The organism is Pseudomonas sp. NPDC090755, assembly GCF_044769005.1.
In the GTDB taxonomy this organism is placed as follows: Bacteria; Pseudomonadota; Gammaproteobacteria; order Pseudomonadales; family Pseudomonadaceae; genus Aquipseudomonas.
The window spans coordinates 126,964-181,168 of record NZ_JBIVXC010000009.1; the positions used below are offsets into that span (position 1 = coordinate 126,964).

Here is a 54,205-nt window from a genome sequence, read left to right on the forward strand (position 1 = left end):
GAGACGGAATGTCCATGGGGCAGCCTTGAGTGGGTCCGACGCAGGGTAGCATTGCGGTGGACCGACGTCCGCTTCTGGCCGACAGCTATCTGTTATCGCCAACAAAAATCCTGAAGGGATTGGCGGCCGTATCGCTGCAAAAATGCTCGCTCACGACGCAAACACCCACCCGGCCAGTGCCTGCAGCGATATACTTCGCCCCCTCAGTCAGTGTTCGGGAGTCGCCATGCGCCAGGTCTTGCTCAGCGTGGATGTCCAATCCACGTTCAATCCGCCCCAGTGGCTGGTGGATGGTGTGCGGGTGTTATCGGCGAAGATTCCTACCATCGTGTCGCTCGAACTTCATGACGAGCAGGTAACCCCGTTTCAACGGCAACTCGGCTGGCACCCGGCCGCGCAAGACGAAAGCCTGGTCGAGGCCGACAAGGTGTTCGTCAAGCACGGCTACGGGCCGACCACTGAAATGCTCGAGTACCTCAAGCAGTGCGGCGCGGAGCGTGTGCTGGTGTGTGGCATCCAGACCGAAACCTGTGTGCTCGCCGCCGGGTTTGCGCTGTTCGATGCCGGACTTTCCCCGACGCTGGTGACCGACCTGACCGTTGGCTCATCCCTGGACCGGTCGGGGCAATTGGGGATCGATCTGTGGAAGCATCACTTCGGCCAGGTGACGACCTGCGCAGAGGTGATTGCCGCGCTGGATGCATGAGTCCGCACGGCGGGAGAGGGGGCGCGGCGCTTTGTGCTTGCGCGGTATCGCGCGCATGGCATCGACCTGCGCGCAATGGCAATTTGTGGAGAGCATGTGAAGGCTTCATCGAAACGCAGGCACGCAAGCCTAGAACGCGAATTGGCGCGGGCGCTGACCTGGGCCTGCGAAGTGGCCAAAAGTGAAATCATCGGCTTTGAGTGGCTCACCCATCGGGTCGACTACGACCGTTTTCCAGAAAGCCTCATCGTCACCTGGGTCTTCGATAGCGACAGGCACATGAATGCGGCGCTCGCCAGCCAGAGCAAGGCGAGGATGCAGAGGCTTACGCAAGCAGCCTTTGAGGATATCGGCATCACCGTGCTGGATATCACCGCTCATGTCGAGGTCGACTCCGAGGAGCGCTGCGCAAAGGTGCACGGCGGGGATTGGGCCGCACGGCTGGGCTCACGGCAACGTTTGGGGGCAAAGCATGGCCAAGGACATTGAAAACCCGTGCGTTTCGCTGTGCCAGCTGAACAGCGAGATGTGCGTCAGTTGCGGGCGAACCCGGGAAGAAATCCGTAAGTGGCGGGGCATGAAGCGTCCGGAAAAAATGGCGACGGTGCAAAAGGCCAGCGCCCGGATGAAGTCGCTCAGCAAAAAGAAAGGCAAAAAATAGGTTCTTCACGGAATTCCGGGGGAATAGGGGCCTTGGGCTTGGGTGTTGAGGCTGCGAGCCTATCCATTCCCAGCAGCGTCGCCACAGGAAATGGATAAGCGTACAACCTTAACACCCAAGCCCAAGCCCAAGCCCAAGGATCCTATCCCCCCGACATTCCGTGAGGAACCCAAAAATAGCCATGACCGCTTGATCGGCGGGCTCGAAAACGCCTGCTGTCGTCCAGGCCGTGCGGGAACTTCAAGGAGCAGGACAGGTCAATAAAGGCCCCTTCTTCCGGGTTGTGCAGCCATTGCCGCCGAGCAGCGCAGGGGGCCTGTTTGACGACAGTGCCGTTCGAACCTTGCGAGTCCGTCCTCGATGCCAACCCCGCGTTTTCTACCCGGTATCCTTCTGGCGTTTTGCGCTGTCGCGTCGCAGTGCGCGCTGGCGGCCGAGCGAAACACCACGACACAGAGCAACAAGGCATCCACTGCGCTGATTGAAACCGCCTCGCAGCAGTATGTCGATGGCCAGCTGGAGAAAGCTGCGTCTACCCTGGAGCGTGCGCTGCAGATCCAGCCGAACAATCCTGCAACGCTGCACTACCTGGGTGTCTTGCGGCTTCAGCAGGGGCAGTACCAACAGGCTGAAACCCTGGCGCTGCGATCCAACGTCGGCGTGGGCAACAACGTCCAGTTGCGCAATCGTAATATCCAGCTGATCGAAGCCGCGCAGAAGGCCCAGGCTGCAAATACCCCGGTCGCCGCTGAAAAGGAACGCGGGGCCATCCGGGCGTGGCTGGAAGGGCTCTTCGAAAAGAGCCCCGCTGCAGACGTTGCCAGCACCCAGGCGTTCACGTCGCAGACCGAGCGCCCCACGCAGCCCCTCAAGCGTGAAGAGGCGGGCAGGTCAGCTTCCGAAGGCGAAATGCAAATGGCTTCACTTGAGCGCGCGCCCGCGCAGCCTGAGATCACGATTCCCCGAGGCCATTTGCCGCCTCCAGGCCAATGCCGAATCTGGTTTCCTGACCGCCCGGCGGGCCATCAGCCGGCACCCGCCAGCTGCAAGCACCTGCGCAAGCGGATTCCGTCCGGTGCCATTCTGATTCAGAGTTGAATGCCGGGCATGTGCCGGGTCGGTATCGACGCGGTGCACCACGACGTTACATGGCCACCAGCAACAGCGACTGCGGTACAGGGCTTTGCGGATGCTGCGGCTCCTGCAGCCCGGCCAGGCGAAAGCCGGCCATGTCCAGTGCATTGATCCAGCTGGACAAGGTGCGCAGGTACCAGGGCATGGGTTGCCACTGTCCTTCGAGCCCGGCGAAGGTCTCTTCTCGCCAGCCGTCCTGGTAGTTGCCCGCCGCCGCGGTCCAGGGGTGCAGGGTCTGGATCACCAGCGCGCCCGCCGGAGCGAGCAGGGCGTTCATGGCGACAAGCAGGGGGATGATGTCCTGGTGCAGCAGGGCGAAGTTGGCGCAGATCAGGTCGTAGCCGCTGCCGATGTCCACCGTGGCATCAGCCAGTTGGTCGTAGCTCGCCAGGTGCACCTGCGAAGAACCTGCCGCCCGCGCTGCCTCCACCAGTGCCGCCTCGCCGTCCACGCCAACCGCCTCGATGCCCCGGTCCGCCAGTGCCCGCAACAGCCAGCCCTCGCCACAGCCCAGGTCGAGCACGCGCCCGGGCTGGCGGCCGAGGATGGCCAGCAGAATGGCCTGGTCGGTGACTTGCAGGCGGCTGTCGATGCGGCCGTTGCGGATGGCCTCGATCCAGGACTGGGCGTTGAGTTGCCAGCTGTGCAGGAGGGTGGTTTCGGGGGCAGGCATGGGGCTGACCAGGCTGGGGATTCAGGGAGAAGGATAGGCCAAACGCCGGCGCGTGCGTCTTTGTCGCCGGCGCCGCGCACGGTATCGCCAGCGACTAAGCTGTTGCGATGATACCTAGCCTCTCAAGGACGCCGCCATGAGTGCCTTCTCCCTGTCCGAGCTCGATGCCGCGCTGCCCGGGCTGGCCCGCAAGATCCGCGTGCTCGAAGCCCTGGCCTGGCCGGAGGGTGCCGAACAGGACTTCCTCGCGCAATGGCGCGCCGGCAACGCGCAGTTGCCCAGGGTCGAACTGCAGCCGCGCGAACACAGCGCCGACATCGCCGCACTGCAAGCCTTTATCGGCAAGTGCGATCAGGGCCACCCGGCCGGGCGCTTCCTGGCCATGACCGCGCACAGCTACGCCACCGCCGGACGCATGCTGGGGGCCATCGGCATGCCCGCGTTCACCGGGTATTCGGCGGCGCTGTACCGACGTCCGGATTTCTACTACCCCAGGCAGAAACTGACCATGCTCGACGCGGCCCGTTTCTTCCTCAAGACCACCGACGCCCTGCTGGGCGGCGACCAGATCCCGCCGAGCGAGGCCGATATCCCGGCCGAGGAATTTGCCGCCTGGATGCAGCCGGAGCTGGACCGCTTCTTCGGTGCGCAGCGGATCAGGATCGTGCTCGATCCGGCCCTGGCCGCCAAGGCCATTGCCGGGACCAGCCGCATCCGCCTGCGTGCCAGTGCCCTGTTCAGCGAGCTGGACAAGCAGCAGCTGTTGCAGCACGAGGCCTTCGTGCATGTCGCCACCGCGCAGAACGGCGCCAACCAGGCCAACCTCAAGTGCCTGGGCCTGGGGGCGCCACGCACCACCGAGACCCAGGAGGGCATTGCCACCCTGGCCGAGCTGTTCACCGGCAGCATGGACATCAACCGTCTGCGTCGCGTTGCCCTGCGGGTGATTGCGGTCCAGCAGGCGCTGGATGGTGCTGATTTCATCCAGGTGTTCGAAGGGTTTATTCAGGCCGGCCAGTCGCCGGAAGAGTCCTTCCGTTCCACCCAACGGATTTTCCGTGGCGCCGATGTGCGGGGCGGTTCAGCCTTTACCAAGGATGCCGCCTACCTGACCGGTTTGCTCGGTGTGCATACCTTGCTGCGTGTTGCGATCCGCGACAACCGCCCGGAACTGGTGGGCCATTTGTTTGCGGGGCGCCTGAACCTTGCCGATACCGTACGCCTGTCGCCCCTGTTCGAGTCCGGCTGGCTCCAGGCGCCGACCTATGTGCCGGTCTGGGCCAGTGACATGCGGCGGCTCGCTGCCAACCTGGCCTTCTCGGCCTTCATTGCCCGGATCAAGCTGGAGGTCCTCGACTTGAAGGTGTTCATGGCGTTCGCCGACGAGCACGAAGCGGATGCCAGTGCCCGGTGATTCGGGGTGTGGGTGCGGTAACGGCGAGGCAGCCGGGCTGCCTCGCCGAGCGCATTGACTCAGGCAATCATCTCCACTTTGCCGGTGGCCAGCCGATAGACCCCGCCGACCACCTTCAACTTGCCTTTTTCGAGGGCATCGGTGAGCAGGGGCGTGGCCTTTTTCAACTGCTCGACCGAGTCTTTGACGTTCTGCGCAATGGCATTTTCCATCAGGTTGCCGGGTTGCGTGATGGCTTTCTCGACCGATGCTTTGAGTGCCTCCGTCAGTTTCGGGATATGACCTGGGAAGCTGGCCTTGTCTTTCACTGCTTTGATACCGGCCTCGATGGCACCGCAGCTTTCATGGCCCAGCACCAGAATCAACGGGGCACCGAGCACTGCAACGGCATACTCCAGACTGGCCAGGCCTTCGCCGGTCACGAAGTTACCGGCCAGGCGTATGGCGAACAGATCGCCGCGGGCGGTATCGAACGCGTACTCAGGCGCGATGCGCGAATCGGAACAACTCAACACGGCGACAAAGGGGTTCTGGCCCGACACCAGCGCTTCGCGCTCGTCCGTGAAATCGTGGGTGGTGGAGTTGCCGCTCACATACCGCTCATTGCCCTCGATCAGTCGTTTCAGCGCCTGGTCGGGGCTGAGGACGTTTTGTGGTTTGGGCGGCGCAGACGATTTTTCCGCGGCCTGGACAATGCGCCCGGGCAGTGCACCGGCCAGCAGCAGGGCACCTGCTCCCAGTCCGGCAAGGCGAAGGAATCGACGACGATCCGTGGGGTTTGCAGTTGAGGATGAATCACATGATTTACACATGAGCGAGTGTACTCAGGTCAACACGGTTGGAGTAACTGCTGTTGGAGGGCAGTGCCATGGAGTCTATCCAGCACTGGGACTATGCAGTTTAGCCGAGTTGTAACCATACAATTTCCCCGGCCCCGCTCGTGCCGAGCGGGCAGGACACAACGCACGCCGGAGCCACCTTGAAACGATAGCTCCGGCGTTGGTGAAACCACCGGGAACGGCGGGCTTCAGGCGAACAGATCGAGGCCCAGCTGAAACGCCACCCACAGCGCCAGGCCCGTAGCAAACAGCAGCGCAATATTTTCGAACAGGTTGTTACGGTACTGCTTGCCCAGCAGCGACTTCTGGTTGGACATGATCAGCAGGCCCAGGGAGATCACGGGCAGGCCGACGATGTTCAGGGCGCTGACACCGATGGTCAGGGTGACGAAGTCCGGCATGCCGGGAAGCGACCAGATCAGCGGCGTGACCAGGATGAACAGCATGAACCACTTGTGCATCGGGTCGTGGTGAAACTCCTTGCCGTAGCGCTCGCGGCGCTTGGGGCTGACGTGCTGCAGAGCATCGGTGATCAGCATCGGGAAGGCGGTGGTCTTGCCGGAAATGCTGGCGAACAGGGTGGCGAACACGCCGGTGAAGAACACATACCAGCCGATCGGGCCGAAGAAGATTTCCAGGGCCTTGCCCAGGTCGCCCAGGGTGTTCACTTCGATGCCGTTGGGCCTGAGGATCTCTGCGCCGACGATCCAGATCGCCAGGTTGATGACGATGCCGACGAACACGGCAAACAGCAGGTCGTTGCGCTGGATGCGTTTGTGCTCCGGGCCCGTCCAGCCCTTTTTGCGCATCACGTACGGGTGCACGAAGTTGGCGATGGAGCCGGCCACCGCGCCGATCACCGAGACCGCCACCAGCAGCGCGCCGTGCACTCCTTCATCGGCGGGAATGCTGAAGCCGATGGTGCCTTTGACGATGCCGCTCACATCCGGGCCGGACATGACCGCCAAGGCGATGAAGGCCAGGGTCATGATCGCCAGCAGGGCTTTCATCACGCCTTCGATCATCGAATAGATATTGCGCCCCACCAGCAACCACACCGCCAGCACCACCGCCAGCGAGCACAGCAGGGGGTAGTCGACGCGCAGCAGCATCGCCAGCGATTCACCCGCACCCTTGATCATGTAGGCGTTCATCAGGTGGCCCATGAGCAGGGCATAGACCAGCATGAACCAGGCGAAGAAGGGGTGCAGCCGGGCATAGCCCTGGAGGATGGTCATGCCCTGGTTATTGCACAGCTGGAAGCGGGCAATGATGTTGACGATCAGGTAGCGCAGCAGCAGGGAAACCGCCAGCACCCACATCATCGCGTAGCCGTAGTTGGCGCCGGCCACCGAGGAAGTGATCAGATCACCTGCGCCCAGCCAGGACAGCACGGCGATGATGCCGGGGCCCAGCAGCTTGAGCAATCGGGTAACGCGGCGTTCGGCAGGCGCCGCAGCCTGGCCTTCCACGGAAGGAATGCTGGTCATCGAGGGTGTCTCCGTTGTTGTTTTTGTGAGAGCAGGCGAAGTCAATCATATTAGATATGACGTCGTACAACATTGGTTTTTCGGAGAGTGTTACTAAATATTTCCATGTCGTTCGTTGTCCGCTGGGTCGTTACTGCCAGCCCGCCATATCGTCCGGGCCATCGGCATTGCGGCTTAAGCATCTGTAAGCCATACGCCAAGTTTTTTGTAAGAAATATCTTGATAATTATTCTCGAATATAAATAATTCGCAAACGAAAATAATTACCATTTGGATCTTGCGCATGCTACCCCGACATCTCTCCCGGCTCAAACCGCTTCCACTGCACCTGTGCCTGGGATTCACCGCTGCTTTCCTGCCAGACCCGGCAAGGGCCGAAACCCTTGAAGTCCCTGCCAAGGAGGCGCTGGTCGAGGAAACTGCCGAACCGTCCCACGGCCTTGAGCTTGCGGCCACCAGTATCGAGGGCGAGTTCCTTGCCGAGAACACCGAAAACTCCGGCAGCTATGCGCCAGGGATGACGGCCATCGGCGGCAAGGGACCACAAAAACTGCGCGAGATTGCCCAGTCGGTCACGGTCATCACCAACAAGCGCCTGGAAGACCAGCAGCTCAAGACCATGGACCAGGTGATGAACCAGATGACCGGGGTCACCCGCAAGGAGGCCTGGGCCAAGAACACCTATGTGTCCCGTGGCTTTGAAATCAACGACGTGCGCTACGAGGGCGGCGCCACTTCGACCATCCTGGACAGCAGCCGCTATGAAGACCTGGCCCAGTTCGACAGCGTCGGCCTGTTGCGCGGTGCCGATGGCCTCTACGGCGCCGGCGAGCCGGGCGGGGTGATCAACCTCATGTATAAACGGCCCATGGCCGAAACCCAGGTCAAGACCCTGACCTCTGCCGGCAGTTGGGACAATTACCGCGGCGAGTTCGATGTCACCGGCACCCTGGGCCTGGATGGGCGCCTGCGCGGGCGTTACGTCGGCGTGCTCGAAGACAAGCACTCCTTCGTCGATTACGACCACAAGAAACGCAACCTGAACTACGCCTCGTTCGAGTTCGATGCGAGCGAAGACACGCTGCTGTTCTTTGGCCTCAGCCACCAGCGCGACGACCTCAACGGTGTACGCAACACCCTGGGACGCTACTCCGACGGCAGCGACCTGGGTTTGCCGCGCAGCACCAACCTGACCACGCCCTGGAGCTGGAACGACATCGAGAGCACCACGGTGTTCGCGCGCCTGGATCAGCAGCTCAATGATTCATGGAAGGCTGTGGCCAACGTACGGCACAACATCAACGAGAACGCACAAAACGTCGTCGAGCTGGAAAACCCCATCGACCCGGTCAGCGGCGAGGGCGGGGTGTGGTGGAACAACCAGCATGATTTCCGTACCACCGAAACCACCCTCGACCTGAACCTGCAGGGCGCGTTCGAGATGTTCGGTCATGTGCACGACCTGACCGTCGGCGTGGATGCGAGCAAGAAAGAGGGCAAGGGCGGCAGCTACTGGAACATGCTCTACGCCGATTCGGTGTTCTCGCCAACCCTGCCACCTTACTACCCGACGGCGGAGAACTTCCCGGATACCTCCACCGATGTGAAGAAGGTCGGCTCCTACACCTCGTTGCGCATCCGCCCCATGGATGACCTGTCGCTGATCGTCGGCGGCCGCTACACCCTCAAGGAAGACACTGAGTATGTCGGTGCCACGGGCCAGAAACTGTCGTCGGTCGAGGAAGATCCGCAGTTCGTGCCTTACTACGGCATCGTCTACGACCTGACCCCGACCACCAGCCTGTACGCCAGTCACGCCGAGATCTACAAATCCCAGGCGACCCTGCTGCAGGGCCCGCCGCCGGGCAGCAAGGCGCTGGAGCCGCTGACCGGTACCAACTACGAGATCGGTGTGAAGAGCGAACTGGCTGACGGCCGCTTGCTCGCAAGCTTCGCCCTGTACCGCATCGAGAAGAAGGGTGAGGGCCAACTCGACCCGAGCTATCCGCGTGAATGGGGCGCGGTGACATCCTGCTGCTACGTGGGCAATGGCTATCAGTTGAGCGAAGGCTTTGAAGTGGAGCTCAACGGCGAAGTCTTGCCGGGCCTGCAGGTGGCGCTGGGGTACACCTTCAACTCCAACGAGAACAAGCGTGACGGTGATGCTCGTTTCAGCACCCACACCCCTCGTCACCTGTTCAAACTGTGGAGCGACTACCGCTTCCAGCGCATGCCCGCCTTGAGTCTCGGCGCCGGAGTGATTGCCCAGAGCGAACACAGCGAATCCGGCTCGGTGGTGCCGTTGGGGGCCGGTGCCGGCGACTCGCTGGACTACTCGTTCGTCGAAAGCGGCTACGCGATTTACTCCATGCGTGCCGCCTACGACCTGGATGAGCACTGGACGGTGGCGCTGAACGGCAACAACCTGTTCGACAAGACCTACTACAGCACCGTCTCCTCGACCGGGTATGGCAACCTCTACGGCGAGCCTCGCAGCTTCCTGGTCAGTTTGAGCGGGCGGTTCTGAAGCAGTACCTGAACCCGCCGGCTTGCACAGAGGTCTGGCCTGCATTGATGGTGTAGCCGCTGCCGCCAGGCTGCGATCGGTCGCGAAGCGACCGTAAAACCTGGCGACTTCAGTCTGTCAGGTACAACGAGGTGACCGGGTTGCGCCTGCTGCGCCGTCGATCGCAGCCTCGTTCCTCGGCAGCGGCTACAGGGTGGCGGTCAGGCGGGCTTGAAGCAGTACACCGCCAGTTTGTTACCGTCCAGGTCGCGGGCGTACGCAGCATAGGCATTCGGCGCCCAGCCGCGTGGCCCCGGCGCCCCCTCATCGCTACCACCGGCTGTCAGGGCTGCGGCGTGGAAGGCGTCGATGGTTGCGCGGTCGGGGGCCTGGAAGCTTACGGTGACGCCATTGCCGACACTGGCCGGTGCGCCGTTGGCCGGTTTGAGGACGAAGAAGGACGGGGCATCCTCGCCCCAGATCGAGCCATTGTCGCCCAGGTCGGCGATACGCGTGTGGCCAAGCTTGCCCAGGACGCTGTCGTAGAAGTTGCGGGCATCGGCCAGGTTGTTGGTGCCGACGGTGACGTGGGTGAAGATACTCATCAGGTGTTCCTCAGGGTTGGGAAACAAGGCAAAGACAGGGCAGCACTAAAGCGCTGCGTCGATTTTCTGTGCGGCGGCTTCACTGACCCAGGGGTGCCAGATCTGCGGGTGCTCCTTGAGGAAGATCCTCGCCAGGCGGGGAGACTCGATACGTTCCTGGCTCATCCTCGCCAGGTTCTGGTTCAGCAGGTCGATGGGCACATTGACCTTCTCCAGCACCGCCACCAGCTCCGGTGCCTGCTCATGAAAGTCCTTGGACAGACCGACCCGGGTGGTGACGGTCTTGTCCACGCCAGGCTTCTCTTCCAGCCTGATCGCATCGATCTGACCCATCAGCGGCGTGGGTGACCAGTAGTAGAACAGCACCGGTTTGCCGCGCTTGTAGTTGGACAGCACGCCGGCATCGAGCGCCGCGCCAGTGCCCGGACGGAAGTTGGTGTAGGTGCTTTCAAGGCCGTAGTCCTTGAGCATCTGGGAATTGTCCACCTCGCAGATCCAGCCCGCGGGGCAGTTGTAGAAGCGGCCCTTGGACGGCTCCTCGGGATCGCGGAAGACCTCGGGGTAGCGGGCCAGGTCGGCCACCGTCTTCAGGCCCGGGGCCTGGGCCTGGATAGAGCGTTTGGCATCGCCCTCGACCACGTAGCGCGGCACATACCAGCCCTGGGCAGCACCCAGGATCGGCGCACCGACGGCCACGACCTTGCCGGCTGCCGCGGCCTTCTTCCACACCTCGCTACGGCCCATCCATTCTTCGGCGAACACCTGGATATCGTTACTGATCAGCGCGGTCTCCATGATGATGGTGTTGCCCACCAGTTGGTCGGTCTGGCAGCCGTAGCCCTCCTTGAACAGGATCATCATGATGTCGGTGAGCAGCATCCCGCTTTCCCAACTCAGGCCGGCGAACTTCACCGGTTTGCCGGAGGCGCACCAGTCGTCCGCCTGGCTTGCCGCACTGCCGGCCAGCAGGCCGAGGGAAAGTAACGTTGTCAGCAGGGTCTTCTTGTAATTCATTATTAGACGCTCCGTAACAGCAATCGGGGAGGGCGGGCACGCGCTTGCCGCACGTTGCAGGCCAGTGCCGGCCCCTGAACAGCAACCGCTATCAGATCGCAGAACCTGCCGTGGTACGCCCGTAGAACAGTTGGCGGGCATAGGGGCTGAACTCGACGTCGGGCTTGTCGACGTAAGCCAGCACGGCATTGAGTCGCAGCCGCTCGCCGACGACCGGCGTTACCCGGTGCAGCGAGTAGCGCCCGCGAAACAACGACAGGGTACCGGGCACCTGGGGCAGCACCTCGACCTTTTGCGTCGCCGGGTCGTTGAGGAAGCGGCCGACCGCGTCATAGCAATCATCGTCTTCGCGCCGCAGCATGCGCACGTACTCGAAGTCGCCGCCGCCATTGGCCGCCTGCAGTGACAGCGTCACACTGAAATCCGAGCGGTCGAAGTGCCAGCCCAGTTGCTGGCCCTCGGCAAAGCCTTGCAGGTTCAGCGCGGCCAGCGGGTCGGCATGGCGATAGAGAACGTCCTGGCCCAGTACATCCTTGATGAACGCCAGCACGTCGTCCGACTGATAGAGCAGGCGGGTGAGGTTGTCGGCCGGAATGTCGGCGTAGGCGACGGTGTCTTTCTCCGTCTCCATCAAGCGGCGCAGCGGGTGGGCCGGGTCGGCGGTCTCTTCCTGTGGCTTGAAGTACACCGTGTGCTGCTCGCGAAAACGGAACATCTGCGATTGCAGCGCCAGGGTCTGCTCGGCCATGGCGGCAACCGCCGGATCCAGCACGAAGCCCGGGAAGATCGCCACGCCTTCCTGTTCAAGGCGCGCGCGGCTCTGGCTGACCAGGGCCAGGTAGGCGGCGCTGGTGCGATCGGCGAGGGGGTAGCGGGTCAGGTCGACGATGTCGCCGAGGGGGGCGGTGAAGGCGGGCGCAGTCATTGTTGTAATTCTCCAGTGGTTGGTGCTGGAATCAGATTGCGCTGCGGGAAAAATGAAGTCACGCTCATAATTTTACGCATTTTTGTGAATTAAATTCAGGTCGCCACGCCATGAAGCTCACCCTGGACCACCTCGTGATGTTGCAAGCCTTGTCGGAGCTCGACTCGATCACCGCGGTGGCCGAGCGCTTGTGGGTGACCCCGTCGGCGGTGAGCCATCGACTGCGCGAGGCGGAGCGGCGCCTGGGCGTGCCCCTGACCGAGCGCTCGGCGGGCAAGCTGCGCCTGAGCCCTGCGGGGGTGCGCCTGGAGCGGGCGGCGCGGGACATCATCGGCATCCTCAACGAGGCGGAATCCGAGGCCCGCTCCCTGGCCGGCGGGGTCACTGCCTTCGTGCGCATGGGGGTAACTTCCTACGGCCCGTTTCGCTGGATTCCGAAGTTCATCAAGCACTACTCGGCGCTGCGCCCGGATATCGAGATCACCCTGGTCACCGTGCCCCGTGGCGATGTCTATGCCAGCCTGATGCAGGGCAAGCTGGACGTGTCGATCATCGACGACGGCATGGTGCCCAGCGGGGTCGCCCGCTTGCCGCTGTTTCGTGACGACCTGATCGCGATCATGGCCACCGACCATCCCCTGGCCGGGCGCACGAATATCTATGCCGAAGACTTCAAGACCTACAACCTGGTGACCTACTCGACCGAGCGCGCCAAGGGCTGGGAATACGACCGCTTCTTCGCCCCGGCGAGCATCCTGCCCCGGCGCATGATCACCGTGGAATTGATCGAAGCCATCGTCGAGCTGGTGCGCTCGGGCCACGGCATCAGCATCCTGCAGCGTGACCTGGTGGCGCCGAGCCTTGCGCGTGGGGAGCTGGCCTGGGCGGCGCTCAATGACGGGCTGGACATCGCCTGGAACGCCATCATTCGTCCTTCCGAACCCCAGTCCAGCGAAGTGCATCAGATGGTCGCGGCGCTGACCGACTGGGTCAAGCAGACACAAGGGCAGTGAAGCGGGGGTGTCACTGTGCCGGGGGCTTCTGGCTTGGTTTGTCCTTGCTCGCCCCGGAAGGTGTCATCAACTGCACGGTCAGGATGAAGCGTGCCGGCACCAGCGACAGCAACCCCAGCATGCTCAGCACGGCAATCAGCAGGACACCCCGTACCTCCTGGCGAAGGTCGGTGAACAGCGCCAGGCCCACCGCCAGCAGGAACAGCACGGCACCCAGCCATTGCAGCATCGCTGCCCAGCGAAACAGCGAGGAGTTGCGGACCTGTTGCAGGTGCCGGGTCGATTCGGTCATCACGTTACTCGCTTGTTATGGGTTGTTGAGTCTGCGTCTTGCCGTGCCGGGCAAAGCCGATCTTGATGGCCACCAGCATCGGCGCCGCCACCGCGAACAGCAGGGTCACGGCCAGGAACGCGGAATCGAAGGCAATCACCGTGGCCTGGCCCGTCAGCGCCCGCCCCAGCAGGTTGGTGGCGGCCCGGCCGGCGGCCACGGCGTCCATGCCTTTGCCGGCCAGTACAGTGGAGAGCGTCGAGAGCCGTTCGACGACGGCGCCAGTGCCCGGGGTGACGTGGCTGCCAAGGATCACCGCGCTGGTGGCTACCTTGTGTTCGATCAGGGTCTGCAGGGCCGCCACGCCCATCAGGCCGCCCAACTGGCGACCGGTGTTGAACAGGCCGATGCCGCTGGCGAGGTTGCGCCGGTTCAGGTCGCTGAAGGCGATCAGGGTGATCGACAGGAACAGCAAGCCAAGGCCAAACCCACGCAGCAGCACGGCGCCCATCATGTCGATCGCGCCGCTCTCGCTGGTGGAGCCAGACAACATCCACATCGCCACCATGATCATCAGGATGCCGAACGGTACGGTGGCGAAGGGCGCCACGCGGCGGGCCTGCATCAGCCAGGCGGCGATCAGCAGCGCGACGATAAAGCAGCCGCCACTGGGCAACAGCAGCAATCCGGCATCGGTCGGCCTGAAACCGAGCACCGACAGGGCGAATGCGGGAATCAGGTAGGCACTGCCGAACAGCGCGGCGCCGGCGACGAAGCTGACGATCAGGGCAAAGGAAAAATCGCTCGACTGGAACAGGCTGAAATCCAGCAGGCCCACGCCCTTGGCCAGCGCCTGATGGCCGATGAAGGCGAGCAGGGCGGCGCTGCCGATCAGGGTCAGCCAGAGGATGCGCGGCGCCTCGAACCAGTCCCAACGGCTGCCCTGGCTCAGTACGTAGGTGAAGCACAGCAGGGTGACGGCCATCAGCGCAAAGCCGACAAGGTCGAACGGGCGCGGGGCGTTGCGGGCAGCCCGCGGCGCATCGGCGACCAGCAGCAGGCCGCTGGCGGCGAGGGCCAGTGGCACCACGCAGAAAAAGATCCAGACCCAGGAGCGGCTGTCGATCAACCAGCCCTGCAGGGCCGGGGCAAGTGTCGCCGAGGCGACCACGGCGCCCATGGCGAACAGTGCTTGCAGCACGGGTTGCTGGGCGCGGGCGAAGGCGCCGAAGATGATCGCCTGGCCGCCGACCAGCAGGGTGCCACCGGCAAAGCCCTGGACGATGCGCAGCACCACCAGCAGCTCGAGGCGGGCGGTGAGGGCGGCCACGGCGCAGGCCAGGCCCATGGCCAGGGTGGCGCCGACGACTACGTGGCGTGGCGGCCAGCGGTCGAGCAGCCAGGACGCGGTCATGAAGCCGATCAGTTTGAAGGCGGTGTAGCCCACATCCAGCCAGGCGAACTCGTCGGGGGTGGCATAGGTATCGCCGAGGATATCGCTGCGACCGAGCGCCAGTACGGTGCTGGCGATGGCTTCGGTCAGGGTGGCGAGGACGATGCCGGTCATCAGCAACACGCCGCTGGTGGTCGACAGCGGGCGGCGCTCGATAACGGGGGCGGTGTTCATGATCCACCTCCCGGCGCCACTTCGACGCGGGCGGACAGGCCGGGCACGATGCGCCCCGGCAGCGGGTTATGGGTCAGGCGGATCTTCACCGGTACCCGCTGCACCACCCGTACGAAGTTGCCGGTGGCGTTGTCGGTGGGCAGCAGGCTGAAGGCTGAACCGCTGCCAGGGGCGACGCTGTCGACCACACCTTCCAGGGCACTGTCGGGATAGCCGTCGACTCGCACGCTCACGGCCTGGCCGGGGCGGATGTGTTCGAGTTGGGTTTCCTTGAAGTTGGCCACGACCCACACGTCATGAACCGGCACGATATCCAGCAGGGCCGCGCCCGGGGTGACGAAACGGCCGACGCGGACCTGGCGGTTGCCGACCACGCCGTCCACCGGTGCGCGTACCACGGTGCTGTCCAGGTTGATCTGCGCCAGGTCGCCGGCGGCCTGGGCCTGGGCGACGGCAGCCACGGCGGCTTCGCGCTGGGCCAGCAGCACGGCGATGCGCTGTTGTTGGGCTTCTACCGTTGCTGAAGCTGCGGATACCGTGGCCGCGGCTTTGGAACGGGCGGCGCCGGTCTCATCGACCAGGGCCTGGCTCACGGCATGGCTGACGATCAGCTTGCGACTGCGGTCGTGGGTCTTGTCCGCCAGGTTCATCTCGGCCCCGGCCGAGCGGCGCTGGGCCTCGGCCTGGCGGATCAGGGCGTGTTGCAGGCGGGTCTCGGCATCGACATTGCTCAGGCGTGCCTCGGCCGCCTTGATATTGGCTTGGGCCTGGGCCAGGTGGGCGCGGTAGTCCTCGTCGTCGATGCGAAACAGCACGTCACCTGCGCGCACGCTCTGGTTGTCCTCGATCTCCACGGCGGTGACATAGCCGGCCACCTTGGCGGCCAGCGAGGTCACATCGCCCCGGACATAAGCGTTGTCGGTCGATGTGCTGCCACTGCTGAACGCCATGGCCCAGCCGCCCACCAGCACGGCTACGGCGCTGGCGCACAGCAGCACGCCAAGCCGTTTTTTCCCGTTGCGTGACGGCTTCGCGGCACCGGTCCCGGCATCTGTACCGCAGACGGGGGTGTCAGTGTCCTTGAGCGCGTTCATGGTGGTTGTCCTGTGCAAGGCCGATGACCCTCGCAGGCTGGCGAGGGTCGATCAGCAGGTTGATCGGGTCATTTTTTTGCCGGGGTCACCAGCTCTTTCTCGCTGCTGTCGAGCACGAACACCGCCAGCAGCTTGGCAGGCTGCGTGTCGCTGGCATTGGCGCTGACGGCGTGGAAGGAGCCGGGCTCCTCGACGAAGTTTTCCCCGACCTTGTAGACCTTCTCCGGCTGGCCCTCGATGCGGATGCGCACGGCACCTTCGAGCACCGTGGCGTAGATGAAGGCCGTCTTCGGATGGGTGTGGGCCGGTGATGCGGCGCCTGGTGCGTACTCCACCAGCACGCCGCGCATGCTCTTGCCGGGCACGTTCGGCAGGGTGCGGTCGAATACCAGGCTGACCTTGCCGGGCACCGGGTCGGCGGCCCAGGTGCTGGTGATTGACAGCGTTGCAATGGCCGCGGCCATCAGGATTCGGGTAAACATGGCGGTACTCCTTGGTGGACAGGTCGAGGGGTCAGCGAGCCGTTCGGGCCAGCCAGTCTTCGAAGTGGATCGCGCCCAGGCGCGGGTGGTGACCGGGGGTCAGGGACTGGTCGTTGAGCACATCGCCGAAGTAGCGTGCATGCACGTCGGGCACCACCGTGCGGGTGTCGCCGGTGGCGCGGAAAAAGCGCCGTACCAGCTCGTCCAGCGGCATGGCCTCGGGACCGGCGATTTCCAGCGTGCCGTTGACCGGCGCGGCCAGCACCACGTCGGTAAGCGCCGCGGCGACATCGTCGGAGGCCATGGGCTGGATCAGCGCCGGCGACAGGTGAACTTCGTCACCGACCACGGCCGACTGGGCAATGCCGCCGACAAACTCGAAGAACTGTGTGGCGCGCACCAGGGTGAAGGGCCGGCCGGAGGCCTTGATCAGGTTTTCCTGGGCGACCTTGGCACGGAAATAGCCGTTGTCGGGCAGGCGCTCGCAGCCGACGATCGACAGGGCGATGTGATGACCGACACCGGCGGCGGCTTCGGCGGCCAGCAGGTTGCGGGTGGAGGTTTCAAAGAAGTCGAGCACGGCCTGGTCTTCCCAGGACGGCGCGTTGGCCACATCGACCACCACATCGGCACCATCCATCGCGGCGGCCAGGCCTTCGCGGGTGATGCTGTTGACGCCGGTGTTGGGCGAGGCGGCGAGCGCGTCATGGCCGCGTTCGGTGAGGTTTTTGACAAGCTTCGAACCAATGAGGCCGGTGCCTCCGATGACGACGATCTTCATGGCATCTCTCCGCTTAGGGACGGCACGTATTGCCGTCGGGGTAGCTTCAGAGTGCCTTGGCGCGGGCGGGAAGTCCTTGCAGCGGCCTTGGGTTTAGCTTCACGCGCGCCTGCTTTTTCGTCCAAAGCTGCCGTATCATCAACCACTGAGAATAATTGCCAGTCGCCTCGGACACGGAGCCTAGGGCGCTCATCCAGGGGACACTGACGTTGCCATACGCCTTTGAAGACTACCTGCTCGACCAGGAACGCCGGGAACTGACCTGGCGCGGCCAGGTCGTGTCCATCGGACCGCAGGTGTTCGACCTGTTGCAGCTACTGATCGAACAGCGTGAGCGGGTGGTCAGCAAGGACGAACTGCTGGAGGCGGTGTGGAGCGGCCGGATCGTTTCCGAATCGACCGTCACCAGCCATATCAACGCCGTGCGCAAGGCCGTGGGCGACACCGGTGAGGAACAGCGCCTGGTGCGCACGGTGGCGCGCAAGGGCTATCGCTTTGTCGGCCAGATCACCAGCGTTGACAGCGAACCCGCCGAGGCAGACGGGCCGGACATCGTCGAGCCGAAGCCGACCCCCGCTACGCTGGTGCTGCCCGACAAACCGTCCATCACCGTCCTGCCCTTCCACAACCTCAGCGGCGACGCCGAGCAGGACTATTTCGCCGACGGCATTGTCGAGGACATCATCACCGCCTTGTCGCGCCTGCGCTGGTTGTTCGTCATCGCCCGCAACTCAAGCTTCACCTACAAGGGCAGGGCGGTGGACGTGCAGGGCGTAGGCCAGGAACTGGGCGTGCGCTACGTGCTTGAAGGCAGCGTGCGCAAGAGCGGCAACAAGGTGCGCATCACCGGCCAGCTGATCGATGCCAGCCGCGGCACGCACCTCTGGGCGGAGCGCTTCGAAGGCGAGCTCGACGACATCTTCGACCTGCAGGACCGCATTGCCGAAAGCGTGGTTGGCGCCATCGCCCCGCAGTTGGAACGGGCCGAGATCGAACGGGCCAAATGCAAGCCCACCGACAGCCTCGACGCCTACGATTACTACCTGCGCGGCACGGCGAAACTGCACCAGGGTACCCATGCGGCCATCGACGAGGCGCTGGCGTTGTTCTATCGGGCCATCGAACTCGACCCCGAGTACGCCTCGGCCTACGGCATGGCGGCCTGGTGTCATTTCTGGCGCAAGATCAATGGCTGGATGAGCGATCGCCCCGGCGAGACTGCCGAAGGCGCGCGCCTGGCGCGGCTGGCGGTGGAGCTGGGCCGCGACGATGCCGTGGCGCTGACTCGCGGCGGCCATGCCCTGGCCCACCTGGTGGGGGATGTCGACAGCGGCATCGCCTTGCTCGACCGCGCTCGCCTGCTCAACCCCAATCTGGCCCCGGCCTGGTTCCTGGGCGGCATCCTGCGTGCGCTGCGTGGCGAAACCGAGGCGGCCATCGACAACCTCAACCATGCCGTGCGCCTGAGCCCGCTGGACCCGGAAATGTTCCGCATGCAGGTGGGCATGGCCCTGTCGAATTTCTTCGCCGGGCGCTTCGATATCGCCGCCAGTTGGGCGGAAAAAGCCCTGGGCAACCTGCCCAGCCTGCTGCCGGCGACCGCGGTGCTGACTGCCAGTTATGCCTTGGGTGGGCACATGGACAAGGCGCAACAAACGCTGGAGCGCTTGCGGGCGATGGACCCCGGTTTGCGCATCGCCAACCTCAAACAGTGGCTGCCGATCCAGCGCGCCGAGGACCTGGCGCGCTTCGCCGAAGGCCTGCGCCAGGCGGGTTTGCCCGAAATGTAGCCGCAGGTAGATTCGGTCTCGATACGCACCAGAACAGGCGCAGGAAGGGCGAGGGGTCACCGCCTTCCGGCGGGTTGCGATGGTCCCCAGTTCCTGTATGGCGCGTTTCCCCCCGATCTGTATCTAACATTCCCCACCCGGCGGCCCTAGCATCGAAGGCTCCCAGCAGGAGCAGGCCATGACCCCAATCCCCGGCACCTTCGACTTCGGCGGTCTGATCCCACGCCGGCTGACACTGGCCGACCACGGGATGATCTGCGCCCAGCGCGAAGCCATGTTCCTCGAAGCCGGAGGTGACCCGGCGCAACTGCAACTGATGACCGAACACTTCCGCCCCTGGCTGCACCAGCGCCTGAGCGACGATCGCTACTACGGCTTCGCCCTGATGGACGCCGACCAACCGGTGGCGGCGATCGGCTTGATGAGCATCGACTGGCCGCCACATCCGTCCCACCCGACCGGGGACCTGCGCGGTTACGTGCTCAACGTCTTCGTCGACCCCGCCTACCGGCGCCGGGGGCTGGCATCGGCCTTGATGAACCTGGCGGACGCCGAATTTGTCCGGCGCGGCATCGGCTATGCGGTACTGCACGCGACCGACGTCGGCAGGCCGGTGTATGAAGCACTGGGCTGGGCAGCGACGGCCGAAATGGCCAAAACCTTGGCCCCGTAGACGCGATCGCTGGCGCGCACCTTGTAGCCGCTGCCGCCAGGCTGCGATCGACCGCAAAGCGGTCGCAAAGCCGACGACCTCATCCTCCCGGACCCACCAATAGCTATGCTTGATGTGTTGCCAGCCCCTGGCACCCATACCGTGAACGGAGGCGCCCGACATGCAACTCACCACGTGCCCAATCGACAAGCCGGAAGCGACGAACTTCATTCTGGGCCAGACGCACTTCATCAAGTCCGTCGAAGACATCCACGAAGCGTTGGTCAACACCGTGCCAGGCATCCAGTTCGGCCTGGCCTTTTGCGAAGCCTCGGGCGACTGCAAGGTGCGATGGTCCGGCACCGACCCCGCCATGATCGCGCTAGCACAGCAGAACGCCAAAGCCATCGGCGCCGGCCATAGCTTCATCCTCTTCCTGGGCGACGGCTTCTACCCGCTGAACGTGTTGAACACCCTCAAGATGGTCCCGGAGGTTTGCCGTATTTTTTGCGCAACCGCCAACCCGACGCAGGTGATCCTCGCGCAGACGGATCAGGGGCGAGCCATCCTTGGCATAGTGGATGGTTTCTGTGCCAAAGACATTGAAGACGACGCCGACATACAGTGGCGCAAGAACCTGCTGCGCCAGATTGGCTACAAGCAGTGACCGGCAGCCCGAGCTTTTGCTCACCAAAAGGCTGACGTCGGCGTAAACACGCTTGTGACAGCGCGTCGCCGGTGATGTTGCCCGCAACCATGAGCTCGCCTGGGTTGCTGTTGATGCGTGGCTATTTCAGGATAAACAAATCTCCTTCCACACCCAGCTCACCACGTTTACGCCGCTTCGCCACCGCATCATAAACAATCAACAAAACCTCCCCGCCATCCTCACCCAGATCAAACAAACACATCCCCTCGGCATGATCGTCCCCATGCCCGAAAGGCACTTCCAACACCGTCTCCAGTTGATCCGAAAAGACCACAAGCTCCTCATCGGACGGGAAGCCACCACGCCAACGAAACACCGTCACCGGACCATCCAGATCCATCGTCGGCCCCGCCAGAATCAACAGATCGTCACCACTGACGCACAGATCCCGCACCCCCAGCCCATTGAGCGCAAAGAAGTGCTTGCGGTAGCACCGTCCGTGCGGTCCGATCTTCCTGAGCACCAACGTATCGCTGGAGTCGCCATCAAGCTCAGGCTCGATCTCCAACAGCACCGTCCACCCACGCAACACTGGTCCCCGCAACCCCAACAACAGCCGCGAACCGATCACCGCCATCCCTTCGATATCGAATCCATTGTCCTTGCCCGGAATGCGCAGAAAGTCCCGCAACTGTTCGTCCTGGGCAATTTCCCGGGTCAAGTCGTTGCCAAGCGCGTTGCCATGCAGCTGCGCCGCGGTACGTCCATCGGCATCCACCACCCAGGCCAGTTCATGGCTGTCGTGCTGCTGCACCACAGGAATGCGCGCCAACAGAAAGCGGTTGCCGTCCGCCTCTACTGTCGACAGTCGCTTGATATTCTTTTGTGCCGGTTTGTCGGGGTCGGCCTTCTTGCGCTTGAGGCTATGGGAGCCCACCACCCAGAGGTAACCCTGGTCGTGGTCAAAGGCCAGTCCCTCGATGTCGATCTCGTCGTCCGACTCCGGTATGGGCAGGTCCAGGTACGCCATGAGCGGGAACGACTGATGCTCATCGCAGATCACCTCCTCGCCGGGCGCTGCGTGCTGGATGGTCAGTCGTTCCAGGCTTGTGGTTTCGTCGTTGGCCACCCACAGTGTGTCGCCAATTCGCTGGGCGACCGAAAGGCCATCGCGCAACGATGCAAACGCCCGGGCAAAACTCAGTATCACGGCATTGCTTCGATCGCTCATGAGCGTACTCCTGCCTTGAAGGGGGACGCGAACACGCTGTTGTCGAGGCTAGTGGTTGCCCAACGACAATCAAGGTGCTTCGCTAGCACGTTTTTTCACAGGCGATAGAGCAGGGGAGAATATACGGTGAAGGCCCGGCTGGACTGCTCGGCGAACAGGATTACCGGGACGACCAGGCGAGCGCCTGATGAGCGCGGAAGTTCATGACGGTTCGGGGCGCTCGATACGGCTGCACGCTGCCTGCCGCCCGCGGCCCAGGTCGACGCTGGCCAGGATCAGCAGGCCGGCAACGAAATAGCTGCCGGTGATCAGCATCGCCAGGCGATGATCCCCTGCGGACAGCCAACTGGTCACGCCGTACGTCATGGGGCCGAGGATGGCCGACAGTTTGACCGCCAGCCCCCAGAGGCCAAAGAACTCCGCCAGCCGTGTCGGCGGCGCGAGCAGGCCGACGATCGCACGTCCGGCCGATTGGCTGGCGCCCATGCACAGGCCGGCGAGGTTGGCCGCCAGCCAGAACAGCCAGGGGCCGCGTGCGAGCCAGACCAGACCGACCATGCCGAGCCAGCCCAGCAAGGTCAGGGTCAGGGTGGCGCGATGGCCGAGGTGATCCTGCAGCCAACCGAACAGCACGGCACCGATGGAGGCGGTGATATTGACCACCAGGATCAACAGCAGCGTGTCCTGGGTGCTGAAGCCCATGACCTGGTCGGCATAGATCGCCGCCAGGGTAATCACCGCCGAGATACCGGCCTGGTAGCAGACGGTGCAGGCCAGGAAGCGCAACAGGTCGCGATAGCGATCGGCTTCGTGCAGCGTCTGCGCGAAGCGCGCCAGCACTGCTTGCACGCCAGGCGTGCCGCCGCGCCCGGGCTGCGGCTGGCTGCGCTCGCGCAGGAACAGGAAGGTCGGCAGACTGGCAACGGCGAACAGCGTCGCCGTGATCAGCATGCACACCGGCACGAACTGCGCCGCCGTCTGGCCCTGCGCCTGGGCCCAGCTGACAAAGGCCAGGCAGGCGCCCAGGCTGACCAGGCCGCCGATGTAACCGAACCCCCAACCCCAGCCGGACACCTTGCCCAAGGCATCGGCACGGGCGAGTTCGGGCAGGAAGGCGGCGATCAGGTTCTCGCCGCTGCCGAAGCAGAAATTGGACAGCACGATGAAAAGGATCGCGATACCGAGTTGCCCCGGACCCGCCAGCGCGAGCCCGCAGGTAAAGAGGACGCAACCGACCGTACTGAACAGCAGCAGGCGTTTCTTGCAGCCCAAAGCGTCGGCATAGGCGCCAACCAGCGGCGCGGTCAGGATGATCAGGGCGTAGGAGAGGGCAACGGCGCTGGTCCATGCCAGTGTGCCCCAGGCTTCGCCCTGGGCGACCACCGCGACGAAGTAGGCGTTGAACACGGCCGTGATCACCACCGTCGTGTAGCCGGAGTTGGCGAAGTCGTACATCGCCCAGGCCCAGATTTCTCGGCGTGTCACTCCGGGGGCAAGGCTGGCTGGCATGGCGATCTCTCTACCGGCCCGTGGCGAGTGGGAAAGCCCCTCGGCACAGGTGCAATGTTCGTCTCAACGGCCTTGAACGGCTGGTATTGAGCCTAGCCCTGGCCCACCCATCCTGCGAGCGTATAATGGCAACTGGCAAGGATGTACACGCAGCGATTCCTGTCATGAGGGGCCGTCGATGTCTCGTCCGCCTCCAGCGCCTTCCGCCGTGCCCCGTGACGATGGGCGCGCGGAAAAATTGCTCGAAATTGTCCAGCGCACCGTGGCCGAGTTGCACCCGCAAGCGGCAGACGCTTTGCATGTCACCTTGCACAGCGTGCTTGACCGGGACCTGGGCGTAGACAGCCTGGCTCGCGTCGAGCTGTGGTCACGCATCGAGCGCGAATTCGGTGTGCGCTTGCCAGAAAGCCTGTTCGCCTCGGCAGAGACCCCCGCCGACCTGTTGCACGTGCTGCTCAGCAGGCATGATGCCGAAGCCGTACGCCCGTTGCCTTCCAATGACGCCAGCCAGACCCCGGCCGCCACAGGGCAGGCGCCGGACACCGCGCGCACCTTGATCGAGGTGCTGGACTGGCATGTGCGTCATCAGCCGCAGTTTCTCCACGTGCGTCTGCTCGGTGAAAACGACCAGCAAGAAGACATGAGCTACGGCGCCTTGTACCAGGACGCCCTGGCCGTTGCCGGCGGGTTGCAACGCTGTGGCTTGCACGCCGGTCAGACCGTGGCGCTGATGCTGCCCACAGGCCGTGACTTTCTCCTTGGTTTCTTCGGCATTTTGTTGGCCGGTGGCGTGCCGGTGCCTATCTATCCACCGCTGCGCCTGTCGCAGATAGAGGATCATCTGCGTCGCCAGGCTGGCATCCTGCGCAACGCCGAGGCCAGTGTGCTGATTACCGTGACGCAGGCGAAACTGCTCGCCCAGTTGCTCCGCTCGCAGGTGCCGAGCCTGGCTCGCATCGCCAGTGTGGCGGAGCTTGCGGGCGAGGGGGGCGATTGCGTCATACCGCTGCGGCAAGCGGATGACATCGCCTTTTTGCAGTACACCTCGGGCAGCACTGGCCAGCCCAAGGGGGTGGTGGTCAGCCACGCCAATCTGCTGGCCAATCTGCGTGCCATGGGGCGGGCGTTGAAAGTGGGCCCGCAGGACGTGTTCGTCAGCTGGCTGCCGATGTACCACGACATGGGCTTGATCGGCGCCTGGCTGGGCAGCCTGTACTACGGCTACAACCTGGTACTGATGTCACCGCTGGCTTTCCTGGCACGGCCGCAGCGTTGGCTGTGGGCCATCGACCGCTTCCACGGCACCTTGTCGGCGGCGCCCAATTTCGCCTACGAACTGTGCCTGAACAAAGTCGCTGACGGCGACCTCGAAGGACTGGACCTGAGCAGTTGGCGCCTGGCCTTCAACGGCGCCGAACCGGTCAGTCCGGATACCTTGCAGCGTTTCGCCGAACGTTTTGCTCGCTACGGCCTGGCGCCCACTGCGCTGGCGCCCGTCTATGGGTTGGCCGAGGCCACGCTGGGCGTGTCCTTTCCTCCCCTGGGTCGAGGGCCGCTGATCGACCGGGTGCAGCGAGAGGCGTTCCAGACCCGTGGCAGTGCACTGCCCGCCGACGCAAACGCCAGCGCTGTACTGCGTTTTGTCTCCAGCGGCCGGCCGTTGCCGGGTCATCAGATTCGCATCGTCGATGGTCGTGGGGTCGAACTCCCCGAGCGCAGTGAAGGTCACCTGCAATTCTGTGGGCCGTCGACCACCCGTGGCTATTACCGCAACCCCGAAGAGACTCGCCAGGTGCTGCGCGATGGCTGGATCGACTCGCTCGACTGCGCCTACATGGCCGCTGGCGAGGTCTACCTGACCGGCCGCGCCAAGGACTTGATCATCCGCGCCGGGCGCAACATCTATCCCTACGATGTCGAAGCTGCGGTCGGTAATTTGTCCGGTCTGCGCAAAGGCTGTGTCGCGGTGTTCGGCAGTCCTGACCCGGCCACCGGCACCGAGCGCCTGGTGGTGCTGGCCGAAAGCAATGAGCAGGACGCTGCGGCGCGGCAACACCTGCAGCAGGAGGTCAACCGCATCGTGGTCGACCTCACCGGTGTGTCGCCCGACGATGTCGTGCTGGCGCCACCGCACAGCGTGCTGAAGACCTCCAGCGGTAAGATCCGCCGTGCGGCCAGTCGCGAACTGTATGAGCGCGGCGAAGTCGGTCGGTCGCACCTCGCCGTGTGGCGTCAGCTCCTGCGCCTGGTGATGCAGGCCGTGCACGGGCATGTCGGTCGCAGCTGGCGCACCTGTCGCGCGCTGCTGTATGCCGCTTACATCTGGCTGCTGTTCTGGCTGGTGACGCCTCTTGCCTGGCTGGGCGTCGCGCTCCTGCCACGCCAGCGTTGGTGCCGCAGCTTCACCCGAATGGCCGCGCGCCTGTTCGTGTGGTTGACGGGTGTGCCGTTCAGCGTCAAGGGGTTGGAGCACCTGCCCGGGGCTGGGGCGAGCGTGCTGGCCGCAAACCATGCCAGCTACCTCGACGGCGTGATTCTCTGCGCGGCCCTGCCGCCGCAGTTCAGTTTCGTTGCCAAGCGTGAGCTGGCTGACCAGTGGATCGCCGGCCGGTTTCTGCGCAAGCTCGGAGCCCACTTCGTCGAACGCTTCGACCCGCAGCGCAGCGCCGCAGACACCGAGCCCCTGGCCGAGGCGCTACAGGCTGGCCAGGCCCTGGTGTTCTTCCCCGAGGGCACCTTCACCCGCGAACCAGGCCTGCGAGCGTTCCACATGGGCGCCTTCGTCCTCGCCGCGCGTGCCGGCGTGCCGCTGCTGCCGATCGCACTAGGCGGCACGCGCAGGGTGCTGCGCGACGGTCAGTGGTTCCCGCGCTACGGTGCACTCCAGGTCAACGTCTGCCCCCCGCTGTTGGCACAAGGGCCGGACTGGCGGGAGGCCATCAGGTTGCGGGATGCGACGACTGCGGTGCTGCTGGCGCACCTGGATGAATCGGAGCGCGCCCAGCGCGCAGGTTAGGCTGGAGCGGTCTGACGGTGCTTCGTCGTTCAGTGATTTTCAAGGTCAGCCGTTCAGCTCATCGGCCCACGACCCCCTTGTCATGAAATGAAAATTGGCTGTCGTGCAATGCGACGTGGCCGCGGCCGCGGCACCTTAGAGTCGGTGCCAAACAACGCAACCGGACACCGCGCCGGGAATAATAATGAGAGCCGACATGAGCAGATCCACCCGAACGCGTGAGACCGCAACCTCCACCCAGCACTCCCCGACGACTGGCCGAAAGCGTCGCGTGCGCAAGGATGCCGATCTTTCGGACAACACCCCGGAACAAGCACTGATCGTCACGGCTGCCAACCAGACCCTGGCGGGCAATCCGCTGGTCAGCGTGCGCGCGGCGGACCTGGCCGGTTCGGCCGGCTACCTGCTCAAGGCCGTGGGCAAGTCGCCGCTCAAGGCGGGTGCTCATCTGGGTGGCTACCTGAAGGCGCTGCGCGGCATCGTCGGCGGCAGTTCCAGCATTGCGCCCGACCCGAAGGACAAGCGCTTCGCCGATCCGGCCTGGCAATCCAACGCCTTCCTGCGCGCACTGCTGCAGAGCTACCTGGCCGGCCAAAGTGAGCTGACCCGCTTTATCGAATCCACCGACCTTGCCCCGCTGGAAAAGAGTCGGGCCCGGTTCGTGGCAGCACTGCTGGCCGATGCAGTGGCACCGAGCAACTCGCCGCTGACTAACCCTGCGGCGCTGCGTAAGCTGGTGGACACCGGTGGCATGAGCCTGGCCAGGGGCATCCGTCAATTCGGCCAGGATATGCTCAACAACCGTGGGCTCCCCAGCCAGGTCGACAGCACGCCGTTCAAGGTCGGGGAAAACATCGCCACGGCCAAGGGCGAAGTGGTGTTTCGCAACGAGATGTTCGAGCTGTTGCAGTTCGCGCCCACCACCGAAAATGTCTTTGCCCGGCCCTTGGTGATGTCGCCGCCGCAGATCAACAAGTACTACGCCATCGACCTGTCGCCGGAGAAAAGCCTGATCAAGTGGATTCAGGACAGCGGCGTGAACCTTTTCGTCATCAGCTGGCGCAATCCCACCCGCGAGCACCGCGACTGGGGCTTGTCCGCGTACGCGCTGTGCCTCGACCAGGCCGTGGACGTGGCGCGCAGGATCACCGGCAGCCCGGATGTGAACATGTGGGGCTCCTGCTCGGGCGGCATCACCCTGGCCGCCTACCTGGGCTGGCTGGCGGCCCGCGGCGAAGGCCACAAGGTGGCCAACACCAGCTGGGCTGTGTGCGTGCTCGACATGCCCTCGGCGCTTGACGACACCACCCTGGGGCTGTTCACCACCCCGTCCGCCCTGCGCGCGGCCAAGGCCAGTTCCCGGCGCAAGGGCGTGCTCAGCGGCCAGGGCATGGCCCGCATGTTCGCCTGGATGCGGCCCAACGACCTGATCTGGAACTACTGGGTCAACAACTACTTGCTGGGCAACAAGCCGCCGGCCTTCGACATCCTGGCCTGGAACAACGACACCACGCGGCTGCCCGCCCAACTGCACGCGGACTACCTCGACCTGATCCAGCAGAACCCCTACAGCAACCCGGGTTCCCTGGAGATTGCCGGCGAGTCGATCGACATGACCCAGGTGAAGGTGGGGGCCTACGTGGTGGGTGGCACCTCCGACCACATCACCCCCTGGCAAGGTTGCTACGGCACCGCCCGGCTGTTTGGCGAGGACGCCACCTACGTGCTGTCCAATGCCGGTCACCTGCAGAGCCTGGTGAACCCGCCGGGCAACCCCAAGTCGTACTACTACGCGGCGCCTGCCGTCGCCGAAACCCCGGAAACCTGGCTGCAGAACGCCGCAGAGCGCCAGCAGGGCAGTTGGTGGCCGCATTGGCGCGAATGGATCGGACAGCGCTCGGGCGACAGCCTGCCGGCGCCGAAGAAGCTCGGCTCGCGCAAGTACCCACCGCTGTGCGCCGCACCTGGCACCTATGTCATGGAACGTTGAGGCGGTCATCTGATCATTGGGCTGCCATTGCGCTGGCCGTTCGCGACCGTCAGGCGCCGGCCAGAAGCAACCCCTCACGTTTCGTCGGAAAAGTGTCTCTGAGCCACATTCGGAGGGACAATCGAGAGCGATCTTCACCTCTCGATCATGTCTGTCCCTGCGGCGTCGTCAGGAGCCAACCATGAGCAATCGCGACAAGCGTGGCAATCCTGTTTCCTATGGCGTGCAGGAGGCGATCGATGCGCTGGACAGCGCATGCGACTTGCTGCATGCCTACCAGGCCGACCCTCTGGCGGCGGCTGACAACATCATCGCGCAGCACCCGGATTTTGCCCTGGCCCATGCCTTTCGTGCCGGCGCGATTGCGACGGCGACCGACAAGGCGTTTGACGCGGAGCTGTTCAAGAGCCTGGAGGCGGCGGAACGCCTGGCCGTGAACGCCAATGATCGCGAGCGCCAACACATCCATGCCGTACGCGCCTGGTTCGACGGCGACTGGGAGCGGGCAATCGAATCCTGGGGGCGCGTTTCGATCGAGCACCCTCGCGATCTGCTGGCACTGCAGTTCGCCCATCTGGGCGACTTCTACCTAGGTTACTCGCACATGCTGCGCGATCGCGTGGCGCGCGTGATGCCTCGCTGGGATCACCAGGTGCCTGGCTTTGGTTTTGTGAAAGGCATGTATGCCTTTGGCCTGGAAGAGGCAGGGGATTACCGCCAGGCCGAAGAGCAGGGGCGCGAGGCGGTGGCCTTGAATCCGCAGGATGGCTGGGCCGTGCATGCCGTCACCCATGTCATGGAAATGCAGGGCCGCAGCGAGGAGGGGGCCAGGTACCTTTCCTCCAGCGCCAGTGCCTGGGCGCCCAATAGCATGTTTGCCTTCCATCTGTGGTGGCACCAGGCGCTGTTCCTCCTTGAGGCCAATGACGTGACGGGCGCGCTTCGTCTGTTCGATGAGGACATTTCAGCGGGCGGATTTGGCCAGGCGCTTGAGCTGCTTGATGGATCGGCGCTGCTCTGGAGACTCTCGCTGCTTGGCCATGACGTTGGCGACCGCTGGAAAGGACTGGCCGAAAAATGGGAGTCCCGTTGTGAAGACGGCTTCTACGCCTTTAACGACGTGAATGCGATGATGGCGTTCGTGGGGTGCGCAAACAGCCGCGCACAGACCCAGCAGTTGGACACCCTCAGGCGTGCCGCTGCTGGCATCGGTAGCAATGCCATGATGAGCAGGGAGATCGGTGTGCCCGCATGCGAAGGGCTGGTGGCGTTCGGGCGTGGGGATTACGCCCAGGCGATAGCGTCGTTGATGCCGCTGCGTGCCAAAGCCAACCGTTTCGGCGGTAGTCATGCACAGCGTGATGTCTTCTCATGGACGCTGAGCGAAGCTGCTCTTCGCCTCGGCGACCGCGCACTGGCCGAGGCACTGGTCGCCGAGCGTCTGGCGTTGAAGCCCCAGAGTCCGATCAACCTCGCCTGGAAAAGGCGCGCGGATCAGTTGCGGCACTAAGGGACATCGACCTGTAGCAGAGTATCCCGGCCTGTCAAAAGGGGGGCGATGTGGTGTCACTGAGCCGGGCGTTGAAACCGATCGTAATTTCTGCGGCCGCCACCTAGAACTTTTTCCTATTTATCGGTCTATGTGGATAGGCACATCAGCTCGGTAAACGCGACACGACCGTTTCCCCCAGCCCGATGGCCACACGTCCAATTGTCAGCCAGAGGTTGTCTTCGATCATGAAATTCCATGTCCCACGGATGGTGCTGTTCGGCCTGTTCGCGTTCGCCGCGGTGGGCTCGGCATCAGCAACACAGATGAAGACTTCGAATACCGCCCTTGTACCTGAAGCTGCTGCGCAAGTGGCCGCTGTCCAGACGCCGGCCCGGGCTGCCGAAAACCCCTGGCCGACCCTGGCCAGCATGGCCGATCAGCAGCCCGAAGTGTTGCTGGCCCATGACGACCGCTACTGGCACGACCACCGTTGGGATGATCGCCGGGACGATTGGCGCCGCGACAACTGGCGCAGAGAACAGGCCCGTCGTGACTGGGAGCGTCGTCGTGACTGGGAGCGTCGGCGTGATTGGGAGCGCCGTCATGATCGGGCCATGCAGCACCGTTACGACAACGATCACCGCTACTATCGCCGCTAAGGCCTGGCGGCATCAGCACTGCGCCGGGGAATGATGCGGGTCTTCCCAGTGGCCACGGGCTCGCAGGGCGAGGCATAAAAAATCCAGCGCTCGACGAAACACGGGGTGGCATTCGGCATTGGGCAACTGGTCGAACGCCGCCCAGAAAAACGCGAAACGGTGGCCCTGGTCATCGAGCGTCTGGTGGGACCATTGCTCGGGCAACGGTTCACTTGCCTGGCACAGGTGGAACGACCAGACCTGTCCCAGGTGGCCAGCCTCCCAACAGCCCAGGTCATCGCTGATCGTGGCAGCATGGATACCCGACTCTTCCGCCAGTTCTCGCAAGGCCGCCTGACCAGGGGTTTCGCCTTGCTCGATGGTGCCCTTTACCAGCTGCACACCTGCCTGCGGATGGCGGAACAGGAGGATCCTGGGGTACGGCGTGGATGAAAGCACCACGGCGCAGGCCTTGTCGGGGCGCATCACGATATCCTTGTCGGCAATGGAAGCCGTCCATCATACGCTTTCAGGAAGGCGCTTATCGATGTCGATCGAACATCGTGAAGGACCCGTAAGGAACAACGGAAAGGGACAGCTTTTTTGCCCGTCCCAAGGTAAAGTCTTTACCGCCAAAAGGCTTTACGTCCATCAATGGCTTCAAGTGCTTCAAATCGCCAATTCGATTTTCAAAGGAACTGAAATCAATGAAAGCGTTAATCGTCATCGATGTACAACACGGGTTGTTCAGGTCTTCACCGGCCCCTGCTTGCGCCGAGAACGTGATAGGTCGCATCAACGCATTGAGCAAGCGGGCCAGGTTACAGGGCGCGCCGGTCATTTTTGTTCAGCACGAGGCAACTGACGGTGACTACTTCAGGCATGGCAGCCAGGAGTGGGCGCTGGATGCCGGTCTCATTACCGGCGACACCGATCATCTTGTCCGTAAAACCACACCCGATTCCTTCTTGAGAACGGACCTCGCCTCTGTGTTGAAAACCTGTGGCGTGTCCCATCTGGTGATCTGCGGGTATGCCAGCGAGTTCTGTATCGATACCACGGTCCGGCGTGCAGCGGCCCTGGGGTATGAAGTGACCCTGGTAAGTGATGCCCACACGACTCAAGACAAAGCCCATGCCGATGCGGCGCACATTATCGCTCACCACAATGCCACCTTACCGAGCATCAGAAGCTTTGGCGTACCGATCCGCGCGCAGGAAAGCGAGGGCGTCGAGTTCGCTCAGGGGTGAGCATCCGGTCACTGGGCTGTTGAACGCTGGGTAAACGCCAGCAGGTAGCCGTTGCAATCGCGCACGGCGAACTCCCTGGAGCCGTAGGGCATGAGCTGCACCGGCCAGGCGATGTCGGCCTGGTCCTTGACTCGTTCGAAGTAGTGATCGACGTCGCTGATCGCCAGGTACAAGGTGCCGGACAGCGACACCGGCGTCGGCCACAGGTGCTGCTCGGTGAATACCAGGCGGCAGTCTTCCAGGGCGACGGTCAGGGTCGACTCCGGGGTATCGGTGACGGTAAAGCCCAGCGCCTGGTAGCAGGCGCGGGTGCTGTTCAGGTTGTTGCAGTGCAGCAGCACGCTCAAGGGCATGTTAGGCTCCGGTTTTTTTGTTGAGCTATGCACACATCATTAAGGACAATGAATGTCGCTGATTTCACAACGAGTAGCGTTAGCACGCAAGGGTGCCAACGATAAAGTGATTTGCCGAATGGCATCAGGGTGGGCGGTGATGGGCGATGTGCAATTCCTGCCAGGATATTGCCTGTTACTCCCCGATCCCGTCGTCGCGAGCCTGAACGATCTGGACCCTGCGGCCAGGGCGACCTACCTGCTCGACATGGCCCGCATCGGGGACGCTGTGCTGCAGGCTACCGGGGCCCTGCGGATGAACTATGAAATCCTGGGCAATTCGGAGCCGGAGCTGCATTGCCACCTCTTTCCACGTTATGCCACAGAGCCTGAAGAAAACCGCAGGATGCCCGTGTGGTTTTACGACTGGAAAACAGCGATCGCCTACTCGGAGCACACCCATGGGGAACTGCGTCGGCGAATTGCCCAGTTGTTGAGTGCATCGAGCTGAGTCACAACCGCTAGGCAAGCCGCTCCCACATCTGCAGCAGCCCCAGGCCATGGACAACACCGAAGCCGGTGCACACCAGCGAACTGATCACGATGAAGCGGGTGCTCCTGCCGGTGTTGAGCAGAAAGAACGGCCCCACCACACCGCGCAGGAGGTAGATCAGCGTGATCGCGATGAGCGCCGGGCGCAGCAGGGGCAGGGGGCCGATCACCAATGCACCGGACAAGGCATAGGCCGCCCAGCCCACCAGCACCAGTGCGATGCCGAGGGTGATGAGTGCCGGAAAGGTTTTTCCCGCTTCGGCGGCGCGGACGAAGCGTTCGCCCGCGCCGAACAACCGGTAGCCGGCCGGCCCGGCAATGATCGCCCCGATGTGCAGGGCGGCGGCCAGCAGGCTGAGTACGGCACCGATGATCAATGCCAGGTTGTAGTTGTCCATTACGCGCTATCTCCCTTCCTTGAGTGCTCCAGCGAGCGGGTATCCTAGCACCTTGCCTATACTGCTTTCGATTCGTTGATACCTCGGCAGAAAAGGAATTTTCATCATGAGCGACGATCCGAAAGTAAAAGGGCCTGCGTCGTATTTCCCTTCGATTGAAAAGAAATACGGGCAGCCAGTCAGCCACTGGCTGACGCTGTTGGAAACGGTCAGCGGCAAGAAGCATATGGAGATGGTGGCCTGGCTCAAGTCTGAGCATGGCATGGGGCATGGGCATGCCAATGCCTTGGTTGCCTACTTCCTGCAGCGCTCGTAAACCCTGCGCTACCCGATCCATCTGCTCTATGCCGGTGTGTGGGTTGCGACTGCTGCGCAGTCGATCGCAGGCTTCGCCAGCGGTTACAGGAGACGGTGCATGCCTAAGCCCTGTGGAAGTTGACCGCTGGTCAGCCATTGCCCTGGGCTGTCGATTCTCCACGTGCCCGTTCGACTACAGCACAGATCAACCCCGCATGCAGGAGTGAATGTCATGGCTTATATCGATGGATTTGTCCTTGCCGTACCCACCGCCAATCGCGAGTCGTTCAAGCGCCATGCCGAGGACGCGGCGCTGGTGTTCAAGGAAGCCGGCGCGCTGCAGGTCAGGGAGTGTTGGGGCGACGATGTGCCCGAGGGCAAGGTGACGTCGTTTCCGATGGCGGTGAAGTGCAAGCCGGATGAGACGGTGGTGTTTTCCTGGATTGTCTGGCCGTCGCGGCAGGTGCGCGATGCGGGGATGCAGCAGGTGATGGCGGACCCGCGGTTGCAACCGGAAAACAACCCCATGCCCTTCGACGGGCAGCGAGTGATTTTTGGTGGGTTCGAAGTGCTGGTGGATGTATAGGGTGGCTGGCGGCCGCATCGCCGGCGTTGCCGGCTCCCACGGTGTCCCGGGTAATCAGTTCACTCGGTGGGAGCTGGCAGAGCCAGCGATGAGGCTAAATAGACCTGTCCTCGATTAAAGCTTCGGCATCTGCCCGATCCGTCCCATCATCTCCGTGACGATCTGCAGGTCCAGCATGAACTGCTCGACGGTCTTGAACTCGTTGTCGTTGTGGCCGGTGTATTTGACGTCTGGCATGGCCAGCCCGAACTGCACGCCATTGGGCAGTTCATGCACCGAAGTGGCGCCGGCGGAGGTGCCGAACTTGTGTTCCAGGCCCAGGTTCTCACTGGCGACCGCCAACAAGGCCTTGACCCACTCACCCTCGGGGTTGCGGTACATCGGTTCGGCGATCGAGGTGTCCAGGGCGAGGTTGATCCCGGACTGCTTGCTCCAGGCCGCGAGCTTGTCGTCGATTTCCTTCTTGAGCACTTCAGGCGACTTGCCGACCGGCACGCGCAGGTTGACCGCCAGTTTGAAGGCCTTGTCGTCCATGCCCACGTAGGTCAGCGAGGTGGTCAACGGGCCCATGAAGTCATCGGCAAAGCCGATGCCCAGTTTGCCCCCCAGGTAGTCCAGCCCCCAGTTGTCGGCCGCGTAGCGGGCGGCGTCGGTGATGGCGTTGTGCTTGAGGGCGACCTTACCGTCCAGGCTGTTGATCAGCGCCAGCATTCGCGCTACCGGATTGACGCCCGATTCTGGTTCCGAAGAGTGGGCCGACACCCCCGTGACGGTCAGTTGCACATCCTTGCCGGCGACCTTGGCGCTGACGCCAAAGTTGCCGCCGTTGGCCTTGGCGTAGTCTGCACCGGCCTGTTGCAGGCTGGCGGCCAGTTCGGCAGGTGTGTCGGTGACAAAGGTGGCGACCGAGGTCGAGGGGATCTGGTTGGTCGCCAGGCCACCGGTCAACCCGGTGATTTGCGCGCCGTTGCCTTCGGCCTTGCGAAGCGGGAAGCTGGCCATCACGGTGCCGTAGCCTTTCTCGGCGATCACCACCGGATAGCCGCCGTCCAGTGCCAGGTTGTAGGTGGGGATGGGGTTGTGCTCGAAGTAGTAAGGGATGGCGTCGCCGGTGGTTTCCTCGGTGGTGTCGACCAGCAGCTTGAAGTCCCTGGCCAGTGGCAGTTTTTCTTCCTTGATGATTTTCATGGCGTAGAGCGCGACCACGATGCCGTTCTTGTCATCCTCCGTACCACGGCCGTACATGCGGTCGCCGACCAGGGTGACCTTGAACGGATCGAGCCGGGTGCCGTCCTGCAGCACCCAGTTCTCCGGGGTGACCGGGACGACGTCAGCATGGGCGTGGATGCCCACCACTTCATCGCTGCTGCCGTCGAGCGAGATCTCGTAGACGCGGTTGTCGACGTTGCGGAATTTCAGGTCGAAAGCCTGGGCCAGGCCCTTGATCTTGTCGGCAATCTTGATGAACTCGGGGTTCTCGTGCTGGGCGACACCCTCGACGCGGAAGGTCGGGATGGCCACCAGCTCGCGCAGGGTTTCGCTGGCGGCAGCGCCATATTTCACCCGGGCATAGAGGCCGAGCAAGCGATGGATTTCGTTTTGCTGATCCGCCGACAGGGGCTTGTTGGCCAGGAAGGCTGTGATGCTCGCGCCGAGGTTGTCGGCTTTGCCCAGGTCGCTCTTGGCAAGTCCGGTGAGGAACTGCCTGAAGTCCTTCACTTGCGTGTTGCCGAAGGTCTTGAGGATCGCCGCGCTCTGTTGCGGGGTGATGTTGGCCTGGGCCTGGCAAGTAAACGCGGTGAGGCTGGCCAGCATCAGGGTGGTGGCCAGGTGTTTGAGTGATAAGTCCATTGCTGGGGGCATTCCTTTGCAGGGGGTGGCTAGGGGGTGGCTGCTGCAATCAGCAGACCGTCGTGCAAACTAACACCCCCGGCAAGTGCGCGTGGAGCCCCGGAATGGGACCTGTCGCACAGTAATGCAAAAGTGACGCAGAAACGAAAAAGCACCGCGACCGGACGCGGCTACACCTGTGGGAGCGGCGATGCGGCGACCCGACTTGCCCCGCGATAGCCCTCAGACCCTGAACCGCGCCACCAGCGCCGTCAGCTCCCCGGCCAGCCCCGACAACGCCTGGCTGGCCTGGCGGGTCTGTTGCGCACCGGCCGCCGAGCGGGTCGAGAGTTCGCGGATGTTGAGCAGGTTGCGGTCCACTTCCCGCGCCACCTGGGCCTGTTGTTCGGCAGCGCTGGCGATCACCAGGTTGCGTTCGTTGATTTCGCCAATGGCGGTGTAGATGCCCTCGAGCATCTGCCCCGAGGCCTGGGTGATGTCCAGGGCCGAGCGGGCGCGCTGGGTGCTGGCCTGCATCGAGGCCACAGCGGCTTCGGTGCCGAGCTGCACGGCATTGATCATCTGCTCGATTTCCTGGGTCGATTGCCGGGTGCGGTAGGCCAGGGTGCGTACTTCGTCGGCAACCACGGCAAAGCCGCGTCCGGCCTCGCCGGCACGGGCGGCTTCGATGGCGGCGTTGAGGGCCAGCAGGTTGGTCTGTTCCGACACCGAGCGAATCACTTCCAGCACCTGGCCGATGTCGCGTACCTGGCCGGCCAGTTGTTGCAAGTGCTCGCTGCTGGTCTGCACTTCGCGGGTCATCGCCCGGGTGCCGTCGAGGTTCTCGCCGACCTGCTGGCGACTTTGCTCGGCCAGCTGGTTGGACGCGGTGGCCGCGTGTGAGGTGGACACGGCATTGCGCGCCACGTCTTCCACCGCCGTGGTCATTTCGGTGACGGCGGTGGCGGCCTGCTCCAGCTCCTGGTCCTGCTGGCGCAGGCCGTTGGCACTTTGTTCGGTGACGTTGTCGAGGGTTTGCGCAGCGCGGGCCAGCTGGCTGGCGCAGCCGCTGATCTGTCCCAGGGTGTCGCGCTGGCTGTGCTGCATGCGCTGCAGTTCGCTGAACAGCTGGCCGATCTCGTTGCTGCTGTGCACCTTCACCGGCACGCTGAGATCGCCCCCGGCGATGCGCTGGAAGTGCTGGCCGGCTTCGCGCAATGGGCGCAGTACGCGCTGGGCGATGAAGCGCCAGCACAGGACGGCCAGCAGCAGGGTGACCACGCCCAGTAGGGCGCTAAGCACCTGGGCCTGGCCCAGGCGGCGGTCGGATTCGAGCATGATCTGCTGGCTGCGCTCGCTCAGCGCCGCTACCAGTTGCTGACGCAGCGCCTGCATGCGGGCCATGGCCTTGCCGGCCTCGGTGTTGGCGATGAAAAAGCGCTGCAGGTCGTTGCCCCGGGTCGCTTCGCGCTGCCCGGCGACGGCGTTGGCGTAGGTGGCGAAGGTGCCTTGCAGGTCCACGGCCAGGGCCTTGAGCGCCGGGTCCTGGGCATTGGCGACGAGCTCGTCGAGCAGGGTACGGCTGTTGCCGATCAGTTGTTCGGACAGCGCCAGGCGCTTGTCGGTGCTGTCCTGGTGGCCGCCGGTCTGTTCGATGAAGCCGGAGGAGACGTTGGCGCTGGCGCGGATCGCCATCAGCAGGGCGTTGTTCAGCCGGTCCGACTGGTGTGCGGTCTGGTCCAGCTCGGTGATCTGCAGGTCGCTACCCACCGCCGCACGCCAGGCGCTGACGGTGGAGAACAACAGGGTCAGGCTGAACAGCGACAGCACCCAGAACATCCCGGTGCGGATTTTCAGGTCGGCGAACATGCAGGCGGTACTCCTTCAATTGTTATTAGCGCCACCCTGTGCCGAAGGATCGGCGGTGGGTGGTCTGCTATCGGAGTGGCCGCAGGCGGACTTGAGGGCGGAAATCCGCTTGTGTTCGATTACCGCACGTTGTTTGTTTCAGCGGCCTGCGTGCTGTCGGTCTGAACTGTTGCGCCAACAATTCGCGGCACTGTAGCGCTCGTCCGGCCGATCAGGGCGCTACCCTTGGATGCTCTGCCAGGAGGCCTTGCGATGCTCGATCTGCACACACTGATGATCTTTTGCGGCGCAGTCACGCTGTTGCTGCTCTCGCCCGGGCCGAACATGGCCTTTGTCATCAGCCATGGCGTGTCCATGGGCTGGCGCGGCGGGTTGGCGGCAGCGCTGGGGATCAGCCTGGCCGACCTGATCCTGACCGCGATGACCGCTACCGGTGTCACCGCACTGATTGCCGCCTGGCCACCTTCGTTCGACATCATCCGCTACTGCGGCGCGGTCTATCTGTTGTGGATGGCGTTCAAGCTGTTGCTGCCACGTCGCCCGGACAGCGCCCAGGGGGCGCGTGAGACTTCAGCGGCTGCGGTGTTTGTTGCCGCGACCTTGAACAGTTTGCTCAATCCCAAGGCGCTGTTGTTCTTTATCGTGTTCCTGCCGCAGTTCGTGGTGCCGGGTAACGACGTCGCCTGGCAGTTGTTGCTGCTGGGGTTGCTGCTGAGTGTCATTGCCCTGGTGTTTCATGTGCTGCTGGGCTGTTTTGCCGGGCTGGTCAGCCGGCGCTTTGCGGGGAAAGGGCGCATGGCCCGGTTGCAGCCGCGGCTGCTGGCCAGTGTGTTGGCCTTGCTGGCGCTGCGGTTGCTGGTGATGTCGCGGCCGGCTTGATTGCGTTTGCGAGCGCTTCGCGCTCGATCGCAGCCTGGCGGCAGCGGCTACAGGGGGTGTAGCCGCTGCCGAGGGACGAGGCTGCGATCGACTGCGCAGCAGTCGCAGGCCCTCAGTGTGCTCCGGCTGCCTTGTTCAGGTCACTCTCCGCCCACTGGGTATACACGCAGGCATCGGCCACCGCCCAGCGTACCTTGACGCTGTCGCCCGGCTGCATCGGCATGCCCGCCGCCGACAGGGCCTTGACCGTCATGGCCGTGCCGCCTGTGGTCACCACGCTGCAGGTCTGGCTTTCGCCCAGGAACAGCACTTCGCCAACCCGCGCCGTGACCTGGTTCCAGCCCGCCGGCAGGGGCTGCTGGATGGCCTGTTCGGCGCTCAGGGCCACGGCTTTTTCCGGACGCACCATCAGCAGTGCATCCTGGCCCTCGCTCAGCCCCGGGGTCAGGCGCATGGCCACCGGCTGGCCTTCGAAGCTGGCCGCGCCGTTGCCGTGGGCCTTGATGCGCAGGAAGTTGGAGTTGCCCAGGAACGAGGCGACGAAGGCATTCGGCGGGTTCTGGTACAGATCGTAGCCGGTGCCCAGACCGACGATCTTGCCGTGGCTGAAGATGGCGATGCGCTGGGACAGGCGCATGGCTTCTTCCTGGTCGTGGGTGACGTAGACGATGGTGATGCCCAGGCGCCGGTGCAGCTGGCGCAGTTCGTCCTGCAGGTCTTCGCGCAGTTTCTTGTCCAGCGCGCCGAGGGGTTCGTCCATCAGCAGGATGCGCGGCTCGTACACCAGCGCCCGGGCGATGGCCACGCGTTGTTGCTGACCACCGGAGAGCTGCGCCGGACGGCGGTGGGCGAAGCTGTCCAGTTGCACCAGCTTGAGCATGGCGTCCACCTGCTTGTCACGCTCGGCGGTGCTGCGCTTGCGGATGGCCAGGGGGAAGGCGATGTTGTCGCGCACCGACAGGTGCGGGAACAGCGAATAGCGCTGGAACACCATGCCGATGTCGCGTTTGTGGGGCGGTACATTGACCAGCGACTGGCCGCTGACCAGGATCTCGCCGCTGCTGGGTGTTTCGAAGCCGGCGAGCATCGACAGGGTGGTGCTCTTGCCCGAGCCGCTGGAGCCCAGGAAGGTCAGGAACTCGCCGTCCTGGATGTCCAGGTTGATGTTGTCCACGGCGGCAAAATCACCGTAGTGCTTGTTCAGGTTGCGCAGGCTGACCAGGGGCTGGGTGTGCTGGGGCGTGTTGAGGACTGCACTCATTTCTTGTTCTCCAGGCGCTCAAGCGCTGACTTCGTTGCGCCGGCGCAGGGCAGCGGCGATGACCATGACCAGCAGCGACAACCCGATCAGCAGCGTCGAGGCGACGGCGATCACCGGGGTCAGGTCCTGGCGCAGGGTGGTCCACATTTTTACCGGCAGGGTCTGCAGGGTCGGGCTGGCCATCATCACGCTCAGCACCACCTCGTCCCAGGACACCAGGAAGGCGAACAGGGCGCCGGCGATCATTCCCGGACGAATTGCCGGGAAGGTCACCTTGACGATGGCCTGCAGGCGCGAGGCGCCGCAGATCACCGCGGCATCCTCGATCGACTGGTCGAACAGCTTGAGCGAGTTGATGATCGAGATGATGGTGAAGGGCAGGGCGACGATCACGTGGCTGACCACGAAGGAAAACAGCGTGCCGGTGTAACCGAGCTTGAGAAACAGCGCGTACACCGCCACGGCGATGATCACCAGCGGCACGATCATCGGCAGGGTGAACAGGCCGTAGAGCATCTCCCGGCCGGGGAAGCGTCCGCGCACCAGGGCAAAGGCGGTGGGCAGGCCCAGGGCCACGGCGCAGACCGTGGTCAGCACCGCCACCTTGAGGCTGGCCAGGGCGGCGTCCATCCACTCGGCGTTGGAGAAGAACTGCGCGTACCATTTCAGCGTCCAGCCCGGTGGCGGGAACACCAGCCACTGCGAGGAGCCGAACGACAACAGGACGATGAACACGATCGGCAGCAGCAGAAACAGCGCGATCAGGCCGGTGGTGGCGAACAGGCCGTAGCGCAGGCGCCGGCCCATGGCGTTGGGCGTCAGGAGCATCTTGGCTTACCTCGCGTTGCTGCTGCCCACCGGCGATTCCGGTTGCAGCTTCAGGTAGAAGTAGAACAGCACCAGGGTGATGGCGATCAGCAACGCGGCGGCGGCACTGGCCAGGCCCCAGTTGAGGAACGACTGCACCTGCTGGACGATGAATTCAGGCAGCATCATGTTCTGCGCGCCGCCGAGCAGTGCCGGGGTCACGTAGTAGCCCAGGGACATGACGAACACCATCAAGGCCCCGGAGAACAGCCCCGAGCGGCACAGCGGCAGGAACACCTTGAAGAAGTTGGTCCAGGGGCTGGCACCGCAGATCGAACCGGCCTGCAGCACCATCGGGTCGATGGCCTGCATGGTCGCCTGCAGCGGCAGGACGATGAACGGGATCATGATGTAGCTCATGCCGATCACCACGCCGGTGAGGTTGTGCACCATCTCCAGCGGCGCATCGATGATGCCCATCGCCATCAGCGCCTTGTTGATCACCCCGGAGGCCTGCAGCAGCACCAGCCAGGAGTAGGTGCGCGCCAGCAGGCTGGTCCACATCGACAACAGCACGATGTTCAGCAGCCAGCGGCCCCAGCCGCGGGGCACCAGGGTGATCGCCCAGGCCAGCGGGAAGCCCAGTAGCACGCTGATCAGGGTCACAAGGCCGGCCACGGAGAAGGTGTTGAACAGCACCCGGGCATAGGCCGAGTTGGCGAACAGTTGCTCGTAGTTGCCAAGGCCCGGTACCGGTTCCAGCACCCCGCGCAGCAGCAGGCCGATCAGCGGGGCGAAGAAAAACAGGCCGAGGAACAGCAGGGCCGGCAGCAGGTTACGGCTGCCGCGCCAGCGCTGGCGCAGGGGCGGTGTCTGCTTCATCGCGGCTCCCTTGGCGCCGGCACCGGGGGCGCCGGACGGGGTCTGCAAGGCATTGATCGCGACTTTCATTTGACCAGCCACTCATTCCAGCGGGTGGCGATGGCCGGGCCGTTCTTGGCCCAGTAGGCAAAGTCCAGGGTGACCTGATCCTGAGCGTAGGCGGTCGGCAGGTTCGGCGCGAGGTCGGCCTTGAGCTGGCCGATGCTGTCGAGGTTGACCGGGGCGTAGGCGGTGAGGTTGGCGAACTCGGCCTGGCCCTCGGCGCTGCTGGCTTGGGCCAGGAACTTCATGGCCGCGTCCTTGTTCTTGGCGCCCTTGGGTATGACGAGAAAATCGGCCATGACCAGGTTCTGCTTCCAGCTCACGCCCACGGGGGCGCCGTCCTGCTGCAGGGCATAGACCCGGCCGTTCCAGAACTGGCCCATGCTCGCTTCGCCGGAGGCCAGCAATTGCTGGGATTGCGCGCCGCCCCCCCACCAGACGATGTCTTTCTTGATGGTGTCGAGTTTCTTGAAGGCGCGGTCCAGGTCCAGTGGGTAGAGCTTGTCGGCGGGCACGCCGTCGGCCAGCAGAGCCAGCTCCAGCACGCCGGGGCTCGGCCATTTGTACAGCGCGCGCTTGCCGGGATAGGTCTTGGTGTCGAACAGCGCGCTCCAGTCCTGGGGCTTGTTGGCGCCGAGTTTGCCTTCGTTGAAACCGAGGACGAAGGAGAAGAAGAACGAGCCCACACCGTGGTCGGAGACGAAACGCGGGTCGATGCGATCACGCTTGATGGTGTTGAAGTCCAGCGGCTCGAGCAGGCCTTCGGCGGCGGCGCGCAGGGCGAAGTCGGCCTCGACGTCCACCACATCCCACTGCACGTTGCCGCTTTCGACCATGGCCTTGAGCTTGCCGTAGTCGGTGGGGCCGTCCTGGACCACTTTGATCTTGCTGGTGTCACTGAAGGGCTCGGCCCAGGCTTGCTTCTGCGCATCCTGGGTGGTGCCGCCCCAGCTGACGAAACTCAGGCTGTCGGCGGCAAGGCCAACCTGGCAGGTCAATGTCAGCAAGCCGGCGGCCAGCACTGTGCTTGCGCGTTTGGTGAACAGCATAGGTACGCCCTCGTTTCTTGTGTTTATCGGCGGGCTGTCGTTGCCCGCCTTGTAGTGGGGAGCATCAGTTCAAGCGTGGTTGTGGCTGGCGGATCTGTCAGGAGCCGTTCAGCAGGTTTTTAGGTCTACGGGATATCATATTATGGTATTCCAAACTTTTGGCAAGTATCCGCAAGCTACCGGCTATCACCCGGCGCTGGCGTTCAGGCAGGCAGGCGCGGGCCAGAGCCTTCGCTGGCCAGTGTCTATAGTGAAGTAATCTTTCGAAGCGGAGCCCGGCCATGGAGCTGATCAGTCGAGAACCCTGGTGGCGCGAGCCGCCCAAGCCCGGCCAGCGGGAGGAGGACCTGCATTGGGGGTACCTTGAGATCTACAAGGATGGCCATGCGGTGTTTGTCGACCAGCGACCCAGTGACCGGGAACTGGCCGAGCGCAAGAGTTGCCGTCATTTTCCCAAGGCCGAGGAGTAATCCGTAGCCGCTGCCGACAGGTCGGGCACCACGGTTTGCGCCACTTTGCCAAGACAAAGTGGCCCGCCGTGAGGGCGCAAAGGTGAGTTCGCGTCACCATCGCGAACGGATCAGCTCGCAAGACGCCAGACCAAAGCGCTGGCACTGAAGACGGTGAGCATATCCATTCCCTGCAGCGGCCCCGCCGGCTGGTTTCGCCTTTACGGCGACCCACTTTTGAAGGCAAAAGTGGGCAAAACCCGTGTCCCTGCATCCGGCCCTTCGCTTCGCTGCGGGTACCCTCGCTACACCCTTGCTCCCGCGGGGGCGCGCCGAAGGGCCGTCCCTGGCCCTACGGCGCTCGCCGGCCATCCATGGCCGTCGCCCCACTGCGCAAGGGTTCCACTCGGCCTCCTGAAGGGACGATCGATGGCGCCTGGAATATCGCGGGCTTAGAAGCAAGAGCAAAAGCAGAGCGAAGCTCGGGTTCGGCTTTCCGATTTCGCCTTTGCCTTTGCCTTTGCCTTTGCTTTTGCTGTTTGTACATCGCCAGCCCAGACGACACGGTTCGTCCCTTCAGGAGGCTGAGTGGAGGTATTGCGTAGCCGGGTGCAGGCCATGGATGGCCTGCAAGCACCGCAGGGCCATGGATGGCCCTTCGGTGCGTCCCGGCGGGAGCAATGCCGGAGGGAAGGGACCCGCAGCGAAGCGTAGGGCGGATGCAGGGACGCACGGTTTGCGCCACTTTGCCATGACAAAGTGGCCCGCCGTAAGGGCGGAAGGGGCCAGCAGCGTCACTGCATCAAATGGATCAGCTCGCAAGACGCCAGGCCAAAGCATTGGCCCTGAGGCGCTAGATTAAACAATCAGCGGCGCGCAACCGCATGCTGCACACACTGCTCATAGTAGGTTTGCTTGATGGCCGCAGGCTTGAGGCGTGACTGGCTGTTGTAGGTCTGCTCGGTGATACCCATGGCGGTCATGCGCATCCACGGCTTGGGAAATTTGCGCACCTGGAGCTTCTTGCGCGCCGAGTACAGGGTCGTACCCGAGAGCTTCGATTGCTGCGCGCCAGCGGCGATGTCCGACCCCCAACTACACATATAACGATCATTCTCACCCAAGGCCCTGGCCTGTGCAGCCAGGGAGAAGGTAGCAAGAAAAAGCGTTGCAAGGGTCAGTCCATAAGCCCGCATAGTGTCAACCTAAGCTGTTGAAAGGAAAGCGAGTTTGCCTATGAAGGAAAGGGCGGGGGGCCAGCAGTTTGCCTTTTTTGCGAAGGGCCACCGCCCGCAGCACGGCGCCAGTGGTTGCACAGTGAAGTGATGACTGGACACTATTCGCAATAACGCTCTTTTGCATGTTTCGGGTGTGTCCGTGTCTGCCGTCGAGCCAACCTTCCAGCGTGCGCTTCACCAACTGTACAGCGAGCACCATGGCTGGCTCTTCAGCTGGTTGCGGCGCAGTACCACCGCCCGCCGGCTGATCATCGACAAGGCCTGCCGCCAGCACATCGAGGACGCCTATACTACCGAACACGTGAGGTATTGAGCGCCACGGCGGCAGCGACCAGCGCCTTGAAGGCGTGCTCATCGAGCTCGTCGCCTTCATGAAGGTCGATGGCGCGGCGCGTGTTGCCATCAAGGCTGGCGTTGAACAGGCCGGTAGGGTCTGGTAGCGCGGCGCCTTTGGCGAAGGTCAGTTTGACGGCGAGTTTGTAGGTTTCGCCAGTGCAGAGAATGCCCCCATGGGCCCAGACCGGGACGCCGCGCCATTTCCATTCTTCGACCACCTGCGGGTCGGCCTGGTGAATGAGCGCGCGGGCCCGGGCCAGGGTTGCACCGCGCCAGTCGTCCAGTTCGCGGATGCGCTCGTCGATCAATGCGGTGGCGTTGGCTTGCTCGTCCATGGCAATCGTCCTCGGTTGGATGTGTAGGAGCGGGCTTGCCCCGCGATACGATGTGGCTGATGGCGCGTAATCGCGGGGCAAGCCCGCTCCTACATGCTGTGGTTACCAGACACCGGGAACCAGCCTCCAGCGCACCCGTCGGGCATACCCGGCGTAGCCGGGCAGCTCGGCCTGCAACAACCGGTCTTCCCAGGCGGTACGCACGACCAGCAGCGCCGCAGCCAGTGCCGCCGGCAGCAGAGCCCAGAGTGAACCCAGGGCCAGGCCCATGCCAAAGAATAGCCAGAGCGCAGCAACGTACCCGGGATGGCGAACGTAGCGATATGGCCCGTTGTCGATCACCCGTTGATGACGCTCCGACTGAATGCGCACCCCCGGCTCGAAAAACGGATTGACAGCCTGTGCCCAGGCCGCCAACGCAATACCCGCCAGCACCCCGACATAACCTGGCAACACCACCCAGGCGGGGAGGGCCGTCTCCCGCCAGCGTCCGGCATCCAGCGCCGCCACGGGCAAGACCGCTGTCATGGCTGGCAGCAGGAGCGCCAGCAGGGCCTTGTCCCAGGCCTGGGTGCCTGGCTGGATACGGCTGCGGGCACGGTAGATCACCGGGTTGACCCGAGCCAGCACCAGTGCCGACACGCCGAAGCCTGCCACCAACACGGCCACAAATATCCAGCCGGGCCGCCAGCCCAGGCTGCCGGCCGGCAGGAAGATCAGCAGCACAAGCGCAAGCGGCAAACCGATCGCATAGGCGATGGCGGTGCGCCGCGACATCGGCTCGGGGTCTCGCGCAGGCTCGTTGGTGTACATGGGGCACCTGCAGTGCAATGGTTGTTGGCATTGACCAGCGGTTCTGTAAACAATAGCGCCCGCCAGCTATACGCTATTGCCCTTTGACCGAGACCTCCATGCTTTCGATCCCCGATTTTTGCTTGCCACACCCATTAGCAGGGGAGGCGCAGCCATGAGCGACCTGACCGTCGAACTGCTGCAAACCGGCCCCGAGCAGGCCGAGCTGATCCGCAACCTGTACCAGTTCTATGCCTACGAGTCCTCGGACTGGGAGCAGGAGGATGTGGAAGTGGATGGCCGTTTCTATATCCACGAGGAGCATCTGCAGCGCTACTGGCAGGAGCCCCAGTGGAGCGCCAACCTGATCCTGGTCGACGGCTTCATCGCCGGCTTCCTGCTGGTCGAGCGCAGCGAGCTGCCCTCACTCGATGCCCTGGAGCTGGCCGACCTGTTCATCCTCAAGCGTTACCGGCGCAAGGGTATCGGTCGGGCACTGGCCACCCAGGTACTGTCCAGCGGCGCGAATGACTGGCTGGTGCGTTTCTACAACCAGGACGAAACCGCCCAGGCCTTCTGGCGGACGGTGCTGGACAACCTGCCTCGGCCGGTAAGGGCGATCGAGCTGGACGATGAGCCTGAGTTGCTGAGCTTCCTGGTGACGCGGGCGCTGCATTGAGTCGACCGGAGGGTTAGTTCGGCACTGAGTCTTCGACGACTTCGATTGCACACCTGACAACATTGTCAGGTGGATCGACCGCCCGTCGGCACATCGAGCCGTGGCGGTTGACGCAAATCGGTAGTTGCAGGATTATTGATCCATCGCATGCGATTTAATCGCTAGCGATGAAGAGGCGACCTTTCCTGCATTACCGAAGCCAGGTCAGTACGCTGCAATGTTCCATCAAATATATCGTATGCGATTAAATCGCATGAATTATCGAGGAATCCATCATGAGCAAGATCGAAAAAGTCCTGGTTACCGGCAAAACCCACACCACCCTGAGCAACGGCAGCAGCACCGCCCGTGGCCTGGATATCACGCTCTCGTCGCCTGGCGCGAGCAAGCCTGCTCTCGAATTCAAAGGCACCGCTCCACACCCGACCGCCGAGCAACTGTTCTCCGGTGCCTGGTCCGCCTGCTATATCGCCGCGGTCGAGCTGGTGGCCAAGGAAATGAACGTGGCCCTGCCTGAAGGCCTGGCGGTGCAGATCGAGGTCGACCTTGGCCAGACCGGCAAGGACTATTTCCTCCAGGCCCGCCTGACCACCCGTTTGCCAGGCCTGGATCGTGAAGTGGCAACCGCCCTGGTGCATGCCGCCGACCAGGTCTGCCCATACTCCAAGGCGACCCGCGGCAACATTGATGTGGTCCTGGATGTGATCACCGAGTAATCACGCGGACGATCCTCTGTTACGGGGGCCTCCAGGGCAGGGGGCTTCCGATGGGATCGCATGCGATATAAGGTAGGGGCCTGGACGGCCCTATCTACCTGTGAGGATCACTATGAAACCTGTCGAGAAAGCAGCTCCTGTCAACCTCAACCTCGGCGACTTTCTCTGCTTTGCCGTGTATTCGGCCAACCTGGCCTTTGGCAAGGCCTATAAGCCGATGCTGGAAAAGCTCGGCCTGACCTACACCCAATTCATCACCATCGTTGCGCTCTGGGAGCAGGACAGCCAGACCGTCGGCAGCCTCGGTGAGAAACTCTTCCTCGAATCGAACACCCTCACGCCCATCCTCAAGAAGCTCGAGGCGATGGGCTACGTGCTGCGTCAGCGTGATCCAGCCGACGAGCGCCAGGTGCGGATCAAACTGACCGACCAGGGGCGCGCACTGCGCAAGGAACTTGCGCAAGACAGTTTTCCGCAGACGGGCCTGGAGGCGGATGAGTTCGTGGCCTTGCAGCAGTCAGTCGTGCGGCTGCGCAACAACCTTATCCGTACGCTCAAGGACGCTGAGTGAGGTCTCGCCAGGGACAGGCAGTGCCTTGAGGAATGCGCCAATCTGCCGGGCACCGCGCAGATGGACTACCGGAACCTGTGGTGCGATCGCCAGTCGCGCCGCTTCAAGTGACGGGCGACTGGTGCGGTCGAAGTGCCACACGTAGCTGAGGAACGTCAGGAACTCCCGGTCCAGCTTCTCCGGGCAATCGGCTGGCAGGTCCGGGCGGGGCCGGTTCACCAGGTTGCGAACGATGACCCGTGTCAGGCAGGTCAGTCGCCCGGTGTCGAGCCAGATGACCAGATCGGCGCGTGGCAGGCGCAAGTCAAAGGTCCGCCGGGCATAGTTGCCTTCGCAGATCCAACTGTCCGCTGACACCGCTTCCCTGACGCGCGCGCGAAATGACTCGTTGTCGGGTTCAACCCAACCGGGCTGCCAGAACAGTGCATCCAGGTGCACCACCGGTACGCCCAGGTGCTCGCCCAGAAGGCGCGCAAGGGTGGATTTGCCGCTGCCGGAATTTCCCAGGATGACGATGCGTTGCATGAAGAATCTTCCCTGATTGCGTGAACCTGTTCTTCGAGTCGAAGAGCAGGTGCAATGTTAACTTAAACGCTATTTGGATCCAATATTGATTTAAATATGTCCTGTATCTCTCGGCGTTGTTTTATTGGCGTCAGTGTTTCATCAATAACAGTTTTGTCAGCTTGCCAATGATGTAAAGGCGACCGTTCATCGGTATGTCGCAAAGCGCTCATGCGTATCGCATCCGCTTTTTTTGTTCATATAAGTGCTGATATTTCAGGTTTTTTTCTTTTGCCGGTTAGTGTCGTAATCGGCCTGTAAGTTCAGTAAAGGCCAAATGCCACTTTTTTGGCCGTTCACTCCACTTGCTTGCTCTAGCAGTCAAAAAAAAGGCGGCTATGTTTGTAAATGACGGGTCCGCAACGGACCTTGCGTATGCTTGTGGAGTTCTTATGAAAAGGACTGATCTTGCTACTATCGTCACTACGCTTATCGCCGCCAGCTCTTCCACTTATGCCAATTCGGCACCCCCCTCAGATCCGGTGTTTTCTGCCGGTCTGATCGGTAGCTATAGCGAGCTCGAATTCAAAGGGCGCAGGAGCACGGATACCGACCATATCCCAGAAGGAGGATTGTTTCTAAACTTCGGCAATAAAATGAGCGCGCAAGCCGGGCTGATCTATCATGCAGAGATCACCGGACAGTACGCAAAAAGTCAGGGCGAAGAGATCAAGGACGCCCAGGCCGATCTTGATCTGGGCTGGCGAGTTGCACTGGACTCAAGCAACTTCCTGGATGCCATGATAGGCGCTGGCTATAAATGGAATCGCTTTTATCCAAACTTCAACAAGTTCGATGTCGATCTCACCAGTCGTACACCCTTTGTGAAAGCGGCCGCCGGTTATAATCATCAGTTCGACGCTGTTACCCTGCGCCTCGAGGCGGGGGTCAGAAGGACGGTGAGTGGCGATTCCGAGTTGAATATCAACCGTATCAGCAGCGAGGAGCTGGACTTGAAAGACACCAGCAATCCTTATGTCGAACTGCACTTGCTGTTCAACCCGAATGGCGACTTTCCCGTCATTGCCACCCTCTATTACAGCCGCTTCAAGTATGACCTGGATGGCCAGTTTGCACTGACCGACTTCGACAAGCAGAACCGCGATGAGTATGGCCTGAAACTGGGGTTGGTGTTCTAGTTCGCGTTTGAACCAGACCGCTATGCCGCCACGCGCAGTGACACATGGCGACGGCAGGGCAAGGGTTCAGTGTGCGTCGGCAAGGAACCGGGTAACCGCTTCCAGCAATGCTTCAGGCGCTTCGCGGTGAGGCACATGGTGGCAGCCATCGATAATCAGGCATTCGCCGCCGCTTGCCGGCAGTTCAGCGATTCGCCGGGGATGCAGGGTTGAACCGTACTCATCATGCTCGCCATGGATGGCCAGCAACGGGCAACGAATCGCATCGATCCCGCTCTCGATTGTCCAGTCCCCGAAGGTCGGTGAAAGCCAGGTCTCGGTCCAGGCCGCCAGTACCCAGGGCGATTTGTCACCATGGTACTTCTCAAGACGCGCCATCTGCCCCGGTTGTTCGAACTGCGCCTTGGCCGTGCGGATACCTTGCAGTGTCCGGTCCTCGACGAAGGCCTGCGCCGAGACCGTGATCAGTGCTGCGCAGCGCTGCTGATGCACCGATGCACAGGTCGCCGCCATGGCGCCGCCGACGCTATGGCCCAGGGCGACGAAGCGTTCGATCTGCAGCGCCTCCAGCAGGTGGGTGAAGAAGTGCTCGGCCTCGTCGCGGATAAAGTGGTGTGGCAACTGCCCGGGGTAGGCGCAAGAGCGACCGAAGCCCAGTCGGTCATAGGCAATGACCTCGCGCCCTGTTGCCTGGCACAACAACTGGGGGAAGTCTCGCCACAGCGCGACGCAGCCCAACGAATCATGGAACAGCACGATAGGTGACTTGGTCCGGTCGCCGGCAGCGGCTGCCGGGAACCAGCGACAACCGAACAATTGTCCGTGCGGGGTATCGATCCATAGGGTTTCGGTATTGATGTTCAGTGTCATGCAAGGCCTCGTCGGACAGTTCAGCTAGCGGACAGCCAGCGCAGTGTACCGGTAGCGAGCACCGCAATCAGCACCACCGGTAAAATCGGCAGGCGTGTGGCGGCAAACAGGGTCAGCGCCAGGGCGATGTGGTCGGCTGGGTGTTTCGCTGCCTGTGTTGCGGCTGCCTTGCAATCGATCGCAGGCTTCGCCAGCTCCCACAATGGACGGTGCATACCTGTGCACCCTGTGGGAGCCGGCAACGCCGGCGATGGCTTTCCCCGCGATTGAGAGCGGCCCGCCACACCGCTTCGCAGGCTTCGCCAGCTCCCACAGATACTGTGCGTACCCGGGTGTCAGCCGTGGGTCTCCTGGCCGTCCAGTAACTTCACTGCGCCATTCTCCAGGCCATAGCAGGGGAGTTGGGGTGAAAAGCTCACCTTGGCAGTCGCTTGCACGAAACCGTTGGCATGCATCTCCAGCAGCCTGGCCTTGGCGCAGTCCTGTGCCTGTTGCTGGGTCGCGAAGGTGTCTTGCTTGACGTCGTTGGCGGGGCGAAGTGCCTCGCAGTGCTCGATGACGCAGACGGAATAGCCCATGTTCAATGCTCCAGGAGTGCCGCTCACCTCTGATTCTAGATGCTGGCGGTTCAAACACAGGCGGGTTCCTCCCGTTCGGGACGACCCTTCACTAAAAAGCGGTATCCAGTGGATGGCCTTTCTGTTCAGATATCGCTTCAGACACTGCCCTGCGTACCCTCATGAAGCCTTTGCATGCCCTTGTCCAGCGCTACATTCAGAACGGCAGCCTGTTCGCAGTGCTGGCCGCCTTGGGCTTCAGCTTCAAGGCGATCTTCGTCAAGTTGTCTTATGCCGCAGGCCCCGTGGATGCGATCACCTTGCTGGCCATGCGCATGGGGCTGTCGTTGCCGCTGTTCATCTGGCTGGTGGGGTTCAGCCGGCGGCACAACAATGGGCCATTGACCTTCGGCAGCAGCATTCAGGTGCTGCTGCTCGGGCTGTTCGGTTACTACCTGGCCAGCCTGTTCGACTTCTATGGCCTGCAGTACATCAGTGCGGGGCTGGAGCGCCTGATCCTGTTCATCTACCCGACCCTGGTGCTGATCTTCCAGGCCATCGCCCTGCGTGAACGCCCCACGTTGCGCACCCTGGCGGCCATGGGCATCTGCTATTTCGGCCTGGGGATCGCCTTTGTCCACGACGTCAGCGTTTCGGGCATGGGCAACCAGGTGGTCGTCGGCTCGCTGTGGGTCTTCGCCAGCGCTGTGACCTACGCGCTCTACTATTCGGGCACCGGCATCCTGCTCAAGCGCATGAGCTCCATGCGCCTGGCCGGGTTGGCGGGCACGGCGTCGTCGCTCATGGTGCTGGCGCATTACCTGCTGGTGGCCGATACCTCGCAGCTTGCCCAGTTGCCAGCGGCGGTCTGGGCCAATGCGGCGATGATGGCGATTTTTTCCACGGTGCTGCCGATCTATTGGGTGGCCCTGGCCATCCAGCGTATGGGCGCCACCCAGACGGCCGCCGTGGGTAACCTGGGCCCGGTGCTGACGATTCTGGCATCCTGGCTGGTGCTCAGCGAGGCGATCTCGGCGTACCAGATCGTCGGCCTGGCGCTGGTGCTGCTGGGGGTGTCGCGGTTGAAGCCGGCCAAGCCCAAGGTTGCGGCGCAATCGACTACGACGGATGCACCGGCATGAGCGTCCCGTCCTGGGCAGCGGTGTTGTGATCGGCGGGCGGCAACCAGTCCAGCGGATAGCCCGCCCTGATCCACGACTTGATCCCGCCCCGGTACCAGTACACCTGTTTGTAGCCGAGCTGGATGGCCCGCAGCGCACTGTTGTAGCTCATCCAGCACTGGTTGTGGTGACAGTAGAAAACCAGGGCGCGGGACTTGTCACCCTCGGTCAGACGCTCAAGGTCCTGGGCAAGGCGCTGCTGGGTAGCATCGGTAAAACTGCCGCCCTCGGACGCGTAGCGCAGGTTGATCGCGCCCGGTATGCCCGTACTGCCGCCGATGGACGACAACACCAGCGGTGGCTTGGCAGTTGCCAGTTGCTGGGCCAGGGCCGCCGTGCCGATGACCTGTCCACCGGCGATGGTTGTGGGCGTTTCGCCGCCAAAATTGGGGCCGCTGTGCAACGCGGTCGTCGCTGCGATGGCGCTCAAGGCAAAGTCGTCTGACTGTATTGCTTCGGCCGGTTCACGGTACCGGCTCTGGTAGAACGCATCGAAGCCGGCACCGCTTTCCTTCAGGTTCATGAACTGTCGCGCCACACCGTCCACCCTGTTGTCGTTGCCCACATGAAACAGATCGCCGCCCACCACGATTGCGTTCAGGGCATGGATGACCATGGTGTCATCACGCTTGGCCAGTTGCTTGAGGTCGACGTTTTCCCCATGGCTCAAGGTCCAGCCGTTGTTGCGCAGCACCGCCTTGTCGCAATCGCCGATGCAGGCCAGCCGGGCCTCGCTGACCGACTCGACGCTGTCGTAGGTGTCAGTCGGACCCCGTCGCCAGAACCCCAGTTTGTCGGGATCGTCCAGCCGTGGGCTGGTGGCCGCCGGCACGCCAGCCTGCTGGCGCACGGCTTCGATCAGCTGGATGCCCAGGGTGGAGCGCTCGGTGAACAGGCTCTCCACGCGTTCGCGGTAGGCCCGGGTCACGGTCGAGACGCCGGGATTGACTTGGTCGGCATGTTGGCCTGCCTCGAAATATGCAGCCTGGCTCAAGGGCTGCTGGTCGTTCTGCAGCAGCGGCACTTCGATCGCCTTGTACTGCTCATACATCAGCGCCTTGAACCGGCTGGCGCCGAACAGGGTAGCCCGGTGCTTGCTCTGGAAACCGTCGCTGACATTGGCGTGCACGGCCAGCACTTCGAACGCGCTTCGCCGTGGGTTCCAGACCAGTAGCGGCCCGCCTGAATCACCAAACCAGACATGGCAGTAATGATTGAAGGAAATGTTGCGCGTGGCCGCCGTGTAGTGATGCCGGCTGATATCGACGACGCAGTGTTTGATCGAAGGCGCAATGAAACCCAGCTGGCTTTCGGACAGCTTGAACAGATCCCCCGGGTAGCCGATGGCGGCGGCGCTGAGCTGGCTGGCGCTCGACCAGTTCATGTCATCGGCAAAGCGTAACGGGGTCACAGGCGTTTGCGGTTTGTGTCGAAGCCTGAGAATGCCCCAGTCTTCGCTGTCGTTTTTCACGTGCTTGATCCAGGTCGCGGGTATGACCTCTTTCTGCGAAGGCGAGCGTTCGATGATGACCTGGACGGTTTCCTTGCGGTTCCTGGTGCTGGCGCAGTGACCTGCGGTGACCACCAGGGTGGGCTCGAGGATGAAGGTCCCGCTGCACGAACCTTTCTCCACTTTGATGCGCACCAGGGCGTCATAGGGTCCCTGGTTGAAATCGGTGATGAATTGCCGGTCTTCCTGCACGCCGATGCGCTGCCATACCGAGCGCACGGGCACCAGCCCGCGTTGGGGAACCGGCAGTGGCGCCAGCGCGTCGAGGCTGGCCAGGTCTGCCTGGCGAATGTAGCCAACCAGGCCCTGCACGGCCTGGCGATTGAGCCGGTAGTCGGCCTTCTGGTCGAGAAAGCGCTCCACGGACGCTTCGTCAATCTGGGTGACGTAGCCGAAGGTATCGGGGTAGTCGCGAATGCTGCTGGCAATGGCAGCGAGCCACCCGGGCGTGGCGCACGCCCGTGCATACACCAGCTTCCAGCGCCCGATGTCCTGGATGATGGGGGAGGCCGCGTCCGGTTTGAGATGCACCTGCAATGGCTGCAGGCTCAGGTAGCGTGTGCCGGGGGCGTGGCGAAATCCCCAGGGGATGTCCTGGCCGAAATTGCCCTCCAGGTTGTCGAAGAACCGCTCGCCGCCATAGGTGTCGGGGGCGGGCGTGCCGTCAGGTGATTTGATGGCGGCGGCGATCTCGGCCCAGTGGCGTTTTTCATCCAGGGTGTCGGCCTCATCCATCAGCCGCCAGGCACGTTTGATATTGCCGTGGGCGACGGCCTGCCTGTACCAGGGGAAGGCCTGGTGGCGGTAGGTGTCGCGCAGGCAGGAATCGAAATAGGTGTCGCCGGTCTTCACCATGGCCTCGGCATCACCTGCGTCGGACAGCCGTTTCAGCGTGTCCACATCGCGGCCGGTTTCCACCCATTTGCGCGCCTTGGCAGGGTCGGACGCGATGCCGGGTTGCTGCAGGTAGAGGCAGCCGTAGCCTTCAGCCGCGGCGCCCGACAGGGAGCCTTGCGCAGCTGCGCGGGACAG

56 protein-coding genes and 1 pseudogene (2 of these 57 running past the window's edge) are annotated in these 54,205 nt (G+C 63.2%); 26 read left to right on the plus strand and 31 right to left on the minus strand.

All coding sequences use genetic code 11. The features are described from left to right. Nucleotides 1-16, minus strand: the beginning of a protein-coding gene (locus ACIQUS_RS15255; protein WP_403048164.1) for an HIT family protein. It extends 482 nt beyond the left edge of the window; only the first 16 of its 498 coding nucleotides appear in the window; it begins with the start codon at nucleotides 14-16; its stop codon lies beyond the left edge, outside the window. Nucleotides 17-226: 210 nt separating this feature from the next. On the opposite strand from ACIQUS_RS15255, the gene ACIQUS_RS15260 reads away from it, so the two are divergent. The 4 genes from ACIQUS_RS15260 to ACIQUS_RS15275 all read left to right on the plus strand — a co-directional run bounded on the left by ACIQUS_RS15260 (nucleotide 227) and on the right by ACIQUS_RS15275 (nucleotide 2,465). Continuing rightward, nucleotides 227-706, plus strand: coding sequence for a cysteine hydrolase family protein (locus ACIQUS_RS15260; protein WP_403048165.1), 480 nt, complete (start codon nucleotides 227-229; stop codon nucleotides 704-706). Between the two features lie 96 nt (nucleotides 707-802). Continuing rightward, nucleotides 803-1,195 (plus strand): hypothetical protein, encoded by a 393-nt coding sequence (locus tag ACIQUS_RS15265; protein ID WP_403048166.1) that lies wholly within the window; start codon nucleotides 803-805, stop codon nucleotides 1,193-1,195. Next, nucleotides 1,179-1,367 carry a DUF1289 domain-containing protein gene (locus ACIQUS_RS15270; protein ID WP_403048167.1) on the plus strand — a complete coding sequence of 63 codons (189 nt, stop codon included), beginning with the start codon at nucleotides 1,179-1,181 and terminating at the stop codon, nucleotides 1,365-1,367. Before ACIQUS_RS15265 ends, ACIQUS_RS15270 begins: the two co-directional genes overlap by 17 nt. A gap of 360 nt (nucleotides 1,368-1,727) precedes the next feature. Continuing rightward, complete coding sequence (locus ACIQUS_RS15275) at nucleotides 1,728-2,465, plus strand: tetratricopeptide repeat protein (protein WP_403048168.1); 738 nt, start codon at nucleotides 1,728-1,730, stop codon at nucleotides 2,463-2,465. A 46-nt stretch (nucleotides 2,466-2,511) separates the two neighbouring features. Here the strand turns inward: ACIQUS_RS15275 and ACIQUS_RS15280 are convergent, their stop codons facing one another. Next, the gene (locus ACIQUS_RS15280) at nucleotides 2,512-3,174 is read right to left on the minus strand and encodes a class I SAM-dependent methyltransferase (protein ID WP_403048169.1); all 663 of its coding nucleotides are present in this window, start codon (nucleotides 3,172-3,174) and stop codon (nucleotides 2,512-2,514) included. A 136-nt stretch (nucleotides 3,175-3,310) separates the two neighbouring features. On the opposite strand from ACIQUS_RS15280, the gene ACIQUS_RS15285 reads away from it, so the two are divergent. Next, entirely contained in the window at nucleotides 3,311-4,588 is a 1,278-nt protein-coding gene (locus ACIQUS_RS15285; protein WP_403048170.1) for a flavohemoglobin expression-modulating QEGLA motif protein, read from the plus strand. 59 nt (nucleotides 4,589-4,647) lie between these two features. On the opposite strand, the gene ACIQUS_RS15290 is transcribed toward ACIQUS_RS15285, so the two are convergent. Beyond that, complete coding sequence (locus ACIQUS_RS15290) at nucleotides 4,648-5,400, minus strand: carbonic anhydrase (protein ID WP_403048171.1); 753 nt, start codon at nucleotides 5,398-5,400, stop codon at nucleotides 4,648-4,650. 215 nt (nucleotides 5,401-5,615) lie between these two features. After that, entirely contained in the window at nucleotides 5,616-6,917 is a 1,302-nt protein-coding gene (locus tag ACIQUS_RS15295; RefSeq protein ID WP_403048172.1) for an Nramp family divalent metal transporter, read from the minus strand. A 283-nt stretch (nucleotides 6,918-7,200) separates the two neighbouring features. Between ACIQUS_RS15295 and ACIQUS_RS15300 the strand changes: the two genes are divergently transcribed. Next, the gene (locus tag ACIQUS_RS15300) at nucleotides 7,201-9,444 is read left to right on the plus strand and encodes a TonB-dependent siderophore receptor (RefSeq protein WP_403048173.1); all 2,244 of its coding nucleotides are present in this window, start codon (nucleotides 7,201-7,203) and stop codon (nucleotides 9,442-9,444) included. A gap of 200 nt (nucleotides 9,445-9,644) precedes the next feature. Here ACIQUS_RS15300 and ACIQUS_RS15305 read toward each other — a convergent pair whose 3' ends face one another. From ACIQUS_RS15305 to ACIQUS_RS15315, 3 genes are all read right to left on the minus strand, one after another. Then, nucleotides 9,645-10,028 (minus strand): VOC family protein, encoded by a 384-nt coding sequence (locus tag ACIQUS_RS15305; protein ID WP_403048174.1) that lies wholly within the window; start codon nucleotides 10,026-10,028, stop codon nucleotides 9,645-9,647. Between the two features lie 45 nt (nucleotides 10,029-10,073). After that, complete coding sequence (locus tag ACIQUS_RS15310; protein WP_403048175.1) at nucleotides 10,074-11,042, minus strand: glycine betaine ABC transporter substrate-binding protein; 969 nt, start codon at nucleotides 11,040-11,042, stop codon at nucleotides 10,074-10,076. Between the two features lie 91 nt (nucleotides 11,043-11,133). After that, a complete protein-coding gene (locus tag ACIQUS_RS15315; RefSeq protein WP_403048176.1) occupies nucleotides 11,134-11,967 on the minus strand; it encodes a hypothetical protein in 834 nt (277 codons plus the stop codon). Between the two features lie 110 nt (nucleotides 11,968-12,077). Here ACIQUS_RS15315 and ACIQUS_RS15320 point away from each other — a divergent pair, with 110 nt between their 5' ends. Continuing rightward, nucleotides 12,078-12,980, plus strand: a complete 903-nt coding sequence (locus tag ACIQUS_RS15320; RefSeq protein WP_403048177.1) for a LysR family transcriptional regulator — start codon at nucleotides 12,078-12,080, stop codon at nucleotides 12,978-12,980. A 10-nt stretch (nucleotides 12,981-12,990) separates the two neighbouring features. Here the strand turns inward: ACIQUS_RS15320 and ACIQUS_RS15325 are convergent, their stop codons facing one another. From ACIQUS_RS15325 to ACIQUS_RS15345, 5 genes are all read right to left on the minus strand, one after another. After that, the gene (locus tag ACIQUS_RS15325; protein ID WP_403048178.1) at nucleotides 12,991-13,272 is read right to left on the minus strand and encodes a hypothetical protein; all 282 of its coding nucleotides are present in this window, start codon (nucleotides 13,270-13,272) and stop codon (nucleotides 12,991-12,993) included. 4 nt (nucleotides 13,273-13,276) lie between these two features. After that, complete coding sequence (locus ACIQUS_RS15330; RefSeq protein WP_403048179.1) at nucleotides 13,277-14,878, minus strand: DHA2 family efflux MFS transporter permease subunit; 1,602 nt, start codon at nucleotides 14,876-14,878, stop codon at nucleotides 13,277-13,279. Next, nucleotides 14,875-15,972, minus strand: coding sequence for an HlyD family secretion protein (locus ACIQUS_RS15335; protein ID WP_403048180.1), 1,098 nt, complete (start codon nucleotides 15,970-15,972; stop codon nucleotides 14,875-14,877). The genes ACIQUS_RS15330 and ACIQUS_RS15335 overlap by 4 nt, the downstream gene beginning before the upstream one ends. A gap of 68 nt (nucleotides 15,973-16,040) precedes the next feature. Next, on the minus strand, nucleotides 16,041-16,454 hold the full coding sequence (locus ACIQUS_RS15340) for a cupin domain-containing protein (RefSeq protein ID WP_403048181.1): 414 nt from the start codon (nucleotides 16,452-16,454) through the stop codon (nucleotides 16,041-16,043). A gap of 31 nt (nucleotides 16,455-16,485) precedes the next feature. Beyond that, nucleotides 16,486-17,235, minus strand: a complete 750-nt coding sequence (locus ACIQUS_RS15345; protein WP_403048182.1) for an SDR family oxidoreductase — start codon at nucleotides 17,233-17,235, stop codon at nucleotides 16,486-16,488. Nucleotides 17,236-17,444: 209 nt separating this feature from the next. On the opposite strand from ACIQUS_RS15345, the gene ACIQUS_RS15350 reads away from it, so the two are divergent. From ACIQUS_RS15350 to ACIQUS_RS15360, 3 genes are all read left to right on the plus strand, one after another. Further along, nucleotides 17,445-19,025: a winged helix-turn-helix domain-containing protein gene (locus tag ACIQUS_RS15350; RefSeq protein ID WP_403048183.1), complete on the plus strand. Its 1,581-nt coding sequence runs from the start codon at nucleotides 17,445-17,447 to the stop codon at nucleotides 19,023-19,025. Nucleotides 19,026-19,203: 178 nt separating this feature from the next. Then, nucleotides 19,204-19,698: a GNAT family N-acetyltransferase gene (locus ACIQUS_RS15355; protein ID WP_403048184.1), complete on the plus strand. Its 495-nt coding sequence runs from the start codon at nucleotides 19,204-19,206 to the stop codon at nucleotides 19,696-19,698. Between the two features lie 160 nt (nucleotides 19,699-19,858). After that, the gene (locus ACIQUS_RS15360) at nucleotides 19,859-20,344 is read left to right on the plus strand and encodes an adenosine-specific kinase (protein ID WP_403048185.1); all 486 of its coding nucleotides are present in this window, start codon (nucleotides 19,859-19,861) and stop codon (nucleotides 20,342-20,344) included. A 121-nt stretch (nucleotides 20,345-20,465) separates the two neighbouring features. On the opposite strand, the gene ACIQUS_RS15365 is transcribed toward ACIQUS_RS15360, so the two are convergent. Together ACIQUS_RS15365 and ACIQUS_RS15370 are read right to left on the minus strand one after the other, a co-directional pair. Next, a complete protein-coding gene (locus tag ACIQUS_RS15365; RefSeq protein ID WP_403048186.1) occupies nucleotides 20,466-21,557 on the minus strand; it encodes a DUF3616 domain-containing protein in 1,092 nt (363 codons plus the stop codon). 201 nt (nucleotides 21,558-21,758) lie between these two features. After that, nucleotides 21,759-23,066, minus strand: coding sequence for an MFS transporter (locus tag ACIQUS_RS15370; protein WP_403048187.1), 1,308 nt, complete (start codon nucleotides 23,064-23,066; stop codon nucleotides 21,759-21,761). Between the two features lie 178 nt (nucleotides 23,067-23,244). On the opposite strand from ACIQUS_RS15370, the gene ACIQUS_RS15375 reads away from it, so the two are divergent. The 4 genes from ACIQUS_RS15375 to ACIQUS_RS15390 all read left to right on the plus strand — a co-directional run bounded on the left by ACIQUS_RS15375 (nucleotide 23,245) and on the right by ACIQUS_RS15390 (nucleotide 30,223). Further along, complete coding sequence (locus ACIQUS_RS15375) at nucleotides 23,245-26,082, plus strand: AMP-binding protein (protein ID WP_403048188.1); 2,838 nt, start codon at nucleotides 23,245-23,247, stop codon at nucleotides 26,080-26,082. Between the two features lie 196 nt (nucleotides 26,083-26,278). After that, complete coding sequence (locus ACIQUS_RS15380) at nucleotides 26,279-28,072, plus strand: alpha/beta fold hydrolase (RefSeq protein ID WP_403048189.1); 1,794 nt, start codon at nucleotides 26,279-26,281, stop codon at nucleotides 28,070-28,072. A gap of 181 nt (nucleotides 28,073-28,253) precedes the next feature. Then, nucleotides 28,254-29,582 carry a tetratricopeptide repeat protein gene (locus tag ACIQUS_RS15385; protein ID WP_403048190.1) on the plus strand — a complete coding sequence of 443 codons (1,329 nt, stop codon included), beginning with the start codon at nucleotides 28,254-28,256 and terminating at the stop codon, nucleotides 29,580-29,582. Between the two features lie 227 nt (nucleotides 29,583-29,809). Then, complete coding sequence (locus tag ACIQUS_RS15390; protein WP_403048191.1) at nucleotides 29,810-30,223, plus strand: hypothetical protein; 414 nt, start codon at nucleotides 29,810-29,812, stop codon at nucleotides 30,221-30,223. 12 nt (nucleotides 30,224-30,235) lie between these two features. On the opposite strand, the gene ACIQUS_RS15395 is transcribed toward ACIQUS_RS15390, so the two are convergent. Beyond that, on the minus strand, nucleotides 30,236-30,688 hold the full coding sequence (locus ACIQUS_RS15395; RefSeq protein ID WP_403048192.1) for an NUDIX domain-containing protein: 453 nt from the start codon (nucleotides 30,686-30,688) through the stop codon (nucleotides 30,236-30,238). 221 nt (nucleotides 30,689-30,909) lie between these two features. Here ACIQUS_RS15395 and ACIQUS_RS15400 point away from each other — a divergent pair, with 221 nt between their 5' ends. Continuing rightward, entirely contained in the window at nucleotides 30,910-31,452 is a 543-nt protein-coding gene (locus ACIQUS_RS15400) for a cysteine hydrolase family protein (RefSeq protein ID WP_403048193.1), read from the plus strand. Between the two features lie 8 nt (nucleotides 31,453-31,460). Here the strand turns inward: ACIQUS_RS15400 and ACIQUS_RS15405 are convergent, their stop codons facing one another. Continuing rightward, entirely contained in the window at nucleotides 31,461-31,805 is a 345-nt protein-coding gene (locus ACIQUS_RS15405) for a VOC family protein (RefSeq protein WP_403048194.1), read from the minus strand. Between the two features lie 52 nt (nucleotides 31,806-31,857). Between ACIQUS_RS15405 and ACIQUS_RS15410 the strand changes: the two genes are divergently transcribed. Next, complete coding sequence (locus ACIQUS_RS15410; RefSeq protein WP_403048195.1) at nucleotides 31,858-32,295, plus strand: HIT family protein; 438 nt, start codon at nucleotides 31,858-31,860, stop codon at nucleotides 32,293-32,295. A gap of 10 nt (nucleotides 32,296-32,305) precedes the next feature. On the opposite strand, the gene ACIQUS_RS15415 is transcribed toward ACIQUS_RS15410, so the two are convergent. After that, complete coding sequence (locus tag ACIQUS_RS15415) at nucleotides 32,306-32,734, minus strand: hypothetical protein (protein ID WP_403048196.1); 429 nt, start codon at nucleotides 32,732-32,734, stop codon at nucleotides 32,306-32,308. A 106-nt stretch (nucleotides 32,735-32,840) separates the two neighbouring features. Between ACIQUS_RS15415 and ACIQUS_RS15420 the strand changes: the two genes are divergently transcribed. After that, a complete protein-coding gene (locus ACIQUS_RS15420) occupies nucleotides 32,841-33,050 on the plus strand; it encodes a DUF4287 domain-containing protein (RefSeq protein WP_403048197.1) in 210 nt (69 codons plus the stop codon). A gap of 213 nt (nucleotides 33,051-33,263) precedes the next feature. Then, nucleotides 33,264-33,617, plus strand: a complete 354-nt coding sequence (locus tag ACIQUS_RS15425; RefSeq protein ID WP_403048198.1) for a DUF1428 domain-containing protein — start codon at nucleotides 33,264-33,266, stop codon at nucleotides 33,615-33,617. Between the two features lie 114 nt (nucleotides 33,618-33,731). On the opposite strand, the gene ACIQUS_RS15430 is transcribed toward ACIQUS_RS15425, so the two are convergent. Next, nucleotides 33,732-35,468: a dipeptidase gene (locus ACIQUS_RS15430; protein WP_403048199.1), complete on the minus strand. Its 1,737-nt coding sequence runs from the start codon at nucleotides 35,466-35,468 to the stop codon at nucleotides 33,732-33,734. 222 nt (nucleotides 35,469-35,690) lie between these two features. After that, entirely contained in the window at nucleotides 35,691-37,316 is a 1,626-nt protein-coding gene (locus ACIQUS_RS15435) for a methyl-accepting chemotaxis protein (RefSeq protein WP_403048200.1), read from the minus strand. Nucleotides 37,317-37,568: 252 nt separating this feature from the next. Between ACIQUS_RS15435 and ACIQUS_RS15440 the strand changes: the two genes are divergently transcribed. Further along, complete coding sequence (locus tag ACIQUS_RS15440; protein ID WP_403048201.1) at nucleotides 37,569-38,195, plus strand: LysE family translocator; 627 nt, start codon at nucleotides 37,569-37,571, stop codon at nucleotides 38,193-38,195. Between the two features lie 112 nt (nucleotides 38,196-38,307). Here ACIQUS_RS15440 and ACIQUS_RS15445 read toward each other — a convergent pair whose 3' ends face one another. The 4 genes from ACIQUS_RS15445 to ACIQUS_RS15460 are packed head-to-tail and all read right to left on the minus strand — an operon-like array spanning nucleotide 38,308 to nucleotide 42,236. Then, nucleotides 38,308-39,456, minus strand: a complete 1,149-nt coding sequence (locus ACIQUS_RS15445; RefSeq protein WP_403048202.1) for an ABC transporter ATP-binding protein — start codon at nucleotides 39,454-39,456, stop codon at nucleotides 38,308-38,310. Between the two features lie 18 nt (nucleotides 39,457-39,474). Then, the gene (locus ACIQUS_RS15450) at nucleotides 39,475-40,284 is read right to left on the minus strand and encodes an ABC transporter permease (RefSeq protein WP_403048203.1); all 810 of its coding nucleotides are present in this window, start codon (nucleotides 40,282-40,284) and stop codon (nucleotides 39,475-39,477) included. Nucleotides 40,285-40,290: 6 nt separating this feature from the next. Further along, the gene (locus tag ACIQUS_RS15455) at nucleotides 40,291-41,214 is read right to left on the minus strand and encodes an ABC transporter permease (RefSeq protein ID WP_403048204.1); all 924 of its coding nucleotides are present in this window, start codon (nucleotides 41,212-41,214) and stop codon (nucleotides 40,291-40,293) included. Further along, on the minus strand, nucleotides 41,211-42,236 hold the full coding sequence (locus tag ACIQUS_RS15460; protein ID WP_403048205.1) for an ABC transporter substrate-binding protein: 1,026 nt from the start codon (nucleotides 42,234-42,236) through the stop codon (nucleotides 41,211-41,213). The genes ACIQUS_RS15455 and ACIQUS_RS15460 overlap by 4 nt, the downstream gene beginning before the upstream one ends. A gap of 281 nt (nucleotides 42,237-42,517) precedes the next feature. Between ACIQUS_RS15460 and ACIQUS_RS15465 the strand changes: the two genes are divergently transcribed. After that, the gene (locus tag ACIQUS_RS15465) at nucleotides 42,518-42,706 is read left to right on the plus strand and encodes a hypothetical protein (protein WP_403048206.1); all 189 of its coding nucleotides are present in this window, start codon (nucleotides 42,518-42,520) and stop codon (nucleotides 42,704-42,706) included. 845 nt (nucleotides 42,707-43,551) lie between these two features. Here ACIQUS_RS15465 and ACIQUS_RS15470 read toward each other — a convergent pair. After that, a complete protein-coding gene (locus ACIQUS_RS15470; RefSeq protein ID WP_403048207.1) occupies nucleotides 43,552-43,881 on the minus strand; it encodes a hypothetical protein in 330 nt (109 codons plus the stop codon). A gap of 181 nt (nucleotides 43,882-44,062) precedes the next feature. Between ACIQUS_RS15470 and ACIQUS_RS15475 the strand changes: the two are divergent. After that, a pseudogene (locus tag ACIQUS_RS15475) lies at nucleotides 44,063-44,221 on the plus strand (RNA polymerase subunit sigma); the annotation flags it as partial. On the opposite strand, the gene ACIQUS_RS15480 reads toward ACIQUS_RS15475, so the two are convergent. Both ACIQUS_RS15480 and ACIQUS_RS15485 read right to left on the minus strand, forming a co-directional pair. Further along, complete coding sequence (locus ACIQUS_RS15480) at nucleotides 44,214-44,594, minus strand: DUF1801 domain-containing protein (protein ID WP_403048208.1); 381 nt, start codon at nucleotides 44,592-44,594, stop codon at nucleotides 44,214-44,216. The pseudogene ACIQUS_RS15475 and the gene ACIQUS_RS15480 sit on opposite strands and share 8 nt — an antisense overlap. A gap of 102 nt (nucleotides 44,595-44,696) precedes the next feature. Beyond that, complete coding sequence (locus ACIQUS_RS15485) at nucleotides 44,697-45,407, minus strand: methyltransferase family protein (protein WP_403048209.1); 711 nt, start codon at nucleotides 45,405-45,407, stop codon at nucleotides 44,697-44,699. A gap of 154 nt (nucleotides 45,408-45,561) precedes the next feature. On the opposite strand from ACIQUS_RS15485, the gene ACIQUS_RS15490 reads away from it, so the two are divergent. From ACIQUS_RS15490 to ACIQUS_RS15500, 3 genes are all read left to right on the plus strand, one after another. After that, nucleotides 45,562-46,065, plus strand: a complete 504-nt coding sequence (locus ACIQUS_RS15490; RefSeq protein ID WP_403048210.1) for a GNAT family N-acetyltransferase — start codon at nucleotides 45,562-45,564, stop codon at nucleotides 46,063-46,065. A 275-nt stretch (nucleotides 46,066-46,340) separates the two neighbouring features. After that, nucleotides 46,341-46,781: an Ohr family peroxiredoxin gene (locus ACIQUS_RS15495; protein ID WP_403048211.1), complete on the plus strand. Its 441-nt coding sequence runs from the start codon at nucleotides 46,341-46,343 to the stop codon at nucleotides 46,779-46,781. 112 nt (nucleotides 46,782-46,893) lie between these two features. Then, on the plus strand, nucleotides 46,894-47,352 hold the full coding sequence (locus tag ACIQUS_RS15500; RefSeq protein WP_403048212.1) for a MarR family winged helix-turn-helix transcriptional regulator: 459 nt from the start codon (nucleotides 46,894-46,896) through the stop codon (nucleotides 47,350-47,352). Here the strand turns inward: ACIQUS_RS15500 and ACIQUS_RS15505 are convergent. Then, the gene (locus ACIQUS_RS15505; protein ID WP_403048213.1) at nucleotides 47,299-47,877 is read right to left on the minus strand and encodes an AAA family ATPase; all 579 of its coding nucleotides are present in this window, start codon (nucleotides 47,875-47,877) and stop codon (nucleotides 47,299-47,301) included. The genes ACIQUS_RS15500 and ACIQUS_RS15505 overlap by 54 nt on opposite strands. Nucleotides 47,878-48,308: 431 nt before the next feature. Between ACIQUS_RS15505 and ACIQUS_RS15510 the strand changes: the two genes are divergently transcribed. Further along, nucleotides 48,309-49,055 (plus strand): hypothetical protein, encoded by a 747-nt coding sequence (locus ACIQUS_RS15510; protein WP_403048214.1) that lies wholly within the window; start codon nucleotides 48,309-48,311, stop codon nucleotides 49,053-49,055. A 66-nt stretch (nucleotides 49,056-49,121) separates the two neighbouring features. Here the strand turns inward: ACIQUS_RS15510 and ACIQUS_RS15515 are convergent, their stop codons facing one another. The 3 genes from ACIQUS_RS15515 to ACIQUS_RS15525 all read right to left on the minus strand — a co-directional run bounded on the left by ACIQUS_RS15515 (nucleotide 49,122) and on the right by ACIQUS_RS15525 (nucleotide 50,503). Further along, nucleotides 49,122-49,925, minus strand: a complete 804-nt coding sequence (locus tag ACIQUS_RS15515) for an alpha/beta fold hydrolase (protein WP_403048215.1) — start codon at nucleotides 49,923-49,925, stop codon at nucleotides 49,122-49,124. Between the two features lie 20 nt (nucleotides 49,926-49,945). Further along, nucleotides 49,946-50,140 (minus strand): hypothetical protein, encoded by a 195-nt coding sequence (locus ACIQUS_RS15520; RefSeq protein ID WP_403048216.1) that lies wholly within the window; start codon nucleotides 50,138-50,140, stop codon nucleotides 49,946-49,948. 120 nt (nucleotides 50,141-50,260) lie between these two features. Beyond that, nucleotides 50,261-50,503, minus strand: a complete 243-nt coding sequence (locus ACIQUS_RS15525) for a hypothetical protein (RefSeq protein WP_403048217.1) — start codon at nucleotides 50,501-50,503, stop codon at nucleotides 50,261-50,263. A gap of 161 nt (nucleotides 50,504-50,664) precedes the next feature. Between ACIQUS_RS15525 and ACIQUS_RS15530 the strand changes: the two genes are divergently transcribed. After that, nucleotides 50,665-51,624 carry a DMT family transporter gene (locus tag ACIQUS_RS15530; protein ID WP_403048218.1) on the plus strand — a complete coding sequence of 320 codons (960 nt, stop codon included), beginning with the start codon at nucleotides 50,665-50,667 and terminating at the stop codon, nucleotides 51,622-51,624. Here ACIQUS_RS15530 and ACIQUS_RS15535 read toward each other — a convergent pair. After that, nucleotides 51,602-54,205: the 3' portion of a rhodanese-like domain-containing protein gene (locus ACIQUS_RS15535; protein ID WP_403048219.1), read on the minus strand. Its footprint extends 471 nt past the window's final position; 2,604 of the gene's 3,075 nt are visible here — the last part of the coding sequence; its start codon lies beyond the right edge, outside the window; its stop codon occupies nucleotides 51,602-51,604. The two genes, ACIQUS_RS15530 and ACIQUS_RS15535, sit on opposite strands and share 23 nt — an antisense overlap.

Coding starts and splice junctions, on each gene's coding strand:
- ACIQUS_RS15260 (WP_403048165.1), top strand. CDS start 227: ATGCGCCAGGTCTTGCTCAGCGTGGATGTCCAATCCACGTTCAATCCG.
- ACIQUS_RS15270 (WP_403048167.1), top strand. CDS start 1,179: ATGGCCAAGGACATTGAAAACCCGTGCGTTTCGCTGTGCCAGCTGAAC.
- ACIQUS_RS15275 (WP_403048168.1), top strand. CDS start 1,728: ATGCCAACCCCGCGTTTTCTACCCGGTATCCTTCTGGCGTTTTGCGCT.
- ACIQUS_RS15280 (WP_403048169.1), bottom strand. CDS start 3,174: ATGCCTGCCCCCGAAACCACCCTCCTGCACAGCTGGCAACTCAACGCC.
- ACIQUS_RS15285 (WP_403048170.1), top strand. CDS start 3,311: ATGAGTGCCTTCTCCCTGTCCGAGCTCGATGCCGCGCTGCCCGGGCTG.
- ACIQUS_RS15290 (WP_403048171.1), bottom strand. CDS start 5,400: ATGTGTAAATCATGTGATTCATCCTCAACTGCAAACCCCACGGATCGT.
- ACIQUS_RS15295 (WP_403048172.1), bottom strand. CDS start 6,917: ATGACCAGCATTCCTTCCGTGGAAGGCCAGGCTGCGGCGCCTGCCGAA.
- ACIQUS_RS15300 (WP_403048173.1), top strand. CDS start 7,201: ATGCTACCCCGACATCTCTCCCGGCTCAAACCGCTTCCACTGCACCTG.
- ACIQUS_RS15305 (WP_403048174.1), bottom strand. CDS start 10,028: ATGAGTATCTTCACCCACGTCACCGTCGGCACCAACAACCTGGCCGAT.
- ACIQUS_RS15310 (WP_403048175.1), bottom strand. CDS start 11,042: ATGAATTACAAGAAGACCCTGCTGACAACGTTACTTTCCCTCGGCCTG.
- ACIQUS_RS15315 (WP_403048176.1), bottom strand. CDS start 11,967: ATGACTGCGCCCGCCTTCACCGCCCCCCTCGGCGACATCGTCGACCTG.
- ACIQUS_RS15320 (WP_403048177.1), top strand. CDS start 12,078: ATGAAGCTCACCCTGGACCACCTCGTGATGTTGCAAGCCTTGTCGGAG.
- ACIQUS_RS15325 (WP_403048178.1), bottom strand. CDS start 13,272: ATGACCGAATCGACCCGGCACCTGCAACAGGTCCGCAACTCCTCGCTG.
- ACIQUS_RS15330 (WP_403048179.1), bottom strand. CDS start 14,878: ATGAACACCGCCCCCGTTATCGAGCGCCGCCCGCTGTCGACCACCAGC.
- ACIQUS_RS15335 (WP_403048180.1), bottom strand. CDS start 15,972: ATGAACGCGCTCAAGGACACTGACACCCCCGTCTGCGGTACAGATGCC.
- ACIQUS_RS15340 (WP_403048181.1), bottom strand. CDS start 16,454: ATGTTTACCCGAATCCTGATGGCCGCGGCCATTGCAACGCTGTCAATC.
- ACIQUS_RS15345 (WP_403048182.1), bottom strand. CDS start 17,235: ATGAAGATCGTCGTCATCGGAGGCACCGGCCTCATTGGTTCGAAGCTT.
- ACIQUS_RS15355 (WP_403048184.1), top strand. CDS start 19,204: ATGACCCCAATCCCCGGCACCTTCGACTTCGGCGGTCTGATCCCACGC.
- ACIQUS_RS15360 (WP_403048185.1), top strand. CDS start 19,859: ATGCAACTCACCACGTGCCCAATCGACAAGCCGGAAGCGACGAACTTC.
- ACIQUS_RS15365 (WP_403048186.1), bottom strand. CDS start 21,557: ATGAGCGATCGAAGCAATGCCGTGATACTGAGTTTTGCCCGGGCGTTT.
- ACIQUS_RS15370 (WP_403048187.1), bottom strand. CDS start 23,066: ATGCCAGCCAGCCTTGCCCCCGGAGTGACACGCCGAGAAATCTGGGCC.
- ACIQUS_RS15375 (WP_403048188.1), top strand. CDS start 23,245: ATGTCTCGTCCGCCTCCAGCGCCTTCCGCCGTGCCCCGTGACGATGGG.
- ACIQUS_RS15380 (WP_403048189.1), top strand. CDS start 26,279: ATGAGCAGATCCACCCGAACGCGTGAGACCGCAACCTCCACCCAGCAC.
- ACIQUS_RS15385 (WP_403048190.1), top strand. CDS start 28,254: ATGAGCAATCGCGACAAGCGTGGCAATCCTGTTTCCTATGGCGTGCAG.
- ACIQUS_RS15390 (WP_403048191.1), top strand. CDS start 29,810: ATGAAATTCCATGTCCCACGGATGGTGCTGTTCGGCCTGTTCGCGTTC.
- ACIQUS_RS15395 (WP_403048192.1), bottom strand. CDS start 30,688: ATGCGCCCCGACAAGGCCTGCGCCGTGGTGCTTTCATCCACGCCGTAC.
- ACIQUS_RS15400 (WP_403048193.1), top strand. CDS start 30,910: ATGAAAGCGTTAATCGTCATCGATGTACAACACGGGTTGTTCAGGTCT.
- ACIQUS_RS15405 (WP_403048194.1), bottom strand. CDS start 31,805: ATGCCCTTGAGCGTGCTGCTGCACTGCAACAACCTGAACAGCACCCGC.
- ACIQUS_RS15410 (WP_403048195.1), top strand. CDS start 31,858: ATGTCGCTGATTTCACAACGAGTAGCGTTAGCACGCAAGGGTGCCAAC.
- ACIQUS_RS15415 (WP_403048196.1), bottom strand. CDS start 32,734: ATGGACAACTACAACCTGGCATTGATCATCGGTGCCGTACTCAGCCTG.
- ACIQUS_RS15420 (WP_403048197.1), top strand. CDS start 32,841: ATGAGCGACGATCCGAAAGTAAAAGGGCCTGCGTCGTATTTCCCTTCG.
- ACIQUS_RS15425 (WP_403048198.1), top strand. CDS start 33,264: ATGGCTTATATCGATGGATTTGTCCTTGCCGTACCCACCGCCAATCGC.
- ACIQUS_RS15430 (WP_403048199.1), bottom strand. CDS start 35,468: ATGGACTTATCACTCAAACACCTGGCCACCACCCTGATGCTGGCCAGC.
- ACIQUS_RS15435 (WP_403048200.1), bottom strand. CDS start 37,316: ATGTTCGCCGACCTGAAAATCCGCACCGGGATGTTCTGGGTGCTGTCG.
- ACIQUS_RS15440 (WP_403048201.1), top strand. CDS start 37,569: ATGCTCGATCTGCACACACTGATGATCTTTTGCGGCGCAGTCACGCTG.
- ACIQUS_RS15445 (WP_403048202.1), bottom strand. CDS start 39,456: ATGAGTGCAGTCCTCAACACGCCCCAGCACACCCAGCCCCTGGTCAGC.
- ACIQUS_RS15450 (WP_403048203.1), bottom strand. CDS start 40,284: ATGCTCCTGACGCCCAACGCCATGGGCCGGCGCCTGCGCTACGGCCTG.
- ACIQUS_RS15455 (WP_403048204.1), bottom strand. CDS start 41,214: ATGAAAGTCGCGATCAATGCCTTGCAGACCCCGTCCGGCGCCCCCGGT.
- ACIQUS_RS15460 (WP_403048205.1), bottom strand. CDS start 42,236: ATGCTGTTCACCAAACGCGCAAGCACAGTGCTGGCCGCCGGCTTGCTG.
- ACIQUS_RS15465 (WP_403048206.1), top strand. CDS start 42,518: ATGGAGCTGATCAGTCGAGAACCCTGGTGGCGCGAGCCGCCCAAGCCC.
- ACIQUS_RS15470 (WP_403048207.1), bottom strand. CDS start 43,881: ATGCGGGCTTATGGACTGACCCTTGCAACGCTTTTTCTTGCTACCTTC.
- ACIQUS_RS15480 (WP_403048208.1), bottom strand. CDS start 44,594: ATGGACGAGCAAGCCAACGCCACCGCATTGATCGACGAGCGCATCCGC.
- ACIQUS_RS15485 (WP_403048209.1), bottom strand. CDS start 45,407: ATGTACACCAACGAGCCTGCGCGAGACCCCGAGCCGATGTCGCGGCGC.
- ACIQUS_RS15490 (WP_403048210.1), top strand. CDS start 45,562: ATGAGCGACCTGACCGTCGAACTGCTGCAAACCGGCCCCGAGCAGGCC.
- ACIQUS_RS15495 (WP_403048211.1), top strand. CDS start 46,341: ATGAGCAAGATCGAAAAAGTCCTGGTTACCGGCAAAACCCACACCACC.
- ACIQUS_RS15500 (WP_403048212.1), top strand. CDS start 46,894: ATGAAACCTGTCGAGAAAGCAGCTCCTGTCAACCTCAACCTCGGCGAC.
- ACIQUS_RS15505 (WP_403048213.1), bottom strand. CDS start 47,877: ATGCAACGCATCGTCATCCTGGGAAATTCCGGCAGCGGCAAATCCACC.
- ACIQUS_RS15510 (WP_403048214.1), top strand. CDS start 48,309: ATGAAAAGGACTGATCTTGCTACTATCGTCACTACGCTTATCGCCGCC.
- ACIQUS_RS15515 (WP_403048215.1), bottom strand. CDS start 49,925: ATGACACTGAACATCAATACCGAAACCCTATGGATCGATACCCCGCAC.
- ACIQUS_RS15520 (WP_403048216.1), bottom strand. CDS start 50,140: ATGCACCGTCCATTGTGGGAGCTGGCGAAGCCTGCGATCGATTGCAAG.
- ACIQUS_RS15525 (WP_403048217.1), bottom strand. CDS start 50,503: ATGGGCTATTCCGTCTGCGTCATCGAGCACTGCGAGGCACTTCGCCCC.
- ACIQUS_RS15530 (WP_403048218.1), top strand. CDS start 50,665: ATGAAGCCTTTGCATGCCCTTGTCCAGCGCTACATTCAGAACGGCAGC.